This is a genomic window from Streptococcus sp. 2579, assembly GCF_013277195.1.
GTDB lineage: Bacteria > Bacillota > Bacilli > Lactobacillales > Streptococcaceae > Streptococcus.
The window spans coordinates 1-57,671 of the sequence record NZ_VMMM01000009.1; the positions used below are offsets into that span (position 1 = coordinate 1).

Here is a 57,671-nt window from a genome sequence, read left to right on the forward strand (position 1 = left end):
ATTTGAATCTGCTTCTTTCATTGGCACAGTCATTGTAGTACTATCACTAGCATCACTATTCCCAAAGTAAGATTTGGCGCTAACTTTTGTACCTGCCTTAGCAGCCCCTACTTTTAATGAGAATGAATCTCCTTTGATTTCAATTCCTTCTGCACCATCCCCTTCACTAGCCCATGTTCCATTTCGAGCATCACGTATTAGGTTTACTTTTTTGCTATTATTATTTTTATCTATATAAGTAAGTTCTACCTTATCCACGTCTTTATTTTGATTAGAATAAGGAGTTACTGTTACTGTCCCTTTATTAGCGTTAACTGTCGGAGCATTCGGCTTTTCTTGTAAACCTCTCACCATGAAGTACATAAGAGCTTCATTATGCTCAAGCGTTCTCATACCCGTTCCATAATAGATTGGGGCATACGGTGTGTCTGTATGGGTTATATAAGAAAGTTGTACTTTCCCTGTGTTTAAAGTGAAATGATATAATAAATTAGTATTCTGTTTTAATCCCTCTATAATTTTCTCTGATTTGTTGTAAAATTCATTGGAAACTCCTGTTCCGTTCTGCCATTTATATAATCTACCCATAGTAGGTCCTAAGTAATAATACCCCTCAGACCCCCTAGCATCTGTAGGACTAGCACCTGTCCTCTGATTCGAACCACCTTTTGCAATAAAATCAGTATGTGTCACATCATCAATACTACCAAAGTTACGATTAAAATTCCCGTTTCGCCCACTAGCAGGACCATAAGTTGCAAGGTCTCCTCCCAGAGTATTTTTTATACTTTTACCCCATTCTTCATTAAAAGAACCTTTTCCGACAACGCGTGACTTAGTATGTTCCCCTTCTGTTCTAGTAACTGCTAGAGTATCTGTAATAGCATGTCCTGTCGGTAAAGTAAACCAATAAAAAGCATTTTGGTGAGTTTTTTGTTTACTATTAAAATTCAAATCCCATTTAAAATTACCATTACCTAAGTTTGTAACAGTAACCTTAGCTTCCTCCAAAGCCTCTCTCACTTCTCGTAAATTTTCTTCCCGAGGTTTTTCGTTCGCTCCCCGTCTCAATGCATACAAATAGGTCTCAGCAGGCAAGTCTGAACTATCACCTTTTTGAACAATATACGCCCTTTTTGTACTAAGACCAGTCGTATTAGTTCTAAAGTCACTACCTTCCGCCATTCTAGTTCCGTTTATAACAGCCCGTTTACCAGAGTTTTCACGAGTAAGTGCTAAGGCAAGTTTTCTCTCAGCTTGCTTTCCTTTTTTGAGGAATTCTTCAATTTCAGCTGGTGTTAACTGAGGTTGTAATACACTAGCTTCAATTGATTTAACAACTTCTTCTACTCCTTCTAAAAGTTTCTTGGTCTCAGGACGTGTGATTTCATTTGCCTGTATCAGATAGGTAGATAAATCCTTCGAGAGCGTTTTTAATTTATCTTTATTCTGATTATCACTAACTTCTGGTTTTGAAAGTTCAGTTGATGGAGTGCTGACTTCTCCATTAGTTGATGATACATGACTCTCCTCTAGGGCTTTTGTAACAGCTGTCTTTGGAGTTAAAATAGCTCCTTCTGGAGTAGCAAGCCCATGATTTGTCAGACCTGCTTTTTCTAAGACTGCAGAGCTTGGTAACGACGGATTCAAGGCTTGATTGACACGACGAGTCAGGTCTTCCATGAGTTTGACTTGCTCATCAACCTGCTCTTGCGTTGCTTTTGGATTCTCTAAGACCGCCTTAGCTGCTGCTAGGCGCGCTTCCACTTCAGCATGAAGTTCTTGCATTGAGCTAAGCGTTAGTTTTGCCAACAAAGCTTGCAGATTGCCTTGGAGTGATTTAGCTTCTGTCGTTTTAGTGGCAGATATAGCCTGGTCTTGCTCTTTTACTCTCTCTGATTGAGAAGTTTCTTGAGCAGCTGGTTTCGTCTCTGGTTTGGTCGGAGCAAGGCCAGCTGTTTCCTGCCCCTTACTAGCGTCCTCGGCTTTAGTCTCTGGAGAGTTTGACTCCCCTGTAGACTGGAGCTCAGCCGACGGTTCAGTATGAGAGACCTTCTCTGGCTCTTCCCCATCTGACTCCTGCTTATCCTTATCTGGTGTTCCAGCAGATCCAGCAACTACATCACTGGCTGTTGCCGAAGATACTGCAGGTGCCTGCGCTTGCACCCCATTTGCAAAAAACATCAGAGCCGCAACCGCAACACTAGCAGCCCCAAAATGGTATTTACGAATGGAATAACGGAAAATTTTCTCTCCATTACCATCATTCTTTTTCTTGAACATAAGTAAATCCTTTCCTCGTCTGAGAGCTTCCCCAAGCTTAGAAAGCGCGTAAAAAGCCGACAGACGATAATATATCAACTCTATACTAACACTTCTGACATACAAATCAACCCCCTCGCTGACAAGATAGAGTCAGGAAAGACAAGGGAAAAGCGACACTATATATATATATGCATAGACATATAAAACCTTTTGATACAGCCTATTTTTTAACAAAGATACAAGAGTTATACTACATTTATATATGTTAGACATCTTCTATACCAATATTACAATATTGTTACATTTTGATTGCACAAGTATTTCAAAATATATGATAGAAGCCTGAGCATTTTATAGTAATTCCCTTCCTATCAATTAGGTCAACAGTTGAGTGTTACACCCTATCCTCAGCAAAGGACTATGATCAGCATTTCCTCGCCGCTAGGACGCTCCAAACCACCTATTTAAGTCCATCATAGCTTGGTCAGTAAGATACCTACGGCAAGGCGACGTTGACGTGGTTTGAAGAGATTTTCATTGAGTATAATTTTAACTTCTTATTTTTCATTCCTATTCCTTAAATAAAAAGCTCACTAAAAAAGTGAGCAACATTTCCAATGAGATACTTCTGTTGACGAGCGCGTCTCTCCGCCCCCTCATTGCCTTGCGAAGAGGCTTGGCGAATCGAAAGGAGGTGTTTTTTCCTGTTTTCAATTCTACTTATTTTTGCACATTTTTTTAATTTTATCAAACAAAAAAACGCAAGCCGAAGCCTGCGAAAAGTTTTTTTATAACCATTTAATTTCTTTCACATCTGTTTTACGAACTTTAGCATATTTCTTAGCGCTTGTAAAATGTAGAGTAACCGGTTTAAACATTCCACCTTTATCTCTTCGTAAACCTAAAATTGCGGATCTTTTGTTTCTATCTTCAAAAAATATGACGTCCAACTTCATAGTGTTTTTAGATAAATCTTTGGCTAGGATACAACAACTTGTTATCTTAGAATAGAAGATATCACCGATAAAACTATACAAAGATATCCTTTCTATAACATCGTTGTACATGGGATTATTTTTATATTCTTCCAAAATAAAAACACCAGCTTGAATAGCAGGTATTGTTTGACTAGCATAATCTCGTGTGATTTTGTGCAAGCCAAATAAGTGATGTAAATCAGTCAAGCAAAAATCTACTTCGAAAGTCTCTAAATGCTTATAATTCGTTGATACTTGACATGTTTTCCATCGAATTTCTCTTGATAATCTAAAATACAATCAAGTAATTTCAACGACAAACTCCATATTTTCTCAAAATAAAAAAAGCACGGGGCAGTTCTCACTACTGCCCAAAGTGGATGATTAGAGTCGGCTTCTCTAACTCCCTATGTTGTGCTTATTAGGCTTATCGCAAGGGAACAGTTTTTAGCTCTGCCAAGCCACATAGCGTGCTTACTACTATGTGTCCATGTCTCCATGGATTGCCGAGCGGTTTAACGACGTTTTGGGAGTCGGGATAACGAGAAAAGTGATACTTTTACGTTTTTTCCAACTTAATTATGACATCTTTCTTTAAAAAAGTCAATATTTATCGCTTTCTTTAACGAAAAAAATCCCACAAGAACGAATCCTGTGGGGAGATACACATTTTAGAAAAGCTTTCCTTTATTCTACTATTTTTCTTGTATTTTATCATTCAGTATGATAAAATACAAGTTTTTTGATAAAATAACCAAAAACTACTCGCTATCCCTTCTCACATTACCCTACATATCGTTTGACATGCGACTGATAGTTCAGGGAAACTTTAAGGACAGCTTTTTCTCATCCACTATGCAGGACTTACGATTACATTTATACTCCTATAGGCTCAATTTGACACTTTTCTTCTTCGAAGTGCTCATATGCCTCCTGAATAGTGAGTTCGATTTATCCAAATTTATTTTTGTCTATTTTGATGAACACTTCCACGAAGATAGTCTGAAAAAGAATCCGCCCCAATTTTCCTTCTCTTTTTAAGCATATTATTCCAGATATGATTGCCCTCTTGTTCAGTAATAAATTGCGCTTTAAACGCTTCAACCAGTATATCTCCTGTCGTCATATGTTCTAAAGAAAATTCTTCTACATATGGTTTAACATCTCTTAGGTTATTACTTCCTAATATCCCATTATGCTTTTTCGCTAAGGAAATAGAAGCTGCTTCTCCCTTACCAATAACCTTGTTACTATCATGATTTCTTGTTAAATCTCTATATAATGCGTATTCTTCAGTTCCAATGTCTATGCTCACAATCTCAGCCGAACCCTTAGCTACTAACTGGTCTATCCTAGATTTTAAGTGGGGAATTGTAGGTATATTGATTTCATCATACACCTCTTGTGGAATAACAATTTTACCCGAATAGAGCTTTTCTAAAAGATATTCAGTGCCAACCCATAAAAATGCTGAAATACAATCTGTATCAATAAATACACGACTAGTCAAACGACAACTCCCCCTCTTCATCTAGCCCATATACAATATCATATCTGAAAGCATCTAGTAGCAGTTCCTCATACTTCCCTTGTGAAATTCTGTTATTTTCTAAAAGTTGTTCAGTCGATTTAATATAGTGTCCTAATACCATTTCCTTTTTACTTTCTGACAAAGGACGATATAAACTTGTATCATAGCCTAATCTTGAAGCTGTCTCTATAACACTAATATCCATATTTTTAATTTCTTCTGCGTCAAGGTATCCATCATTCCGCAATCTATATAACATAGCTTTATGACTGATACCATAAAACTGACCTAATTTTATAATATCTTCTACTTCAAGATGAGTTCTATTGGCATTTTCTCTTATTTCCTCAACCATCCTATACAGTGAAGATGGGGAAATTAAAAAATAAGAAGCAAACTGATCCGCTTTTCTTTCAGTTTCATCTCCTTCACCAATCAAGATAAGACTGACTGAACTCTTCTTCACCTCATCATAATAAAGATGATACAGTTCATGTGCTAAAGAAAATCTTTGCCTTCCTAATGACATGTCTGAATTGATTACAATGAGACTGGACTGAGTTCCTTTATAACAGACTCCGCTAATATTCTTTCCGAGTCCATAAAATACCAGCGTCAAATTTTCTATCTTTTGTACCAATTTAAAAATATCTATCGGCGCTTCACCATCAGCTCCCAACTTTTTTCTAAGATTTGAAGCTTTATTACTTAAATCCATTTTATCAATCATTTATTTTGTCTCCAATAGCTGATCTATCTCAAATTGATTCAATACAATTTTATTGATTTTCGCTAAAACTTTAAGATCTTGGTCTACTATTTTATTTTTTCTAAACGATATGACACACTGTTGTTCAGCTTGTTCGCCAAACAAAAGATATTCAACCGTACAGCAAAATAGAGCAGATAGTTTCTCAATAACATCCGACGTGATATTCCTTTCGCCTTTTTCCATTTTGGCAATCATGCTTTGATTCAAAGACAAATATTCAGCAATCTTATCTTGAGTAAGATTTGAAGATATTCTAAGTTCTTTTATTCTTTTTCCAACATCACATACATTTATCATATTCATACACCTCTCATAAAAAGAATAGCACACTCTTGTCATAAAGTCAATTTTTTAAATAAAAAAAATATGACAAAACAAGGAAGCAATTTATTGATGTTGCTTAAAAATCCAAAATTGATGATATTAAACTTATTTGATGAGTTCCTATCAACAATCGTATCTTCAACCTCAAAACAGTACTTAAAGCCATCGACTCGGTTTACATTGTCAAATTTAGATTTTATTTGAGCATAACTTTCTAATTTGCTTTTTGATTTTTATTTAATATAGTAGCAAAAATTGAAGGAAATATCTCCACAAGAAAACGCATACTATTAAGCTTTTTCAAGACCTAATAATATGCGCTGTTCTGCTTTGAAAGACATTCCATTATTATTTTACTGTTATCAAGCCTTCAGGCTCGACTGTAAATTCTGGTTTTTCTGCTATCGTACCATCCTCTTTAAGGTAATACCAGCCATCATTTGATTTGACAAAGGCATTGGAAACCATGTCCCCATTTTGACTATCAAGATAGTACCAAGTCTCCTTGTATTTAATCCAGCCTGTTTTCATAGCACCTTCTCCATCGAAATAGTACCACTTCTCAGCGATTTTCTTCCAGCCTGTCGCCATTTCGCCTGACTGATCAAACCAGTACCAGTTGCCGTCTATGTGCTTCTTCCAGCGGTCTGCAAGCATATATCCTGAACCGTCAAAGTAATACCAGGTACCATTAACTTTCTCAAACTTATCTTTTGGATAAGAACCATCTGAGTGTACATACCAGGTGCCAGTATCGTTCTGTCGCCATCCTGCTTCAATCGTCAAGCCGTTTTCAATATCCTGCTTGAATTGCTCACGACTAATGCCCCAGCTTGCAAGATAAGGATAAGGGTCAACATGATCTGAGTTGTTGTCAGGTTGGTTATTGGTGCAATATTCATGTGTCTTGATACCTGCTAAATCAGCAGTATCAAGCGTTTTAGGTATACCAGCTTCATCCGCTAGATTGCGCAAGAGTTCGATATAGAGACGATAGTCAATCAGAAACTCTTCTTTTGATTCATGGCTTTCAATCAGTTCAACTTGTGCATAACCTTCTGCATTCCAACCGCCCCCAACGTCCCAGGCACCATTATCAACAGGTCCTACCTGCATAACACGACCATTACCGACTACGTGAGAAAAGAAGCCCAATTCAGGATCTTTTCTGTAATGGTAGTCAGCCTCATTTTGCACCGTTGAGTTACGGTTGCCTGTGGAATGGGCATGGACTTGCCTATATGGTTGCACGCCGACTTGAGGCAAATCTGTTCTTAATTTACTCACATCAATTTCCATATTCTACTCCTTATCAATTAAAACAACTTATTTTTTACAATCCAGAACCAGAAACTCCTTTATTTCTACCTTACAAAGAAGACAATCCTAGTCACGATTAGGCTTGTAGATAGAACTTCAAAACGCACTATTTTGACACTGTAAATAGGACTGACAAGGTCTGCATTCTATCTACAATAACACCCCAGACTAAAAAGCTTTTCAAAAGTATATTTTTACAGTCTCTATATGTCCTTTTCATAAATACTATACTTTATTATATCATATAAAAGAAGTCAAAAGTCTGTTAAACTATTTTCAAGACCAAACTAAAGATGACAGCACAAGTTTTTTCGATTTTCACCAGAGGAAATGGATTTTATTAGCAAATACAGCTAGGAGAGCACTTTGGTTGCCAAGATGGCCTTACCTTCTTTTATCAAGGGGTGACGGAAAAGCGAAAAGTACAGTTGAACTGTCATGGCAACCCAGATGAGGGGTTCACAAAGAATAACTCCCTTATAGCCTGCCCAAGGGATAATCAAAACCACAAAAGCGATTTTCCCGATTAGTTCGATAAAACTAGAAACTAGAGGAAGGACTTTTTGCCCCAAGCCCTGCAAACAATTGCGATAAATCAACAAGAGACTCAAAATAGGATAAAAGGCTGAACTGATTTGCAGATAGAGACTTCCATTTTCTATCAAGTAACCATCTGTCGAACTAGCCAAGAAGGAAACCAAGGCTGGACTGGCAAAAAAGAGGAAGACACAAACAAACACTGCCCAGGACATACTTAAACGACTGCCGATTCGAAGACCTTGAACAATGCGGTCTGGGCGCTTAGCTCCTAGATTCTGAGAAGCAAAGGTCGTCATCGAAGCGGAAATAGCGGTCATGGGAAGAAGGGCGAAAGCCATAATGCGTCGCGCCGCCGTTTGAGCACTAATAATCACGGCTCCAAAAATATTGACAGAAGACTGTAAAATCACACTGCCTATAGATACAATTGAACTCATCAAGCCCATAGCCAAACCTTGCTCCAAAAGATCCGCATACAAGGCCTTGTCCCATTTGAAATGCTTGAGTTGAGGCAAAAGTTCTGGCACACTCTTACGGATATAATAAAAGCAGAGAACCGCTGATAAACCTTGCGAAATGATGGTAGCAAGTCCCGCCGATTGAACTCCAAGATGCAATTGCGTAATAAAATAGAGATCCAGAACCACATTAACCAGAGCAGAGAAAATCAGAAAACCAAGCGCAGCTAGGCTGTCCCCAATAGACCGCAACAAGCCTGCAAAAAGATTATAAGCAAAGCTGACACCTACACAAGTTACAATCATAGAAATATATTGATAGGACTGGGGAAGAATTTCTGCAGGGGTATCTAGGTATTGCAAGAGTGGATACAGACCGACAAATCCCAGCAACATAACTAAAATACTCAAAAGCGCACCTAAAATCCAGGTGGCTGCTACTGCTTCCTTGATTTTAGTGAAATTCCGAGCTCCATAATAACGGGCAATGACAATTCCCATGCCATTGCCAACACCAAGAGTAAAACCTACAATCAGGTCAAAAATCGCTGTCGTCGCCCCTACTGCAGCCAAGGATTCTTGACCCAGAAATCGCCCAACAATCAAGACATCAGCAGTGTTATAGAGCTGTTGAAAAATATTTGATAGCAAGATTGGGAAGGCGAAGCTTAAGAGCGAGGGAAGAATCGGACCATGTATCAGGTCCACTGTTCGTTTTTTTTTCATAAGGCTATTATATCAGCTTTCTAGAGGAGCGACAAGAAACAGCAAACTATAGGCAATCTGAAATCTTGAACAAAGAATCGAAAAAGCAGTGGATTTCTCCACTACTTTAACAGCTTATTCTTCAATTTCGATTTCAAGTTCGTCGCCTAGGTCAAGTGTAACTTCTTCATTTACAGAATCTGCTTGAACTGCTTCATCTTTTTTAGTTTCAACACCTTCTACAGAAGCTTCTTCTCCATCAATCAAGCCAAATTTAGAACGGACTTGCTTATCAATTTCATCAAAGATTTCTGGGTGCTCTGCTAAGTATTTCTTAGCATTCTCAGAACCTTGCCCGATTTTCTCATCCTTGTAAGAGTACCAAGCTCCTGCTTTTTTGATGATGTCCAAATCGCTTGCGATTTTTAAGAGTTCACCAGTCTTAGAAATCCCTTCTCCGTACATGATTTCAACGAAGGCTTCCTTAAATGGTGGAGCCACCTTGTTTTTTACGACTTTGATTTTAGTTTCTTTACCGACATTGGTATCTTTTTGGTCACCAGTTCCCTTGATTTGCGTACTTCCACGAACATCCAAACGGACTGATGCGTAGAATTTCAGAGCACGCCCACCAGGAGTTGTTTCTGGATTTCCAAACATAACCCCGACTTTTTCACGCAATTGGTTGATAAAGATGGCAATTGTTTTGGTTTTATTGATAGAAGCACCAAGTTTACGCATAGCCTGGCTCATCATACGAGCCTGCAAACCAACGTGGCTATCTCCGATATCTCCATCAATTTCCGCACGAGGTACAAGGGCAGCAACTGAGTCGACTACGACAAGATCCACGGCTCCTGAGTCAATCAATTTTCCTGCAATCTCAAGACCTTGCTCTCCTGAGTCTGGTTGGGACAAGAGCAATTCGTCAATATTGACACCAAGGGCCGCAGCATAAGCTGGATCGAGGGCATGTTCCGCATCGATAAAGGCTGCAATCCCACCTTCTTTTTGCGCTTGCGCAACTGCATGAAGGGCAACCGTTGTCTTACCAGATGACTCTGGCCCATAGATTTCAATGATACGTCCCTTAGGATAACCACCTGAACCAAGGGCAATGTCAAGAGCCAAAGAACCTGAGCTCATCACTTGCACCTTTTGCTCTGCACGTTCACCCAAACGCATGATTGATCCTTTACCGAAATCTTTCTCAATCAATTTAAGAGCATCATTCAAGGCTTTTTCACGTTCAGCCCCGAATTTTTTTGAAATTTCATCTAATTTTTTTGGTTTTTTCGCCATTCTATTCTCCTACATTCTAATGGTCCTTAGACCTATCTACTATTATATCAAAAGTTAGTTACTTAATAAAGCCTTGCGAACTAGGTTAAAGGCATGCATAACTGCAATGTGACGTACATCTGCTCGGCTTCTGCCGCCAATATTCACCTTGATAACCTCAGTTCCTTGCTCCTGAGCCAAGCCTATGAAGACTGTCCCAGCTGGGTGCCCTTCTAGACTATCTGGTCCTGCCACTCCAGTCAAACTAAGGCCAAAATCAGACTGGGTCTTGATTCGTGCCTGCTCAGCCATCTTTTGAGCTGTAAATTCAGACACCACACCCTGTTCTTCTAAATCCTTGACAGGAATATCCAACATTTTTGATTTTTCCTCCAAGCTATAGGTCACAAAACCACCCTTAAATATACCTGAAACTCCCGAAAAATCCGCTACCCTAGCTTGGAAAAGACCTGCCGTCAAGCTCTCTGCAGCCGTGATGGTTTTCTCTTGTTTTTTCAGTTCTTCTACCACAATGCTGGCTAAACTAGTTTCTTCCCCATAACCATAACAAAGGTCTCGTAAAGAAAGTCCTTCAAAGGTCTGGCGATCCAAGATTTGATGTTCCAAAATATCCAGCGCTTGATTCGCCTCTTCTTGACTGCTAGCCTTTGTTGACAGACGCAGAGTGACTTCTCCTGTCTTGGCATAAGGTGCCAAGGTAGGATCTGTTTGATTAGCAATTAAATCAGCCAAAATCGTCACCAGCTGGCTCTCGCCAACCCCAAAGAAACGAAGAACTCGGGAATACAACTTGCTCCCTGTCATCAACTTAGGTAGAAGTTGGTTTAAAACCATAGGCTTCAATTCACTTGGTGGACCTGGAAGGACAACGTAGGTCACTCCATCGACTTCCAATATTCCTCCCACAGCCAGTCCTGTTTCGTTTGGCAGTGGAGTCGCTCCTTCTACAATTTGAGCTTGTCTTTCGTTATTCGGTGTTCGGGCATAGTCTGGTCTCTGGGTAAAAAAGACATCCAACTTCTCCTGCGCCTGAGGATCGAAGACTAATTCTTTCCCTAAAAATTTAGCCAGAGTTTGTTTGGTCAAATCGTCCTCAGTTGGCCCCAAACCACCTGTCAAAATCACCAGACCGCTACGTTGACTGGCAATCTCAAGTAAAGACAAGAGACGAGCTTCATTGTCTCCTACAGCCGTCTGAAAATATACGTCTACTCCAATCTCAGCTAGTTTTTCCGACAAAAACTGAGCATTGGTGTTGACAATCTGTCCTGTCAAAATCTCTGTTCCAACAGCAATGATTTCTGCTTTCATGTTTCCTCCTACCTATCTATTCGTATTTTTTTGAAAAAATCGCAGGAAATTTCCTACGATTGATTTTTTATTTGTATCAAAAGTTAATTATCTTCATCACCAACAGGTGCTCTGCCAAATAAATCCTCAAATAAGACCGCATTGGTTTCAAGCTGAGTGACTTCTTCTTGTCCCAAAGAACGTCGGAGTAGATTTTGCATTTCCAACATATGGGCTCTCGAAACAATCTGGTAAGAAACACCTTGAAGCATCTCTCCTTCACCCTGCAACTGCTGAGTTTCAATGGTTTTAAATGAATCTTTATAGCCTAGCAAGTTAGGGATACTTTTTGCAGACAAATCAATATTGGTCTGCATATTGTCACTCAAAGCTTTTAGAATCTCTTGATAATGACCAACGCTATTTAAACTGAGAGCTTTTTCCATGACTTTTTGAATAACTTCACGTTGACGTTTTTGACGACCATAATCTCCCTCAGGATCTTGGTAACGCATTCGTGCATAGACTAGGGCTTCTTCTCCCCCAATATGTTGCTCCCCAACACCGATAGAAATGGTATTAAATTCTTCTTGGTCACTGATAGAAATTGGGAAACCTAGGGTATTATTGACTGTAATACCACCTACTGCATCCACTAGTTTTTGCAACCCTTTCATATTGACCATCACATAGCGATCAATATGGATATTCATCATTTTTTGAATGGTTTCTATAGCAAGCTCTGCTCCACCATCTGCATATGCTGAATTCAGTTTCGCTTCATGAGCCTGACCATTCCCTGATTCAATGCGGGTCAGAATATCCCGCTCTAAACTCATCATCGTTGTTTTTTTCGTTTTAGGATTCACTGTCATCAAGATCATGCTATCACTTCTACCGACCCAAGTTTCAGTTCGTTCAGCATTTCCGGTGTCCACTCCCATTAACAGAATGGTTAGAGGTTCAGTCGCTTCAATAACCTTGGTTTCTTCGCCGATTTTTTTATAGGTTTTAGCTAAGGTTTCTGTCCCTTGTTGATAAATAGTATAAGCAAAAATACCTGCTCCTACTACAGTTACAGAAAGTAAAGCTAGCACCATTCCAATAATTTTTTTAACCATATTTCTACTAATCGATCAGTTTACCCATCAAGTAAACATCGATAAATTTCCCTTCTTCTATATATGCTCCACGCTCTTGGCGACCTTCAATGACAAAGCCATGCTTTTGATAAAGATGAACTGCAGCTTGATTACGAGTTTGGACAGTCAGTTGGAGACGACGCAGAATGCCACTTGCTTGTGCCCACTCTATCGCTTCTTCTAGCAACAAACTTCCCAATACATTATTCCAATATTTCTTACCAATCACAATGAAGAGATCTCCAATATGACGGACTCTCTTTCGCTGGTCAGCTGTAATATTTACAATACCAGCAATTTTATCATTTAAGAATGCAAGTAAGGTTATCTGATTGTCCGAACTAGCTTGCTTGTTGAGGAATATTTCCATCTCCTCACTGGTCAAGAGAATACCATCTCCGTCTAGGCTGGTAAAATCTGTCTCCAAACTCACACGATTTAAAAAGGCCACTAATTCAGCTGCATCTTTGGGCTCTGCTTCCCTAATGAGCAATTCATACTCCATATTGAAGCTCCCCTAACAATTTCTCAGCACGCAAACCCTTTGCCTGAAAATTTAAACGGCGACCGTCTTCTTCTTTTAGAATTTCCAACTCTAAATAAGTATCTGGCAAGGCATCTCCTAAGAGATTACCCCACTCAATAACAGTCACTCCGCCACCAAAGAGAAATTCATCCAAATCAATAGAATCCGCATCTCCTTCAATACGATAAACATCTAAATGGAAAAGCGGAAGACGACCTTCATACTCTCTTACGATAGTATAGGTGGGACTTTTAATCATTTGAGAAATCTGCAATCCTTTTGCAAGTCCTTTAGTAAAGGTCGTTTTACCTGCACCCAGTTCTCCAGTTAAGATTAAAACATCATTCTTTTCTAATAGATGACCCAAACGCTCCCCTAAGGCTTGCAACTCTTCTTCATTTTTTGTGTACATACTCTTATTATACCAAAAACTTTTCTTTTGTGTCTATTTTCCTGCTAAACTTACCATCATAACATCCATAAAAACAAGCTTTCTCTAAAAGAAAATGAGCGTAGCAATGACCAATACAAGATCTCGGAAAATATGACCATAAAAGGAAACTTCCTTCTTAACCGAATTTGGGACAAGATAGGCTGCAAAAAACAAACCCAGTCCAATATAAATCAGAAGAGAGACAATGGTCATTGGATTTCTTAAGAAGAGAAGTGTTGCTAAAATAGTCACCAACACTGTCTTTTTTCTGTCTAGCATAGCAAGCAAATCGCGCATGTATTTTTTCAAGGGTAAAAAAATCAGCAAATCTAGTCCAAATAGGAAAAAGAAGGATGGCAATAAAAAGTCAACTAATTCTTGCTGCAACGTATTTTTGATGAACAAGTTATCTGACAGGACAAGAACAGCTCCTAACAAATTAATTAAGAGCAGGATACTGTAAAAAAGCTTCACTGACTGCTTACTGGCTAGGACACTATGGACTTCTTGCTTACGGGTATAAAGATAATTTACTCCAGCACAGATTCCTGAAACAAAGACCATACTTCCGATGAAAAAAGCTGTACTTTGTTTAAAGGACAAGATGCATTCTTTCCATAGGAAACAGCTACTCAAACTGATTTGAATTAAAGCTAACAAAAATAAGATTCTCATTGATTTCATCTTTTCTCTCCCTTCCTACCAATCATTATACTAGGAGAAAAGAGAGAACTGTTTTCAATCTTCTCAAATGACTCTTTTAGACGCTAAACAAACACCAGAGACTAATACTCAATGAAAACTAGGAATTGCTCGAAACACTGTTTTGAGGTTGCAGATAGAACTGATGTGGTTTGAAGAGATTTTGGAAGAATATAAATTTGAAATAAGGCTGATAGTATTCATTTCACTATCAGCCTTACAGGTTATTTAACGTTTCAGAAAAACTATAATGTCAAGATTAACTAAACAGTATCTAATTCCTTCAAATAATTTTCTATCTTCATCAACATTAAAGGATTGTTATAAATCTTACATAACTCTTTTGCTTCTATATAATAATTTTTGACTTGTTCTTTGTCTAGAAATTTGGCTCCAGCATTTCCTACAAGAATAAGTAGAGGAGCCAGTTGGTAGCTTGTCTGTCTTTGTTTACAGAGTTCAATCGTCTCAAGAGCTTCTTGGATGGCTTCGTTATATTTTTCCTTTGATACTAGGTAGTGAGCGTAGTTGTAACGAACTCTGATGTAGCCAAATAAAAACTCTTGATGCTCAAAATTTTTTGTCTGATATAACTCCATCAAATGAGAGTAGTTTGCCTCATATTCTTGTTCACGACCCACTAAGGAATAGAAATTAGATAGAGTATTCAATGCCTTTAAATAAATCAGAGTATTTGAGGAGACTTTTAATAATATATTTTCCAATGAAGAAATAGCCTCACACTTACTGTCATATTGATAGAAGTCAATAATAGCTTTAATCCATTCAAGGTAAGTTCGGTCTTCTAGTGTTAGAAAAGTACTTCGTTCAATCTCTATTCTATAAATATATTCCAAATCGTCATAATTTCTGTCATCTAATAGTCGAGCAGATAATTGCTTGAAATTAGAGAGGTTAGATTTAATTTCAATTTGTTCATTGAAAAAGTAATCCAAAGGGACTTCAAGTCGTTGTGAGAGTTTGAACAAAAGGTCTGCGGAGGGAATGAAATGCCCTCTCTCAATTTTACTAATCTGGCTTTGTTCACAAATTCCTTCTGCAAGAGTTTGTTGGGAGAGTCTCAACTCTTTTCTTTTCAATCTGAATTTTTCAGCTAATGTAGTCATAAAAACAAAAAACCTTCCTAATTTATATTTGTCAATTATATATCATTTAGTTAAAGACGGCAAATATTTGCTCGATAAAATTACAAATAGAAATAATAAAAAAAGTTCAAAATATAATAAAAATACTTGACTGAATAATATACATATGTTAAAATAAAAACAAGGAAACAGAAAGGGGTTTCACGAATAAAGAAAAATCGTGGAATTCAAAAATTAGCTATATTAGTATTACTAGGTGTTTTTACGTTTAGTAACACAATTCCTTACCAACAGTTTGTTCAGAAGAATAAACGATTGGAGATTCGAGTGCAATTACAAAAGAATTCCAATGGTCTTGATGTTGGGAAGGCAGATTGATTTCGTATTACTTTAAAATTCAACTATTTAGAGAAAGGTATTCTTATGAGAGCTTGTAACAATACCAGATAGATATAAGAATGGAGATGTTTGATAAAATGCTTTCATAGCTAACCAACTGTTGAAAATTATGAGTTACAAAATCTAAAGTATTTAAGATTGGTTTATAAAATTAGGTCTCTGCCTGTAGAAAGGAACGTGCAGTTAGAAAGGAGGAAAAAATAGGATACTATAATTCAGACTGAGATTTCTAATTAAAATATGTAGTTGCATTTCGCTCATTTTCATAATATTTCATTCAGAGGAGTAATAATATGTTAAAATTTAGAAAAGTAGTTGCATCATCCCTTGCCGTTTTGGCATGTAGTTTGGCTCTTCCTGTTTTGGCAGTTTCTCTCCATGGTGGCGAGTGGACCTATGGAGGCTATCATGATCCAAATAATTGGGGAGCATTTTCGAATTATTATCATGGTTCAGAGGATCACTGGGCCTATGTTGGAAGTAATGGACGTGACAATCAAAAAACAGCTTATGCAGGAGCACATAGTGCGGCCTATGCGTTTGTTAATACAAATTTTGGGGAGCAAGTTACATTTGATGCGGGATTGCAAGAATAATTGAAGAAGATTCTTTTATCAATAGTTTAGTAAGCTTGTTAGTTTATAGAGGGCAGGGGTATTTCTGCCCTCTATTTTAGAATAAGGAATGCACTATGAAAAAATTATTTATACTCATATCCAACCTGCTTGCTAGTTTGTTCTTTGTTTGGGTATTTACCATTTGGACTGATACATATGTTTCCCATTATTACCCCAACGTTGTTGTACGTGATTCTTCCCCTGAAACAACTTTTCAGCATGTTGCTACACGCTTGGAAAAACTAGCAGAAGAAACGGATAGCTTTATTGCGATTCAACACCAAGATCCCAACTCAGAAGGTACTCCAGTTTTTTCTTATACGACCTTTGGGGACGGAAAGTTGCCTGATGGGCTACAGGAAAAAAATCTAGAAGATGCCCAAAGTAGTAGTGTTGAAACAAACTATTTTGTATTCGATGGAAACCTAGATATTCACTTGCTAAGAGAGGAGCTAAGTCAACTTGGCTTGACTAACATGCACCTGATAATTCCATCTAAACTATCTACGTTAATGGCTATCTTTAGTAACGGATTTCAGTTAATCGGTTTATTGATTTTCATCTTAACCTTTGGAGCACTGACTTTAATTAGTCAAATTAGCCAATTACGGTCGTCGGGCATTCGCCTCATTTCAGGAGAGAAACGGTGGTCCATTTTCCTTAGACCAGTTGGTGAGGATTTGAAAGGGATAGCTGTTGGTTTCAGTTTAGCTGGCGTGCTCGCCATTCTTATGCAAAAAATTCTGTCGCTTCCAACGCAATCCCTAATGACCATAGGAGAAGGCTTGCTCAGTTATAATCTCATCTTGTTGTTGATCTCCCTGTTTTTCGCTCAACTCTTCGCAGTTGGGATAAAAAAGATACACCTGATGCAGATTATAAAAGGGCAAGTGCCTGTCAGAGGAATCATTAGTTTGATTTTAATCGGTCAACTATTAGCGATTATTATTGTAACGCTGGGAATAGGGAGTAGCTTAAAGTATTCCCAAGCCTGGCAACAGCATCGGATTGGACAAGAGGCTTGGAGCCAGGAAAGGCAACTGATTACCCTATCATTCAGCCGTGAAGGAACGAGTCCTGGTTTTGATGAACAAGCTCAAAGGAAACTCAGAACTTGGTATCAATTGATGGATCTGGCTGTTTCAGAAAAAAAGGCTTTCTTATCTAGACACCAGTTAATTGACCGTTCTTTGCAAAATGGCATGGCTTCCTCCAAAAACTTTATAACCTCTACAGAATGGCACGATTACAACCCGAATGGCAATGTCCTTATCGTCACACCGCAATACTTGGAGCGTCAAAACATTCCTGTAGATACAACTATTGAGCAAAAGATGAATCACCTTGATGTAGGGGAGTTTGTCTTATTGCTGCCTGAACACCTCCGTTCAGAGGAAGAACATTATAAATCTGTTTTTGAAGACGACTTAACCAGTCGCATGTCTAGTAAAGATGAACGACAGCAAATGACTGCTACGGTAGGTTATTTGGAATCAGGTCAGGATCGTTTTGTGTATAATACGACCCCTATTTCTTACCAGCAGTTTTTGAAAGATCCAATCATCATTGTTATAACACCCCAATCAACTGGTCCACAGTCCATTTTCTTTTGGGTAGACGCAGTACAGAATTACGTTCTCTTTAATCAATTGTCTGATGCCCAGGAGCTTATCCAGAGACAAGGCATTGAAAATTGGGTCTCAGAAATGCAAACAGGTTACCACAACTACATCACATTATCGGATAATATCCAGAGGGAACGTTGGGTAATGCTAGCAGGAGCTGTGCTTGGGATTACAACTTCAATCTTGTTGTTTAACACTATGAATAGGCTCTACTTTGAAGAATTTAGACGTGCCATTTTTATCAAACGCATTGCAGGTCTCAGGTTCTTAGAAATCCATCGCACTTATCTCTTTGCTCAACTGGGTGTGTTTTTACTGGGATTTGTTGCGAGTGTATTTCTTATGGTAGAGATAGTAGTTGCTTTCTTAGTCTCGTTACTCTTTACTGGTCTATCTCTTTTACAGTTACATGTCCAAATGCAGAAAGAAAACAAGATGTCCATGCTTGTTTTGAAGGGAGGTTAATATGATTGAACTTAAACAGGTGAGTAAATCTTTTGGAGAACGAGAGTTATTTTCGAATCTTTCAATGACATTTGAGGCTGGAAAAGTCTATGCCTTAATTGGTTCAAGTGGTAGCGGAAAAACAACCTTGATGAACATGATTGGGAAATTAGAATCTTATGATGGGACGATTTTTTACCGAGGTAAAGACTTGGCCAATTATAAATCGAGTGATTTTTTCCGTCACGAATTGGGCTACCTCTTCCAGAACTTTGGCTTAATTGAAAACCAAAGTATTGAAGAAAACCTTAAGCTAGGTCTCATTGGTCAAAAGTTGAGTCGGTCGGAACAGCGGTTGAGGCAGAAGCAGGCTTTAGAACAGGTCGGCCTGGCTTATCTTGACCTAGATAAGCGCATCTTTGAGTTATCGGGCGGAGAATCGCAACGGGTTGCCTTGGCAAAAATTATCTTAAAGAATCCACCCTTTATTCTGGCAGATGAGCCAACAGCTTCAATAGACCCAGCAACCTCTCAGTTGATTATGGAGATTTTGCTATCTCTTCGAGATGATAATAGGCTAATCATTATCGCAACACATAATCCGGCAATTTGGGAGATGGCTGATGAAGTGTTCACGATGGATCGTCTGAAATAAAAATCCTTGTTTTTAATTGCACGATGAGTTACTGAAATATTATCATGAATCAATAATAGTGTAGGAGAGATTTTCCTCCTACAACCGTTTCAAAAGAAAACTATCTTTATTCCATGTTATTTTGAGGAAGATATTGTGAAAGTCAAAGATGATGATAAAGTTGAGTGGAATTTGTTAGAATTTCAAAAATTTAGAGCATTTTTGGCTTAGTAATCTGTGTTGAAGGCTCAAAACCTATGGTAAAAAAGTAGCTTTGAAAACGTATTGCCTCCAAAGATTGAGTTAAATAATGATTTAACACAAAAAGAAATTATTGAAGTTCTGGAAAGATGTTGTTTCAGTATTGAGAAAAAGTGGGAAAAACTTGCGATTTTCACAGAGAAAGGAAGAAAAAGTATAAAAATATAGTCAATTGAAACAAGAACTGGACAAAAGAACCTTTTGTGCCATATTTTTCTCCTTTCGCTTTACAATTGGCTTGAACACCTTTATTGTATCGCATTTGGAGTTTTTTTGGTATAACCTTCGACGCGCACCCGCATAGCGGGTGTTTTTTTCGTCTCGCACCTAACGGAGCGAGACGAACTAATAGTCACTTAATCAAAAAACGCACCATATCAAAAACTAAAAATTTGATATTATGCGTCATGTCTTAAACTAATTGACTATACTTTCTATTCAAATGAGCTTTTAACCAATTGATTGAGCCAATCCACTCTTAAAACCAAAGAGCAATTTCTCGCTTAGCTGACTCTTCTGAATCTGATCCATGTACAACATTTTGGATAGCTTGGTTTTCTCCAGCAGCTTTTGCAAAATCACCTCGAATAGTTCCTGGTAAAGCTTCTTCTGGACGAGTTGCCCCCATCATAGTCCGCCAAGTTTCGATTACTTTGGGACCAGAAATGATACCTACAAGGATTGATCCTGAAGTCATAAATTCACGAATCGGTGGGTAAAAACTTTGACCAACCAAGTCCTGATAGTGCTGGTCAATTAACTCTTCTGAAACCTGTGAACGCAACTCCAATTTTTCGATTGTAAAACCACGTTGTTCGATACGTTTCAACACTTCACCAACTAGCCCTCTTTTTACACCGTCTGGTTTAATGATAAAAAATGTTTGTTCCATCCCCGTCTCCTTTGTCAGCTTCTTTTTTTTATACTCTTCGAAAATCTCTTCAAACCACGTCAACGTCGCCTTGTCGTAGGTATGGTTACTGACTNNTCTTTGATTTTCATTGAGTACTATTTTACCACATTTCATGGAAAAATGGAGAAAGTTTTCAGAAAAGAGAAAGAGAACCCGAAGGCTCTCTCATTCTCTTTTATTCTACTGTTTCTTCCACAGTTTCAACGGCAGCATCCACAACTACTTCTGTTGTTTCTTCATTTCCTTCTTCCTCTACTGGAGGGTTAAGGTATTCTTCTTCGTTGATAGCATGTGGTTCAAGGTTACGGTAACGGGCCATACCAGTACCTGCTGGGATGATCTTACCGATGATAACATTTTCTTTAAGTCCAAGGAGATGGTCTTTCTTACCGCGGATAGCTGCGTCAGTAAGGACACGAGTTGTTTCCTGAAAGGAAGCCGCTGACAAGAAACTGTTGGTTTCAAGTGATGCTTTGGTAATTCCCATAAGAACTGGGCGACCTGTCGCTGGAACTCCACCTGCGATAAGGACATCTTTGTTGGCATCTGTAAAGTCATTGATATCCATGAGGGTACCCATGAGAAGATCTGTGTCACCTGGATCCATGACACGGACTTTACGGATCATTTGACGAACCATTACCTCGATGTGTTTGTCACCGATTTCTACCCCTTGGCTACGGTAAACTTTTTGTACTTCACCGAGAAGGTAAGTTTCAACTGACAAGACATCGCGAACTGCAAGGAGACGTTTGGGTTGGATAGAACCTTCTGTAAGAGCAGCACCACGCGCTACTTGGTCTCCAACTTCAACACGCATACGAGCTGTAAATGGAACGACGTATTCACCTTCGCCAGTTTCACCCTTAACAAAGACTTTCTTGGTACGAGTTGATGCATCTTCTTCGATAGCGGTAACTTGTCCTTTAACCTCTGTGATAACCGCTTCCCCTTTAGGATTGCGGGCTTCAAAGATTTCTTGGACACGAGGAAGACCCTGAGTGATATCGGTATTTGAGGCAACCCCACCCGTGTGGAAGGTACGCATTGTAAGCTGTGTACCAGGTTCCCCGATAGATTGGGCAGCGATTGTACCAACTGCTTCACCAACTTCAACTGCATCACCAGTCGCCAAGTTGATACCGTAACAGTGACGGCAGACACCATGACGAGTGTTACATGTAAATACAGAGCGGATAGTCACTTCTTCCACACCAGCATTGACAATTTCACGCGCCTTGTCTTCTGTAATCAATTCATTTGGACCAATGATAACTGCACCAGTTTCTGGATGTTTAACAGTTTTCTTAGTGTAACGACCATTGAGACGCTCTTCGAGAGACTCGATCATCTCTTTTCCTTCTGCGATAGAACGGATCAAGAGACCACGGTCAGTTCCACAGTCGTCCTCACGGATGATAACGTCTTGGGCAACGTCAACCAAACGACGAGTCAAGTAACCTGAGTCGGCTGTCTTAAGGGCCGTATCGGTCATACCTTTACGGGCACCGTGAGTTGAGAAGAACATTTCGAGTACCGACAAACCTTCGCGGAAGTTTGAAAGGATTGGCAATTCCATGATACGTCCGTTCGGAGCAGCCATCAGACCACGCATACCGGCAAGCTGTGAGAAGTTTGAGATATTACCACGGGCTCCTGAGTCCATCATCATAACGATTGGGTTCTTAGGATCTTGGTTGGCAATCAAACGTTTCTCTAGTTTTTCACGGGCAGCACGCCATTCAGCTGTAACAGCATTGTAACGCTCGTCGTCTGTAATCATACCACGACGGAATTGTTTTGTGATTTGTTCTACACGTTTGTGTGATTCTTCAATGATTTCAGCCTTGTCATCAACGACTGGAATATCGGCAATACCCACTGTCAATCCTGCAAGAGTTGAGTGGTGGTAACCGAGGTTCTTCATACGGTCAAGTAGAGCAGAAGTTTCTGTCGTACGGAAACGTTTGAAGATTTCAGCGATGATATTTCCAAGATTTTTCTTCTTGAATGGAGGGTTGAGTTCAAGTTTGCTGATTGCTTCCTTGATATCTCCACCAAGTGGCAAGAAGTATTTAGCTGGAACACCTTCTGTCAAGTTGGCATTGTTTGGTTCTTGCAAGTATGGTAGACCCTCTGGCATGATGTCGTTGAAGAGGATTTTACCAACTGTTGTAAGCAAGACTTTATGTTTTTGCTCTTCTGTCCAAGGCTTGTTGAGGCTGTCTGTTGCGATACCAACACGTGAGTGGAGGTGAACATAACCATTGCGGTAAGCCATAACCGCTTCATCACGGTCTTTGAAGACCATTCCTTCACCTTCACGACCAGCTTCTTCCATGGTCAAGTAGTAGTTACCCAAAACCATGTCCTGAGATGGAGTAACAACTGGTTTACCATCTTTCGGGTTCAAGATGTGCTCAGCAGCGAGCATCAAGATACGAGCTTCTGCTTGGGCTTCTTCTGAAAGCGGTACGTGGATGGCCATTTGGTCCCCGTCAAAGTCGGCATTGTAGGCTTCACAGACAAGCGGGTGCAAGCGAAGGGCCTTACCATCAATCAAGACTGGCTCGAAGGCTTGGATACCCAAACGGTGAAGGGTCGGTGCGCGGTTCAAAAGTACTGGGTGTTCTTTGATCACTTCTTCAAGAATATCCCAGATACGCTCATCTCCACGTTCGACCAAGCGTTTAGCTGCTTTCACGTTTTGCACGATGTCACGAGCGACAATTTCACGCATGACGAATGGTTTAAAGAGCTCGATCGCCATTTCACGTGGCACACCACATTGGTACATCTTAAGTGTTGGACCAACGGCGATAACGGAACGTCCTGAGAAGTCAACACGTTTACCGAGCAAGTTTTGACGGAAACGTCCTTGTTTACCTTTAAGCATGTGGCTCAATGATTTCAGCGGACGGCTACCTGGTCCTGTGATTGGACGACCACGACGACCATTGTCAATCAAAGCGTCAACCGCTTCTTGAAGCATACGCTTCTCATTTTGAACGATGATACCTGGTGCATTCAACTCAAGCAAACGAGCCAAACGGTTGTTACGGTTGATAACACGACGGTAAAGGTCATTCAAGTCAGATGAGGCAAAACGGCCACCATCCAACTGCAACATTGGACGAAGATCTGGTGGAATAACTGGAAGGATGTTGAGAATCATCCATTCAGGTTTGTTTCCAGACTTGTAAAAGGCATCCAAAACATCCAAACGACGGATAGCTTTGACACGTTTTTGTCCAGTAGCTGTTTTCAACTCTTCTTTGAGTTCAGCAATTTCTTTTTCAAGATCTACTTGTTTCAAAAGGTCTTGGATGGCTTCGGCACCCATCTTGGCAACGAATGATCCATAACCATATTCACGCAAGCGCTCACGGTATTCGCGCTCTGTCATGATAGACTTGTGCTCCAGTGGTGTATCCTTAGGATCAATCACCACATAAGCCGCAAAGTAGATAACTTCCTCGAGGGCACGAGGGCTCATATCAAGGGTCAAGCCCATACGACTTGGAATCCCCTTGAAGTACCAGATGTGAGATACAGGAGCTTTCAATTCGATATGCCCCATACGCTCACGACGAACTTTCGTACGCGTTACTTCAACCCCACAGCGGTCACAAACAATCCCTCTGTAACGAATGCGTTTGTACTTACCACAAGCACATTCCCAGTCTTTTGTAGGACCAAAAATAACTTCATCAAAGAGTCCTTCACGTTCTGGTTTCAAGGTACGGTAATTGATTGTTTCAGGTTTTTTGACTTCTCCATAAGACCATGAACGGACTTTACTTGGAGAAGCTAGGGTTATTTGCATACTTTTAAAACGATTTACATCAACCACTATTTCTTCCCTTTCTATTCTAAGTGAACTGCTTATTCTTGTTCAGCAGCTTCTTCTGTTGCTTCCGCTTTTGTTGCTTTCTCAGCTTCTTCAGCTTCAAAAGCTGCTTTTGCCTCTTGGGCTGCTTTTTCGCGGGCTTTTTCAAGGTCATCTACGTGGATGACATCTTCGTCCATTCCTTCATCCAAGTCGCGAAGTTCCACTTCTTGGTCATCTTCGTCTAGGACACGCATGTCAAGACCAAGAGATTGCAATTCTTTGACAAGAACTCGGAAGGATTCTGGAACACCTGGTTTTGGAATTGGTTTTCCTTTTGTAATAGCTTCATAAGCTTTCAAACGTCCGTTGATATCGTCAGACTTGTAAGTCAAGATTTCTTGAAGGACATTTGACGCACCGTAGGCTTCAAGAGCCCAAACCTCCATCTCACCGAAACGTTGTCCACCAAACTGAGCTTTACCTCCGAGTGGTTGTTGGGTAACAGTTGAGTAAGGTCCGACTGAACGCGCGTGCAATTTATCATCAACCATGTGGTGGAGTTTGATCATGTACATGACTCCGACAGAAACACGGTTATCAAATGGTTCACCTGTACGTCCATCGTAAAGGATTGTTTTGGCATCGCTATCCATACCAGCTTCTTTAACGGTTGACCAAAGGTCTTCAGAACTTGCTCCGTCAAAGACTGGTGTTGCGATATGAATTCCAAGAGTACGAGCCGCCATACCAAGGTGGAGCTCCATAACCTGACCGATATTCATACGTGATGGCACCCCAAGTGGGTTCAACATGATATCGACTGGAGTTCCGTCTGGAAGGTAAGGCATGTCTTCTACAGGAACGATACGAGAGACAACCCCTTTGTTTCCGTGACGTCCGGCCATCTTATCTCCGACCTTGATCTTACGTTTTTGAGCGATGTAGACGCGAACCAGCATGTTAACACCTGATTGCAATTCATCTCCATTTGCACGTGTAAAGATCTTAACATCACGAACGACACCATCGGCACCGTGTGGTACACGAAGAGAAGTATCACGTACTTCACGAGATTTGTCTCCGAAGATAGCGTGCAAGAGACGTTCTTCAGCTGAAAGGTCTTTCTCACCCTTAGGTGTTACTTTACCTACAAGGATGTCGCCTTCTTTAACCTCAGCACCGATACGGATAATCCCCATTTCGTCAAGGTCTTTAAGGGCATCTTCACCAACGTTTGGAATTTCGCGAGTGATTTCTTCAGGCCCAAGCTTTGTATCGCGCGTTTCTGATTCGTATTCTTCAAGGTGAACAGATGTGTAGACATCGTCTTTAACCAAGCGTTCGCTCATGATAACAGCATCCTCGAAGTTGTAACCTTCCCAAGTCATGTAGGCAACGATTGGGTTTTGTCCAAGCGCCATTTCTCCATTTTCCATAGAAGGTCCGTCAGCGATGAAATCGCCTTTTTCAACGACATCGCCAACTTTTACAAGCGTACGTTGGTTGTAAGCAGTACCTGAGTTTGAACGACGGAATTTTTGGATGTGGTAAACGTCCAATGAACCATCTTCACGACGAACTTCTACCTTGTCAGCATCTGCGTAAGTAACTTTACCGTCGTACTGAGCAATCACAGCAGCTCCTGAATCGTGGGCTGCTTGGTATTCCATACCAGTACCAACGTAAGGTGCTTGAGGATTGATCAATGGCACAGCCTGACGTTGCATGTTGGCTCCCATGAGGGCACGGTTGGAGTCATCGTTTTCCAAGAAAGGAATACATGCCGTCGCAACGGCAACTACCTGTTTTGGTGATACGTCCATGTAGTCAACAACATTAGCTGGATACTCTTGGTTGACCCCTTGGTGACGTCCCATGACAATCTTCTCAGCAAATGTTCCATCTTCATTCAGACGAGAATTAGCCTGTGCTACAGTAAATTCATCTTCTTCATCGGCTGTCAACCAAACGATTTCGTTGGTAACAACACCTGTTTCACGGTCAACTTTACGGTATGGTGTTTGAACAAAACCATACTTGTTCAAATGTCCGTAAGATGACAAGTTGTTAATCAAACCGATGTTAGGTCCTTCAGGTGTCTCGATTGGACACATACGACCGTAGTGAGTGTAGTGCACGTCACGTACTTCATATCCAGCACGGTCACGTGTCAAACCACCAGGCCCTAAGGCTGACAAACGGCGTTTGTGAGACAACTCAGAAAGTGGGTTGTGTTGGTCCATGAACTGTGACAACTGTGATGAACCAAAGAATTCTTTAACCGCAGCTGTTACAGGACGGATATTGATAATTTGTTGTGGTGTCAAGACTTCATTATCCTGAACAGACATACGTTCACGGACATTACGTTCCATACGAGAAAGTCCAAGGCGTACTTGGTTGGCAAGCAATTCACCAACCGCACGGATACGACGGTTTCCAAGGTGGTCGATATCATCTACACGGCCAAGTCCTTCAGCCAAGTTGAGGAAGTAGCTCATCTCAGCAAGGATATCTGCAGGAGTCACCGTACGAACCTTGTCATCTGGATTAGCATTACCGATGATTGTTACGACACGGTCTGGATCCGTTGGTGCAACAACCTTGAACTTTTGAAGAACAACTGGCTCAGTCACAACCGCTGCATCATTTGGAATGTAGACAATCTTGTTCAAGTCGCCATCCAAATGGCTTTCAATGCTTTCAATCACACTACGAGTCATGATTGTACCAGCTTCTACCAAGATTTCTCCAGTTTCAGGGTCTACCAATGGCTCTGCAATGGTTTGATTAAGCAAACGTGTTTTAACATTGAGTTTTTTATTGATCTTGTAACGACCAACTGCTGCTAAGTCATAGCGACGTGGGTCAAAGAAACGAGCTACAAGTAAGCTACGTGAGCTTTCAGCAGTCTTAGGCTCACCTGGACGAAGGCGTTCGTAAATTTCTTTCAAGGCTTCGTCGGTACGAGAGTCCATTGGGTTCTTGTGGATATCTTTTTCAACAGTGTTGCGAACCAATTCGCTGTCACCAAAGATATCAAAGATTTCATCATCACCTGAGAAACCAAGGGCACGAACCAAGGTTGTAAATGGAATCTTACGAGTACGGTCGATACGAGTGTAGGCGATGTCTTTAGAGTCGCTTTCAAGTTCCAACCAAGCTCCACGGTTAGGGATAACAGTTGAACCGTAGCCCACTTTACCATTTTTATCAACTTTATCGTTAAAGTAAACACCTGGTGAGCGGACCAACTGAGATACGATGATACGTTCACCACCATTGATGATGAAGGTACCCATTTCAGTCATGATTGGGAAATCACCAAAGAAAACTTCTTGGGTTTTGATTTCGCCTGTTTCTTTATTGATCAAGCGGAAGGTTACAAAAATTGGTGCTGAGTAGCTAGCATCGTGGATACGAGCTTCTTCTAGCGTGTATTTTGGTTCCTTGATTTCATATCCAACAAATTCCAACTCCATTGTGTCTGTGAAGTTTGAAATTGGCAATACATCTTCAAACACTTCCTTAAGACCGTGGTCTAGGAAATCTTTGAATGAGTCAGTTTGAATTTCAATCAAATTTGGTAAGTCAAGAACTTCTTTGATTCTTGAAAAACTACGACGGGTACGATGTTTCCCGTATTGAACGTCATGTCCTGCCAAGATGATTCTCCTTTGTAAATAAGTTCCAAGCCTTGTCAATCAGGCTTTCTAATCGTCATATGGTTGTAAAACCCCTATCACCGTGTCCCTTTGATGAATTTTCAGAATCTTTAAGTCTTTGTTACAAGTATTCGAAATCCTGAAAAAAAGCACAAAAAGAGCAGCTAAATCTGACTTTTTCAGAAGATTTAACTGCTGTGAGCCTTGTCTGGACAATATTTCAGACAAAACCTACGACAAATGATTACTCATATTATACCCTATTTAGCTAGATTTTTCAAGGGGATTCAGTAGTTTTTTGGTAATTTTTTCCCATAGAAAACTTGGCATCGCATCCGAATCACACTATGGTACAAAAAACTGAAAAAGCTATTGACTGAAAATCATTTTCAAGGTATAATAAGAAACGTTAAGGCGGTATAGCCAAGTGGTAAGGCACGGCTCTGCAAAAGCTTGATCGTCGGTTCAAATCCGTCTACCGCCTTCTATAACTTGATTTATCAGGTTTCAAATGAACAGAAAGCCCAATTTGCAGGGCTTTTTTTTATTTTTCTTCTGATAAATACGGATAATTTTGAAAAATTTTTGGGGCAAAGTTCTTTCCATGACATAATTCCCTCATGAAATCAACTGAAAAAAGCTTCGTCACGCCTGGTGACAAAAGCCTCTAGTTTATTCTGTTTCTTCTTCTATTTCGACTTCTGTGATCTGGACTTTTACCTTGGTAACACGTCCATTTTTCACTTTATCATTGGTTAAGATAAGCTGTTTGTTTTGGCTGACTAATTCATAACTGAGTTTCTCAGTCGTTGGAATGGTCCCAACTCCTGTCAAATAATAACCAGCGATGGTATCAACGTCATCACTTTCCAGTTCAACATCAAAGTAATTATTGAAATCATTGAGGGTCATAGTTCCTTGAACAATGTAAGTATCCTCGCCAATCTGATGAACATCTATTGCTGCTTTGTCCGTTTCATCATCAATTTCACCAACAATTTCCTCTAAGAGGTCTTCCAAAGTCACCAAACCAGCCATCCCACCGTATTCATCCAGCAAGATTGCCATTTGTCTTTGGGTATTTCGCAATTCTTTTAGCAAGTCATCCACAAAAATAGTTTCAGGTACAAAAAGTGGATCTTGTAAGATTTTCTTCCAAACAATATTATCAAAACCGTCCACAAAACCAGCCTTAAGGAGACTCTTGGTGTGAATGATTCCAATCACATTGTCCTTATCCCCATCGTAAACTGGTATACGGGAAAAGTTTTGTTTTAAAATACTTTGGATAATGGCTTGACTATCATCCTGAATATCCACCATAAAGGCATCCGTTCGAGGAACCATAACCTCTCGTGCCATCAGTTCATCGAGCGAAAAGACACCTTGTAGCATCTCAATCTCATCAGCATCCAACGTTTCTTCACTATTTGTCAGCATATAGGCAATTTCATCACGGGTCATCTTTTCATCCGCATCATCGAATGACATAGGAGTCAAACGGCTCAAGAAATTGGTCGAAGCAGCTAAAAGCCAAACAAAAGGACTGACTAGTTTTCCGATCCCAATGATAACCGGCGCTGTACGAATGGCCAAGGCATCCTTTAGATTAAGAGCGATTCTCTTAGGATATAATTCCCCAAAAACGATGGAAATATAGGTCAAAAATGCCAAGGATAGAAAAGTTGCCACGGCTTGTGCTGTTTCGCCATTCCCAAGCCAAGAGGCAATCACACGTCCTAGAGTATCAGCTAAACTCGCCCCTGATAAGATTGTAATCAGGGTGATTCCTACCTGAATGGTTGATAAAAAGTGGTTAGGATTTTCTAGTACCTTCAGCAGGCGGATGTAGCGTCTGTCTCCTTCTTCCGCCTTTTGTTCAACTCGGGCACGATTAAGAGAAACCATGGCCATTTCTGTGGCTGAGAAAAAGGCATTTAATACCGTCAAGATAAACAATAAAACAAATTGTAGCAACAAATTCTGACTACTTGGGTCTTCCATAGTTCTTCTCCTAAAATAGTATCTTGTCACTTATTATATCACAAAAATTAACTCAGTACATATTATTTTTTCTCAGTGTCTATTCTAGTTCTACTTAAATTGTCCAAAAAAGAACTCCTATATCCATAAGTGACATAGGAGTTTATCTTATCTTTTACTGAGTTACCGTTACTTCTCCAGTTCGGTAATCCAGTTGAAGTCCCTTTTGGACATTGGGAACTAGAACATTGAATTCCAATTCTCCGTCTGAAGACTTGGCTTCAATCTGTGAAGCTGAAGGAACTAAATCCTCGTTTGAAGCGTAATAAAGGGTTACACGGTAACGGACACGCTTGTTTTGGTCCAAGGCTTTACGCACCTTGCTTTCATAGTAGTTTTGACCAGTCGAATCCTCGGCTTGCGCCTGATTTGCCCAGGCTGTTTGAACAGCAATGTTTTTGGGATTGCTTGTTGAGGCATCAAAACCATCCAAGCCACCGATTAAGGCATAGCCTAACAAGTGCCCTCTATCAACGGCATGGGTATAAGAGCCCTTTAGATTCTTAACCTGATGCCAACCTGGAGGAGTCCAAGAAGTTGAACCATTCCCAGTTTCTTCACGATTCTTGTACTGGCGAGTGGCCTTAGACAAGAGGGCATTAGCCACGGTTGGAACAGTTTCCTTGCCCACTGTCTTTGTTTTATTATCAGCGTAGGGCTTACTTGAAACCTTGGCATTTAGGTTTGTTTTATTACCATTGACGATAAAAGCACCAGCCCCGTTCCACTCCAGACTCCCTTTTATTTGGCTTTTGACTGCATCTGTTAAGACACTTTCCGCCAATTCTTGACCAGGCGCGTCTGGTGATTGACTTTTCTGACTTATTTTTGTCTTAGCAGCCTGATTGCCTAGTTCATTCTGCTTAATATAATAGCTCCCCGCAGATAAGAGCAATAACACTAGCAAGCCAATCAGTGTCTGTCTTGTTTTTTTGTTCATATTCCTCCTTATCTTTAGAAAAAGGCTGGTCTCCCAGCCTAATTTCCTGTAAATTTATGAATCAATTCCTGCCATTTTGCTGGAGACAAGATAGCCCATGGATCTTGACCCTTGCCCAAGATTCCATAGCCGACCATTAAGCCGATTCCTAGGGCTAGAAGCCCTAAAATCAGTACCAAAATAACTAAAAGTAAACGCTTGATTACGTAGCTTGATTTCTTATTCTTCTTCATCACTTGCCTCAATCCGCTGAATCTTAGCACCTAGCTGCTCCAACTTCTCATGGAATCGGTAGTAACCTCTATCCAAGTGAACCAATTTACCGACCACAGTTTCTCCCTGTGCTACCAAACCTGTCAAAATCAAGGCTGCACTGGCACGAAGGTCAGTTGAAAGAACTTCTGCTCCCTGCAAAGCCTGTCCACCAACAATACGAGCTGTATCACGGATAATTTCCGAGTGCAAGCCCATGCGTCGCATTTCTTCTAGGTGTTGGAAACGATTTTCGAAAACTGTCTCCACCATGGTTGATTCGCCTTTTGCGACTGTCATCAAGGCTGTAAATTGAGCCTGCATATCTGTTGGAAATCCTGGGTGGGGCAAGGTTTTTACATGAACAGCTTTTAGATTTTCTAGTTGAGAACGAACACGAATTCCTTCAGTCTCCTCTGTCACTTCCACTCCCATTTCAAGCAATTTGGCAATCAAGGGACGGTTGTGCTCCCAAACAGCGTCTCGAATCAAGACATCACCACCAGTCATGGCAGCAGCTACCATAAAGGTTCCTGCTTCGATACGGTCTTGGACTACATTGTGAGTCGTACCATGAAGTTTCTCAACACCAGTAATGGTAATAGTCTCTGTACCAGCCCCTTTGACCTTGGCTCCCATTTCATTGAGGAGAATGGCTAGGTCGACAATCTCAGGCTCACGCGCAGCATTTTCAATCACTGTGACCCCATCAGCCAGAGTCGCTGCCATCATCAAGTTCTGCGTAGCACCAACACTTGGAAAGTCCATATAGATATGGGCACCATGTAAGCGATCAGCCTTGGCTTCGATATAACCAGCAGTCTGGCTAATCTTAGCCCCCATAGCTTCCAGACCTTTCAAATGAAGATCGATAGGGCGACTACCAATCGTACAACCACCTGGCATGGATACTTTGGCATGACCTACACGGGCAAGGATTGGCCCTAATACAACGATGGAGGCGCGCATCTTGCTGACATACTTATAAGGGGCTTCCTCAGTGATGTCGCCAGTAGCATCCACCTCAACAAGATGGGCTTCCTCATCAAAGTCAACCTTGGCATTCAAACCACCAACTACCTGATTCATAATAAAGACATCCGACAAGATCGGTACATTCTGTAAGACTGTCTTTCCTTCACTTGCTAGAATAGTCGCTGCCAACAAGGGCAAGACTGCATTCTTTGCTCCTTCGATGGTTACACTTCCTACCAGACGATTATCGCCACCTTGAACCACAATTTTGTCCATACTCGTTTCCTTTACATTTGATTTTATAATAATCCTCTAAGCGCTTCTTGCCACAACTGATATAGGCCGATAAAGAAAGAACTCATGATATAGCCCATGACAATGCTGAAAAAGGCTACTAGTAAACGAACTTTTCCTGTATTCTCAGTTGTCACTTTTAAAACCTTTTCCCATCTAACAAGATTCTTTAAAAGGTAAAAACTCACATAAATAAAGAGCATGTGACTGCTTAGAGTGAATAATAATTGAACCATTTGACTATTATACCATCTTCTCTGTTTGTGCGCTAGTTTGGAAACTTCACTTAAAAACTAGGGATTGTTTTTCAAGTAATCAATTGCATCTTGTAGGGTTTTAACAGGCACGATTTTCATATCTGTCTTGATTGTTTTGGCTGCTTCTAGGGCTGTTTGGTAGTTGTTTTTTGCATCCGGGTGTGCTTTTTGTTCTTCTTCGCTAACAGGGTTATCAGGGGCAAAGAAAATAGCGGCACCTGCTCTAGTCGAAGCTACAACTTTCTTGTCAATACCACCAATATCCCCCACATTGCCATCGCGGTCAATGGTACCTGTACCGGCAACAATACGACCATTACGAAGACCTGGGTGAGCTATTTGAGTATAGATAGCTAGACTAAACATGAGGCCAGCACTTGGACCGCCAATACCAGCTGTTGAAAAACTAATTGGGACATTGCTGATTACCTCTGTACGATCAATCAAGCCGATTCCAATCCCATTTTTTCCATTTTCCAAGCTGATAATCTTTCCTTCTGCAGACTTGGTTTGCCCATCCTCTTCATAGGTGACCTTGACGGAGTCCCCTAATTTTTGAGAACTGACGTAATCAATCAAGTCTTTAGAACTATCAAAGGTCTGATCATTGACTGCTGTGACCGTATCAGAGATATTGAGAATCCCTTTAAAGGTTGAATTATCCGTCACATTCAAGACATAAACCCCAAAATACTTGAGTTCGATATCCTTACCAGCTGTTTTTAGACCTTGATACTTGGCCATATTTTGCGATGTTTGCATGTAGAATTGATTGATCCGCATAAATTCAACATTGGAAGTTCCACCTGTGGTCTCCTGGGCACTACGAATATCTGTAAAAGGCGTCAACCAAGCATAAACCATATGGGCTAAAGTGGCATGCTGGACACCAACCGTAACAAAGTGATAGGCACCAGCCGCCTGATCTTCTGTGTCATTTACTTTAAGGACTTGGCGAATATCTTCCGAACCACCTGGAACCTCTATATAGTAGGGCAAAGGCACTACAAATGCCAAGAAGGTCACAATCAAGGCCGCAATGACATATAAGGGCCATCTAATCTTTTTTTTCATTTCTTATTTCCTCCAAAATACTCTCAGGAACATAGCAAGCAACATCCTGACCAAACTTCAATAGCTCTCTAACACCTGATGAACTGAGATAGAGATGTTCAGGTCGGCTATGTAAATAAATAGTCTCTATATCAGGAGACAGCTGATGGTTGTAGTAATCAAAACTGGCTTCATATTGCAAATCCGACGCATTCCTCAAACCTCTCACTAGGCAAGTAGCCCCCAGTCTTTTCGCAACATCAACCACCAATTCATCATGAGAAGACACAACTTCAACATTTTCCAAATGTTTCAAAGCTGTTTCTAGCCCTCGTTTACGATTTTCGATAGGGAGAAATCCTTGTTTGTGGGGATTAAAAAAAATACCCACATAGAGCTTATCAAAAAGTCTGCTCGCCCGTTCAATGATATCCAGATGCCCATTTGTCATCGGATCAAATGAGCCTGTGAATAAGCCAATCTTATCTGACATAGACTGTCACCTTACTAATTCCATAAATCTTTTCCTTCCAGATGCCCAGACAGGCAATTTCTTCTGGAAGTTCAACGGCCTTATCCGTCTCACACACGACCATGACATCTTCAGAAAAAAGTGCTCTCTCAGCCATTTTTTCAATATCTGCTACGATTTGTTCCTTGGCATAAGGAGGGTCTAAGAAAACGAGGTCAAATTCCCCAGATACCTGTTCCAATGCCCTCTCTACATCCATCTTGAGGAGTTGAAATTTTCCAACATCCTTGGTCATCTGAATATTTTCAGCCACGATAGTCTGAGCCTTACGGTCTCTCTCCACCAAAACAGCGCTGGACATGCCACGCGAGACTGCCTCAATAGATAAACCACCACTACCTGCATAAAGGTCTAAGACTCGTCCCCCTTCAAAGTAGGGACCAATCATGTTAAAAATAGCTCCCCTAACCTTATCCGAAGTAGGTCTTGTCGTCTTGCCTTCTAGTGTCTTGAGGGAGCGTCCCCCATAGATTCCTGATACGATTTTCATACCGTTTATTATACCAAATTATAGACAAAAAGAGAAAGAAAACCGAACCTTGCGGTTCGATTCTCTACAAAATATTTTCGTAAGTATCGCGGACTTCTTGAGGCCAAACACTTGTTTGCACTTCTCCGATATGTTTCTTGCGAAGTAGGAACATGGCCATACGAGATTGTCCAATTCCTCCACCGATTGTCAATGGGAATAGACCATTCAACAAAGCCTTGTGCCATTCCAATTCCAAGCGGTCTTCATCACCTGTGATGGCGACCTGACGGCGAAGCGTTTCTTCATCTACACGAATCCCCATAGAAGACAACTCAAAGGCTCCACCTAAAGACTCATTCCAAACAAGAATATCACCATTTAGACCCTTGTAGCCATTTTCAGACTCACTTGTCCAGTCATCGTAGTCTGGTGCACGTCCATCGTGCGGTTTACCATCTGGCAACTCACCACCGATACCGATCAAGAAGACGGCTCCAAATTCTTTACAAATAGCATTTTCACGTTCTTTCGGTGTCAAGTCTGGGTAGCGTTCTACCAACTCTTCTGTGTGGATAAAGGTGATTTGTTTTGGCAAGATAGATTCGATGTCATAGCGAGCTTCAACAGCTAGCTCTGTCAGGCGAATAGCCTTGTAAATCTTCTCAACTGTTTCTTTTAGATAAGCGATGTTACGCTTACCATTTGGGATAACCTTCTCCCAGTCCCACTGGTCAACATAAACAGAGTGAGTCGCATCCAGCGAATCTTCGTCTGGACGAAGGGCCTTCATGTGGACGAAAAGACCTTCACCCTCACCGAAACCAAAACGAGCCAAGGTATGGCGTTTCCATTTAGCAAGGGAGTGCACCACTTCATAAGTAGCGTCAGGGATTTGGAGAACCTTGACCGATACGGCATTCTCAATACCTGATAAGTTGTCCTGCATCCCGTCGCCGACCCTGCTCAAGATAGGACCTTGAACTTCGACAACTTCTAACTTATCTTTCAAATACTGGGTAAAAGTGTTTTTGACAAAGGAAATTTCTTCTTGTTGGTGGATAAAACTTTTCTTCATAGGCTACTCCTCAAAAATTAGTTAAAAGCATTATACACCTATTTCCAAGAAAAGAAAAGAGAAAATTTAAAAAAATCAGTGCTCCTTCGAACACTGATGTTAGGTACCTTCTAGTCATTGCGACCAAAGATACGCAAAATACTTAGGAAGAGATTGATAAAATCAAGATAGAGACTGAGAGCCATTGACACAACCCAACCTGTCGCTACACGACCTTGTGATTGTTCATAAGCGAGACGAATTCTTTGGTTGTCCCAAGCAATCAGCCCAGAGAAGACCAAGACCATGGCTACGCTGATCATATAATCAAAGAAGCCACTAGCCAAGAAAATATTGACTATCATAGCAATAATCAAACCGATGAGGGCTGCCATCATAGCACGACCAAGGCCACTCAAATCTTTCTTAGTGAACATACCGACTGCCGCCATGACAAAGAAGAGAAGGGCGCTTGATACAAAGGCAGACAAAACCGTACCTGGAGTATAGAAGGCCACCACAAAACTGAGGGTAAAGCCATTTAATACTGAGTAAAGTAAAAATACTGGAAGAGCCGCTGGACTATTTCTTGAAGCCATGCTACTGGCAACGAAAACCAAGGCCAACTCCGCAAAAGTAGCAATGGTCAACCAGAGACGCCCCTGCATCAAAAAGTAAACTAACTGAGACTGAAAGACCGTCAACATAAGGCCCGATACCAAAGCAGATAGTCCGATTCCCAGACCAACAAAGGCATAAACCTTAGCGTAAAATTGATTGAGACCTGCACGGTCATGTATAATAGTGTGATTCATCCTTTTCTCCTTTTCTATGAACATCTTTCCTTGATTATAGCAAAAAAAGTTAAAATTAGCTTAAATGGAAGATTAAAATACCGGCTGCAACGGCAACATTCAAACTCTCTGCCTGCCCCTTCATACTAATGTGGACCAACTGGTCTGCACTTTCAGCCATGAGGGGACTAATTCCTTGACCCTCATTCCCCATGACTAGTACAAAATTTTCTATAGAAGGCAGTTCTCTGTAATCAACAGAATCTTTAGATAGAGTTGTTGCCAGCACCGGGATACCTGCCTCTTTGGTTTCCTTAAGAAGCGCTTGACTAGACATCCGGTAAATAGGCAGATGAAAATGACTGCCTTGCATGGAACGTAAGGTCTTGAGACTGTAGATATCTGCCGACTTATCTGAAACAATCACTCCAGTAAAACCTGCTGCATCCGCAGTCCGAATGATAGTTCCCACATTACCAGGATCTTGCACATCTTCCAAAAACAAGAACTTGCCCTGACTCAAATCAGCTTGCCCTACTTCTTCTTTTTGAACCACCGCAACAATTCCCTGTGGAGTCTGAGAATCCGCCAAATCTAGCAAAATATCCTCTGACACCCAGACAGTTTGCGGAAACGAGGCTAACTGATCTCGATAACTTTCTAGGGCAAAGATTTTTTCAATCGTCACTCCAGCTTGAACAGCTTCTTCAAACAAGTGCCAGCCTTCAATCAAATAGGCAGACTTGCGGTATTTTTTTTGATGTAATTTTTTGGCATTTTTTACCACAGAATTGGCTTTTGAGGTTATAATAGTCATAGAAATATTATAACACAATCAAAGGGGTTTGGTATGCAAAAGATTAGAATGATTGCCCAAGGCAGGGTGCAGGGAGTCGGCTTTCGTTGGGGTGTTTACAGCTTGGCACTTGAAATTGGTGGCATCACAGGTCGGGTATGGAATAACGACGATGGCACAGTGGAAATCTTAGCCCAAGCAAACTCATCTGCTATCATGGCAAAATTTATCCAAGAAATCCGCAAAGGACCCACACCTTTTTCAAAAGTCAGCTACTTAGATGTCAAACTGAGCAACTTTCCTCCTTACCCTGACTTTAAAATCGCAAATTAGGTCTCTAGAACTATTGTATATTTTGTAAAAAAACAGTAGAATAGAAAGGTATAATTTTTAAAGAAGGAATAAAAACAGTGAAATCTATTAAACGTTTTGCACTCTCGGCTATGGGAGTGGCTATGTTGCTTGTCTTGACTGGCTGTGTCAATGTTGATAAATCCACAGGCCAGCCAACAGGATTTATTTGGAATACCATCGGAGCTCCTATGGCTGAAGCTATCAAGTACTTCGCTACTGATCAAGGTCTAGGCTTTGGTGTCGCTATCATCATCGTAACCATTATCGTGCGCTTGATTATCTTGCCACTTGGTATCTACCAATCATGGAAGGCAACGCTTCACTCTGAAAAGATGAACGCCCTCAAGCACGTCCTTGAGCCACACCAAACGCGTCTCAAAGAAGCAACTACTCAAGAAGAAAAACTCGAAGCCCAACAAGCTCTCTTTGCTGCTCAAAAAGAGCACGGTATCAGCATGTTTGGCGGTGTAGGATGTTTCCCTATCCTCCTTCAAATGCCTTTCTTCTCCGCTATCTACTTTGCTGCCCAACATACTGAAGGTGTTGCTCAAGCAAGCTACCTAGGAATTCCTCTAGGTTCTCCAAGTATGATTTTGGTTGCCTGCGCAGGTGTCCTTTACTATCTTCAATCGCTCCTTTCACTTCACGGAGTAGAAGATGAAATGCAAAGAGAACAAATCAAGAAAATGATTTACATGAGCCCACTCATGATTGTCGTCTTCTCCCTCTTCTCACCAGCTAGTGTCACACTTTACTGGGTTGTCGGTGGTTTCATGATGATTCTCCAACAGTTTATCGTCAACTATATCGTTCGTCCAAAACTTCGCAAAAAAGTCCGTGAAGAACTAGCCAAGAACCCACCAAAAGCACGTACTTTCTCTACACCAAGTGGACGAAAAGACGTTACTCCTGAACAACCAACTGCTATCACAAGCAAGAAAAAACACAAAAATCGCAACGCTGGAAAACAACGTTCGAGATAAGAAGAAAAAGGCTTAGCTGATTTGCTAAGTCTTTTTTGCAAGTCATACTCTTCGAAAATCTCTTCAAACCACGTCAGCTTCGCCTTGCCGTACGTATGGTTACTGACTTCGTCAGTTCTATTCACAACCTCAAAACAGTGTTTTGAGCTAACTTCGTCAGTTCTATCTACTCTTTGATTTTCATTGAGTATCAAAAGCCCGATGTTTCCATCAGGCTTCTTTTTATCCATGTACACGTTTCATATAGTCTTGGTAACTTTCGGTATCCATGAGTTGTTTAGCGTTCTTGACGCGGTCTGCTGTCGGTGGTTTAACCCCTTCGAGTGAATAAGGAATTCCCAATTCACGCCATTTGAATTCTCCCATGGTGTGATAAGGTAGAATTTCAAACTTATCAACATTTTTGAGGGTCTTGACGAACTTACCAAGTTCAATCAAGTCATCATCTCTGTCTGTCAAACCTGGAACTAGCACGTGGCGAATCCAGACAGGTTTTCCAATATCTGATAGATACTGGGCACAAGCCAGAATGTTTTTATTGATTTGGCTAGTGACAATTTTGTGCTGTTCTTCGTTGATTTCCTTGATATCCAAGAGAACCAAGTCAGTGACAGCCATGAGTTTGTCAAACTTTTCAAGGTAACGTGGTTTATTACGGAAAGGAAGGGCACAGGTGTCCAAGGTACAGTGGATTCCTTTTTCCTTGGCCTTGGTAAAGAGGGCAATCAAGAAATCAATTTGCAAGAGGGCTTCTCCCCCACTGACAGTGATTCCTCCCTTGTCTCCCCAGAAACCGCGGTAGCGCAAGGCCTCTGTCAAGACATCATCTACCGTCCGTTCACGTGACTTATTGGACTCCATAGCCCAAGTGTCCGGGTTATGGCAATACTGGCAACGCATGTGACAGCCCTGCAAAAAGACAATAAAGCGAATACCAGGACCATCTACCGCCCCAAAACTTTCTGTCGAATGCACCATTCCTGTCACTTGTCCATAATCAATTGTTTCTTCAGACATATCGTTACCTTCCTTGAAAACGTTTTATAGTTTTATTATATCACGACTTGAAGGAAAAACAAGATTTTTACCTATTTTTTAGAAAGCAATCTGTTTTTCAATTTCATTTTCAATTACTTATCAGATTCTTCTTCAAAATCAAAGCCATACAAGGTTGCAAAATAGTCCTCAGGACGCTCTGCACGGCGGATTTGACGGGCTTTGCCTTCTTCGGTATAAAGGATTTCCGCAGAACGAAGTTTGGCGTTGTACTGGTAGCCCATTGAAAAACCGTGGGCACCTGTATCATGAATGACCAGCAAATCACCGATTTCTGTATGAGGAAGTTCGCGATTCACTGCAAATTTATCATTGTTTTCACAAAGTGAACCGACCACATCTACCACTTCAACTGGTCCATCTGGATGGGTCACGTTAGTAATATGATGGTAGGCTCCGTACATAGCTGGACGCATGAGATTGACTGCTGATGCATCCACACCTAGATAGGTACGGTAGGTTTTCTTCTTATGAGTGACTCTTGTGACCAAAGTACCGTGAGGTGCCAACATAAAACGACCCAATTCGGTAAAAATCTTGACCTGACCAAGACCTGCTGGCGTAAGGACCTCTTCATAAACCTTACGAACCCCCTCACCAATCAAGGCAATATCATTTGGCTCCTGCTCAGGACGATAGTTGACTCCAATACCGCCAGAAAGATTGATAAAGTCTAGTGAAATACCCAACTTTTCCTTGATTTCAACAGCCAATTCAAAAAGCTGACGCGCCAACTCTGGATAATAGAGATGGGTGACGGTATTGGATGCTAGAAAGGAGTGAATCCCAAAAGTCTTAGCTCCTTTTTGCTTCAAGATAGCAAAAGCTTCAAAGAGCTGGTCCTTGGTCATGCCAAACTTGGCTTCTCCAGGATTGTCCATGATGTCTGTCCCCAGTTCAAAAACACCTCCAGGATTGTAACGACATGAGATGATTTCTGGAATGCCTGCTGCTCTCTCCAGATGTTCAATATCTTCAAAGGCATCCAAGTTAATGGTAGCACCCAATTCACGTGCATAGGCGTATTCCTTATCTGGCGTGTTGTTTGAAGAGAACATAATCTCAGAACCAGGGAAATCCAGTTTATGACTCATCAAAAGCTCCACATAACTAGAGCAGTCCACACCGCAACCTTCCTCTTGGAGAATTTTCAAAATAGCTGGTGTTGGAGTAGCCTTAACTGCAAAATATTCCTTAAAGCCCTTGTTCCACGAAAAGGCTTGATTGACGGCTCTTGCCTTCTCACGAATTCCCTTCTCATCATACAAGTGAAAGGGAGTCGGGAACTCGGCAACAATCGCTTCTAAGTCTTCTTTATTGATAAATGGTGTTTTCATAAGTTTCCTTCTATTCTATTTGCAAAGAAAGGCTGGGACAATCGTTCCAACCTTTAGTTCTATCTCTTATTTATCTTCGTCAAAGATATTGCCAACCTCAACATCAATGGCTTGATTCTTGACATCAATATTGGTTACCTTCAAGAGTGACTTGTAGTCAAACTGCTTTTCACGTTCTTCTTGGGCATTGTCCGCAAAGACCGCTACACCTGCCAATTCTGAATCAAACTCTCGCAAGAGACTGATCATCCCGTTGACCGTTCCGCCACCTTTCAAGAAGTCATCCACAATCAAGACACGGCTGCCTGCCTTGAGACTACGTTTTGAAAGGAACATTTTCTCAATGCGGTCACCACTTGAACCTGATACATAGTTGACGCTGACAGTTGAACCTTCGGTAATTTTCAGGTCACGGCGCACAATAACAAAAGGAACATTGAGGACATTGGCAACTGCATTTGCAAGTGGAACACCCTTAGTCGCTACTGTCATAACCGCGTCAATTTTTTGATCCATAAAACTCTTGGCAATAATGCGACCAATATTTTTCAAGATGGCTGGTGTGCTAAGTAAATCAGATAGGTAGATGTAACCACCTGGCAAGATACGGTCACTTTCTGACAACTTGGCACGCAAGTCTTCAACCATTTCCTTAGCATCCTGACTCGAAATAGATGGTGTAAAGATGACACCTCCGCCAGCCCCAGTTACTGTCTGGATATGACCGATTTCGATTTCCTCAAAGGCGCGTTTGATAATCACGATATCTTCTGAGATAGATGATTTAGCAGATTCATACTTTTCAGCAAAAGTATTGAGACTAGTTAGTTTATAAGGATGATTAATCAAATAGTTGGAAATGACAACCATCCGATCACTTCTTCTTAATTTCATTTCTATTTCCTATTCCATTTTTATTCAAAAAATCAAAAAGCAAACTAGAAAGCTGGTCGCTGACGATTCAAAACACTGTTTTGAGGTTGTCGATAGAACTGACAAAGTCTGTAATATAACTACATATATACATACGACAAGGCGATGTTACCCTAGTTTGAAGAGATTTTCGAAGAGTATTCATTTTTATCTTTTACTTATTATACCATATTCACAGAAAAAAACGAACATTCTTATCCTAAAAAATGCTCATTTTTCTTAAATTATTAATCTAAATCTGGTTTATAGAAGGAACGATTGTCCATAGCGAAGATTTTATTGGTCATCTCTCCCTTATCCACCAAAGCCAGAGCTGTTGACATCATCATCATGCTTGCATCCAGATTATCAATCATATGGATAATCTCTGCTTCCATAATGCGTGGACGGACTGGACTTCCATACTCTAGCAAGCCGTGGTGACTAAGGATGACGTGACGAAGCAGAACGACTTCTTCCTTGGTATCATCGATACCGAGTTCCATAACTGTCTTAGTAATTTCACTATCAATCAGAGCGATATGTCCAAGAAGATTACCTCGCACTGTGTACTCGGTCTGGTCTGGTCCCGTCAACTCGATGACCTTAGCCAAGTCATGTAGCATAATCCCCGCATAGAGCAGGCTCTTATTGAGCTGAGGATAGATTTCGCTAATGGCATCTGCCAAACGCACCATGGTTGCCGTATGATAGGCCAAACCCGTTTCAAAGGCATGGTGATTAGTCTTGGCAGCGGGATAGGAGTAAAATTCCTTATCATACTTGGTGTAGAGCTTTCGGACAATTCGTTGCCAGACAGGATTTTCAATTTTAAAAATCATTTGCGCCATATAGTCACGGATTTCCTTGACATCAACTGGCGACTTGACCTTGAAATCAGCTGGATCATTGGGTTCACCAGATTGAGGCAAGCGCAAGGTGATTTGATTGACCTGAGGGGTGTTATTATAAACCTCTCGGCGCCCTTTCATGTGAACAACCTTACCTGCTGTAAAGGCCTCAACGTTATGAGGTTGGGCATCCCAGAGCTTCCCTTCAATCTCGCCACTATCATCTTGGAAGGTAAAGGCTAGGTAGTTTTTCCCAGCTCGAGTTTGTCTCAGGTCAGCTGACTTGATTAGGTAAAAGCCTTCAAACAGCTCATCTTTTTTCATGTGACTAATCTTCATATTCTTCCTCATCTTCTTGGAAATGGAGTAGATCAAGCGCAGGCTCACCTTCTGATAACTCAATGTGACGGAGCGTCCGCTCGATAGCTGTGGTACGACGGTTTAATAGTTCATCAATATTGCTAGAGGCATGTTGGAGGTGTTTTTGTGCCTTAACCAGAATGCCACCAAACTTGCCAAACTCGGTCTTGACACTGGCAAGTGTCTTGCTGATATGGTCAGCACTTTTTTGGATATTGAGAGTCTTGAAACCAACTGATAGAGAGTTAAGCAGAGCTGATAGGGTACTTGGACCTGCGACAATAATCTGCTCCTCCCGCCTCAAATCATCAAAGAAGACCGGATTGCGAACGATCTCTGAATAAAGACCTTCTGTCGGAACAAATAAGATTCCAAAATTGGTCGTCCGAGGCGGTGCTATGTACTTGCTCTTGATATCCTTGGCAAAGCGCTTGACGCTTGCTAAAAGCGACTTACGACAGCGTTCGATTTCGTCCTTGTCACCCGCTTCATAGGCTTCTTCTAAGCGGTAATAATCTGCCAGTGGAAACTTGGAGTCAATTGGTAGATAGACGTATTCCTGGTCGCCTTGTCCGGGTAACTTGATGGCATACTCAACTCGTTCACTGGAGTTTTCAACCGTTGCGTATTCTCGTTCATACTGGGCAGGGGTCATGATGTCCTCAATAATTTGCCCCAGTTGCAATTCTCCCAGAATCCCTCGCGTTTTGGTTCCTGAGAGAACCTTATTGAGGGCTCCAACATCGCGGGCAACTGTCTGCATTTCTCCAAGACCACGATTGACCGACTCCAGTTGTTTGGAAACTGTCTCAAAGGAAGCCTGCAAGCGTGTCTGCAAGGTCTTTTCCAACTTTTCCTCGACTGTTTGGCGCATTTGTTCCAAACGTTGCTCATTTGATTCCTGCAGGGCTTGAAGCCGTTGGTCGGTCTTGTCTCTGGTTTGGAGGAGATTATCTGTCATTTCTTGACGGACTTGCGTCAATCCTTGATGCAACTCAATTCGCACTTCTTGCAAACGGTCGCTGACAGCCACTTCCAAGTCTTTTTGATCTAACCGACTGGCTTGTCTGGCTTGTTCAAAGCGATAATCCAACTGGTCTGACAAGTGATCTGCCTGATCCTCCAAGATCTTGCTGAGATGTTTTTCCTGCTTAGCCTGCCTTTGCCAAATCAGAAAGAGGCCAGCTAGGTTGGCAATCAATAATAGAACAAGTAAACTTTCCATCCTACCTCCTGTCCTTACTATGCAAGACAACTACATAGCCATCTGGGCAAGTCACCGAAACTTCCCTATCTATATATTCGTTAGAAGCGTACACTTTTTTAAAGAAAAAATTCTCCTCTGCCAACTCATACTTGGCACCGAGAATAGTCAGCTGGCTATCCCGAACCGGCATAAAGGCTAGATAGTCGTAGTCTGAACGGGGTTCAAGCTGACTGGTCCCTTCTGGACAATAGGCAATCAAGTTTTGCCCATCCTCAATTTCTATCTGGCGCATATAAGGCGCCAACTTGGGATTGCTAGGAAGAAAAACATTGGCCAGCATGTGATCAATACGGCCACCCAAAGCACCAAAAATAGTAACCTCAGCCTGAGGATTTTGCTCAAAGATGGTTAAGAGAGCCAATTCCAAATCTGTATCATCTTTTTCTGGTCGGGCTTGGACAAAATGCTGGGCACGTTTTTGAATCACCTGTCGCTCTTCTTCCGTCACAGAATCAAAATCTCCAACCGCTAGAGCAAGAGGTAGATTTTCTTCCAAAACCCAGAGCGATCCTCGATCCACACCGACAAAACTATCAAAGTCCGTCCGATAATGGCCGCGGTCTCCGCCTGCAAAAACTGCAACCCTAGTCCAGTTGTTTTCTGAGAGTTTGTACTCGCTCATTGACATCTCCCTTAAAGACATAGGAACCTGCTACAAAAATGGTCGCACCAGCTTCTTTAGCTTGGGCAATAGTTTGGTCATCAATCCCGCCATCCACTTCGATTTCAAAGTTCAAACCTTTTTCCTTACGAAGAGCAACCAACTCACAGACCTTATCCATGGTCTCTGGTAGAAAGGCTTGTCCACCAAAGCCTGGGTTAACCGTCATGACTAAGACTTGGTCAACTAGGTGAAGCACATGCTTAATGGCTTCAACTGGTGTGCCAGGATTGATAACGACTGAAGGCTTAACTCCGAGTGAACGAATCTTTTGGAGGGCACCATGAATATGAGGCGTTGCTTCCACATGGATACTGATAATATCCGCACCTGCACGCGCAAAGTCCTCTAAATGATGCTCAGGGTTTGACACCATCAAGTGGCAATCGAAAACCATCTTGCTATGAGGGCGAAGAGCTTCGACCACACCCGCACCAAAACTGATTTGCGGTACAAAATGACCATCCATAATATCGATATGGGCATACTCTGCCCCAGTTGCTTCTAGGCGTTTAATTTCACGTTCAAAGTTGGCATAATCTGCTGCCAGAATTGACGGAGCAATCTTGTATTGAGACATAGGTTTCTCCTTATTTTGGAATTTTTTTGCTGACCTTTTTATATGTTTCTCTGCGATTTTCAATTTCGCTGAGGAATTGCAGGTAGTTGTCAAAACGGAAGCTGGCAATAACACCTTCTTCCACTGCTGGCTTGACCGCACAAGACGGCTCATGGGTATGGGTACAAGTGCGAAATTTGCAGTCTCGACTGACAGTAGCAATCTCTGGAAAGGCCTGATTGAGGTCTTCCGCCGTTGATACTTCGTAGTCCAAGGATGAAAATCCTGGTGTATCTGCGATTTTGCCCCCATTGAGGTTGTAAAAACTAACAGCTCGAGTGGTATGACGACCGCGACCCAAACTGTCTGAGATCTCTCCTGTTTCAAGATTGAGGTCTGGTGCGATTTTATTGAGAAGGGTTGACTTACCAACACCTGTCTGCCCCATAAAGACTGTAATCTTACCTGTTAACAAAGGCAGGAGTTCCTCCTTACTGGTCACAAAGTCATAGCCGATGTCACCATAGGTCTGTTGATAAAAATCCAGTTCTTCCCTATCTTCCAGCAAATCCATTTTGGAAATATAGACGATGGGATGAATACCCTTGTGCTCCAAAAGAACTAAGAACCGATCCAGCAAATTGCTGTTGAAGTCCGGTTCCTTGACGGACATGATCACCACGGCTTGGTCAATATTAACAATAGGCGGACGAACCAAACTGTTTTTCCGTTCGTAAATTTTGAGGATATAGCCTTCTGAATTTTCCTCGGCAGAAAAATCTACCCAGTCCCCAACGTAAGGAGTATGACCTTTTTTACGAAAATTCCCACGCGCACGTGTCTGATAAACCTGACCCTCACTCTCCACATAGTAGAATCCTGCCAGGGCTTTAATAATTTGTCCTTGCATCTTAGAGTCCTTGCCCCTTAAGTGCATCTGCTAGACCGGCAAATTCTGCCAAGCTGAGAGCTTCCCCACGCACACTTGGTGACAAGCCTGCTTGGTCCAAAGCCTTGATCAGCTTGTCCTTGACTTCCTCAGTCTTGCCAAAGTAACCTGTCAAGTTATTCCACAAGGTCTTGCGACGATGGGTGAAACTTGCCTTGGAAACCTTAAAGAAGAAGCTCTCGTCTTCCACTGCTACAGCTGGTTCTGGACGGCGTACCATTTTCAAAATAGCTGAGTCCACATTTGGCGCTGGCACAAAGACCGTACGAGGCACGATAAAGGCAACCTTGGCAGTCATGTAATACTGCACAGCGATTGACAAACTGCCATATGCCTTGGTATTTGGTTGAGCGGAAATGCGGTCCGCTACCTCTTTTTGCATCATGACCACAAACTCACTAAAAGGAATTCCGCTCTCGATCAAGTGCATGAGAATAGGCGTCGTGATGTAGTAAGGCAAATTAGCCACTACCTTGATTGGCAGGTTAGGATTTTTAAAATTCTGGATATGTTGCGCCAAGTCAACCTTGAGAATATCCTCGTTGACAACGGTCACATTATCAAAATCACGCAGGGTATCTGCTAGGATTGGCACCAAACGATGGTCAATTTCAAAGGCCATGACCTCTGCTGCACGCTCAGCCAAAAACTCCGTCAAGGCACCAATCCCTGGCCCGATTTCGATGACATTAACCTGGCCATCAATCTCAGCCGTATCCACGATTTTTTGTAGAATATTGGTATCCGTCAAGAAGTTTTGCCCGAAAGACTTTTTAAAGGTAAAACCGTGACGCTCCAGCACTGCCTTGGTCACGCTATAATCTGCAATTCTCATCTATTCTCTTTTCTATTATCTGTTACTACTATTGTAACACATTCCCCTTGTATTTTGGGGGTGAAAATCATACCAAAAAACTATCTTTCCTCATGAAGAAAGATAGTTTTGGAAATCTTTAAAGGGGGACTGAGCGGTTCTCTCGAAACATACGTTCATACTCTTCGAAAATCAAATTCAAACCACGTCAGCTTCACCTTGCCGTACTCAAGTACAGCCTGCGGCTAGCTTCCTAGTTTGCTCTTTGATTTTCATTGAGTATCAAAAAATCAGCTTCTTGATAACTTCGATTTTCAGGTAGGGTCAAATCTACATCCTCCTCCACATCGTCCACTGTCAATTCAACCGTTTGAGGTAAATTTTTCAAACGATAATGCTTTTGCCTTTGCCCTTCAATGCTAGCAAAATCAAGCAAATAGCCATTCACTCGGATTTGAACTAAAAGGAGATGATTGGTCATATTTTCCATGATGAGGATATCTTCTAAACCACCTCTGGCACTAGGATAATCAGATACCCTGCGAATACGGATTTTTTCACACATGAGCAAGCTCCCTCATATCAATGATTTCATCGGCCTTATTCCAGACTAGGGGATTATGAGTCGCAATGATGATCATTCGATTTTCATCTTTCAAGCCCACCAAGAGATTCATAACCTCCTCTGAATTTTCAGGATCAAGAGCTGCTGTTGGTTCATATGCCAAAATCAAGGGTGGATTTTTCAAAATAGTCTTCGCAAGGGCAACTCGTTGTGCCTCTCCCCCAGATAAAGTATAAATTTTTTGTTCCAAATCCAAATACCCTAGATTAACCTTTTCTAAAGCCTCCACTTGCCTTTCCAAACGTTCTACTTTTGAGATTTTCTGACCAACAAAGCCCAAATCCAAATTCTCTTTGATTGATTGGTTTTCTAAAAGGCCAAAATTTTGAAAGAGATAGCCCATCTGGTCTCGAAAATACTCACGAGTGGGAATGGTTTTTAAATCTTTCCCCTGATAGAGAACCCTTCCACCATCTATCTTTTCTAGCTTTCCTAAGATATTCAGCAGCGTCGTCTTTCCGCTCCCACTCTTCCCGATTAAGGCATAGACCTTGCCCTTCTCCAGCTTGAGGTTTAAACCAGAGAAAATCGCGCGGTCATTAAACTTCTTTTCCAATCCTTGAATATCAATCATCTTATTTTCCTTTCAATACTGCCATGCTACCAGCTTCTTCTTTTTTGTCCTGCCTTACTAAAATCAACAGAGCGTTAAGCGTAAACAAAGCTACAACTAGAGCGCTAATCAAGCTATCTCCTGTCAAAACACTAGATAGGATTAGCCCAAGTAAGAGAACTCCTCCTTGCGCCAGTAAATACTTGCCATGAAGCTCATAGATTGTCATACCAGAAAGACGTTTAATCATGAGCTCCCGTCTGAACTGCTCAAAATAGAGAAGACTCATGGAATCAAATAACAAGATAGCCGTAGACAGGGTCAAAATCGTCCCAATAAGGAGAGAGTAAAACTCCACCCGTTTGTCATTTAGTACCTTGGCAAAAAATAGCTGGCTTTTTACCAAGTAAGAGACCTTGTGATACAGACCTTGCTCTTTTAGAGCGGTGATGCTGTCTCCATATCGATCTAGTTTCAAGGCACTATTAGCCGTAGTTCCCCACAACATCCCTGCAACAGGTCTTGTTCCAGTCGCTTGCGGCGTTAGAACTACAATAATCGGATCTTTTAGGTACTGACGTGTTGTCTTGTACCCATCATTATAGAGGAAACGTTCCTGTCCTGTTTCTGTAAAATCTAGCCTTAGCTGTGGAAGGTAGTGTTTCCGACTCGTCACTTCTACACTTTCAGATGAAAATCTTTGCAGGTAATCTGTAAATAATCCTTGGTAGTAGGCAGACTGCTCTCGCAAGCTCTCAGGCAAGATCAGCCCAAACTCTCCCTCAGACAAGTTTTGCATCTTATCCATAAACTCTGAAGAAACGGTAATCTTTTCTTCTATCAGATAGCGCGGTGAGACATAGATAACATTCCCTGACGGTGTGTAGTCACTGAGACGATTGCCATCTAGGTCCACTTCTGCTCCATCTGAGAAATTGTCAACATTGCTCATAATATAAAAAGAGTCTGTATTGGCTAACCGTTCTTCAGTAAATGTCTGCCACTCACGATTATCCTTACGCATTCCTTCTTCATCGGCAAATGCACTAGACCAACCAAAGGATAGACGGTAACGGTCTGAGGACTGGCTCCATTTATCGCTTGCCTTCTCCATCTCCTGCATTTCACGGTAGTGAGGTAGGAGAGTAGTTGCACTCGAACCGACCACCAGCACGGCCAAGAGTTGCCCCATCATCATCAATGTCATCATACGTTTGAGAGGGAGTTTCCCTTTCAAGAGATCCACCAGACTATTTCCCTGTAAACCAAGTAGATACACGACACTTAGTAAGGTAGAAATCCCTGCCAAGGTCAAGCCATAAAGTAGAAGAGCAATGATGACAAGTTGCACCGTTGCCATAAACAAGGCACCTTGATACCAGAGAAGCCCCAATCCCACAAGACTGGATACCAGCACTGAGCAGATAAGCTGTCTCACATCTTCTAACACTGGTCTGAGAGCCACCCCAAACAAGCTCTCACCAGCGATTAAGCGAATCCCTGCTTGACGAAGGGATTTGATCCGATAAATCAGGGTCAAACTCATAAAGGTCAGCAGAAAAATAGCTAAACTCAGTAGCACCATAGGGGTGGCCGTCAATAGTAAGACTATCGAAAATGGATCTTCTCCATTCGAAACAAAGCCTTGATAACCAAGCTCTTTCAAGGTGGTCTGTAAACTCACTCCATCCAAACTTCCTGATACAATCAAGTAAGACCCTAATAAATCACTCGTTTCTGCACTATCCTTGGAGGAAATGGTCAGACCTTCTGGAAGCTCTCCCTGACCATAAGTGGCATAGGTAAAGCGTGTTTCTCCAGCTTCATTTGGCTCAACAATCCGACGAGCGATGAGACTATTGTGCTCTACCGCCAAGTGACTCAAAGCCTCTGTCACCTTTTCGTGACTAGCTACTGATTGATTTATCACCACTCCTGTCACATCAACAGAAGGATAGTTACCAAATAAAATCTCTTCTCGATGGTCAACAGAAGTTATCACCATATAAAGCGATACCAATACCATTGAAATCAAAATAAATAAGCGTTTCATCATTTCCTCCAAAAAGTTACTTGGTCACTTAGTGAGAAGGTGACCACAGTCACTGCCATGTTAAGAAGTTTATTAAATTCTTTCTACTAGCAACATCTTCAAATATATTATATCCGTTTTTTCAAGAAGTATCAAGGACGTCAATGTCCTTAAAATCTAACTATTTTATATTATTTTTAGCTTATATCTAAAAAAACAGCTCTAAAGACGAACTTTAGAACTGTTTTGATGTAAGAACAAGGACATTTTTGTCATTGCTTCACGATATTTATAAATATTCTTACCCTATTATAAAACGAAGGACACATAAAAAGGTGCCTATTTGATGTACTCTGATTGCAAAATACCACAAAGTAAATTTAACATAATCTCCAATCATTCGTATAAACAATTGTGTGAAACTAATCCGAGAAAAATCAATCACTAGTTGTCAGAGACTTTTTTAGGATTATTGTTTATTACTCGCAAATGGTAAACACGGATTATTCCTACTACTATGAGAACAACTAAATAAGACTGAGTACAGAATTATTTCTTTAAATTATTCGTTTCCTTCTTTATAAAACGGATATGTAACTATTATACCCAAAGTACTAATTATAATTTTAAAGATTGCACCTAAAATATTTAAAGTTGATAAATCAAGTATTCCGTGTATTAGGTATAGTAGACAGAAAAAGAATGGAAGGTATTTTTTTAATTTTTTCATAAACTATAGTGCTATCAAGGTCAAAGCTTTAGCTACTGTCCAAGCCATCCAATCTGGCATACCTGCACGCTTACAAGCCTGGTAGATTCCATCTTCAATCCAACCAGTAAAGTGTTCTAGTGTACTCAATATGGCATTCAATCCTATATATTGATTTATCCATCTTTTAACATTCGAAGGGAGTTTACTATAACCTTTTCGAATAGCTGTAACTGAAAAAGACCACTTTCCTCTGTCCATTTTAGCAGCTTGGATATCCTCTTGCGAAACAGTATCTTTATCAAATTCTAATATACGTCCGTTATCTACGTAGATATGTTTTCCTTCACTATTAGTTACCGTAGAACGTTTTGAAACTTGAGTTGCTTTATCCGAAACTGAATATGTAGAAGCAAAAGCAGTTGCAGATGGGAGAGCAACAGTACTTAATGTTAAAAAGCAACTTAAAACAATTGCTGTTTTTGTTAAAATCTTATTTTTCATTTTATTTTCTCCTCGAAATATACATTTTTATCATAACTATCCTAATAAACTGACACTTTGCCCTAAAGAATCTATTTTGAAACTAAGTAGACATAACTAAATTTTATTTAAACCACCAAGTAACTAGATAAAATAAACTAAAAAAGTTCATACTGTAATCTCCTTTCACATTTTAATTAATTATAAATTATTCTTAAATAAACTCAAAGGACATCAATGTCCTTAAAATATAACCATTTCGTGCCATTTTTAGCTTATATCTAAAAAACAGCTCTAAAGACGAACTTTAGAACTGTTTTGATGCAAGAACAAGGACATTTTTGTCACTGATTCACTATGTTTATAAATATTTTTTTAAATCTTCTTGCCATTGTTTCTCCAACATAGTAACTAAATAAGAATTTTCTATTATATCAGCAAATAGCTTCGATTTCTGATAGAACTGTTCGGCAGAAACATAATCATTGTTTATTATTAGAGATAATTTCCACTCCAACATTAATATAATTGGTTTCTTCTGGAAATCTTGTGTTTTTTCCATTATATGATTAAGGCTAAAGATATAAGCTTCTAGTGAATCATAAGACGACAAATTATCCAAACAGGCTAGACCCGAAAACAAAGTGCTACTTAAAGCAAACAGATATTCTGGTGCAATTAATTCTACATGATTTGTCAAACGAACTAAAAACGAATGAATTCTGTTAATTTCTTCAATCTGATTTTGACCTTGTTTTATCTTTGTAAGCACTATAGCAAAATATAAGTTGATAACTTCTAATTCATTTATCAAAAACAATTCCTTATCATAAATTGTTTTAAAATAATCGTCCAGTACGGTTTCCCCATATTCTGGTCGTCCGCTTCGAATAACATCTATCGTTGCTCTAGTAGCTTCAAACCATATTTTTTCCTCATTAGGAAGTTGCTCATAAAATAAATCCTCTATCTCTTCCAAACACGCTTCCTTCTTATCATACTCCTCTTCTTTACCATAGATTGGTTCACGTAAAATCTGGTATTTCAATTCCAAATAAGCAGGAGGAAGAGCAGAAAAATCCGGCATAAGACTATAAGCTGGAACTCCTAGCCGGCGAGCAATATAGTCTAACTTGGGCAAACTCGGTTGCGAAGCTCCACTTTCAATTCGCGACAGTTGACGAACTGTCAGTTCTTGCTCATCTCCACAAAAATCTGGACGACTAATTCCTTTCTCTATCCGAATCTCTTTGATTTTTTGACCAATTAACATCAGACGCCTCCTCTTCTACCTGCTTCGAAAAATACTGTGAAACTTAAAAAATTGTAACGGCTACATCTTTCCTACTCATAAGATTTCATAGCTTCTTCCACTTCTGCCAAGGTGACTCCAAACAACTCTAAGCGCTTGAGGAGTTGCTTGCCGTTAGAATAGCCAATTCGGAGAGCCTCTCCTAGATATTCTCGTCGCTTACGGCTGTCTGCTCCCGCTAGAAAACCAAGGCGAATCAAGTCGCTACGACTGATGTCAAACTGGCTCTCATGTTCAAATTGTTCTGTCACCTGAGCTAGAGCTGTTTTCAGATCCTCATAGCTGGCATGCTCAATTCCCAGAGACCGCCCCTTGGTTTTGGACTTAGGAACAGCTTCATCTCGTTTGAGGAAGGCATGCTGAACTGTTGGAATGGCCGTCATAATCATACGACGAATCCGTTCCCCATTAAAATCTGGGTCTGTAAAGACAATGACTCCATGACGTTGGTGTAGGCGCTGAATCCGCTCTATGTCCTGGTCATTGATGGCAGAACCTCGAGTCTCATAGGTCTCTACATCGAAATAGCGTTTGAGATTGGCCGTATCATCACGACCTTCAACCACGATGACTTGGGAAATTTTCATTTTTTTCTTCGACGACATATTTTTTCCCACTCACTTTGAACACTACTGTCCATAAATTTTAATTGCGGGGCACTACCCTCAACTCTAGAATCCAATAAATCAAAAATATATCTAAGTTTTTGAGAAAAATTCAAAGACGTCCCTACTAAAAATTCATTCCCTAGGCTATCTCTAACCATTAGATATTTATCAAATGTTGTGTTAACGCCTTCCAGTGAATCTTCAAACGATACGACACACGGAATGTTTAAAGTCGATCCATCAATTTTTGAAATAATTTTTTCAAATATAATTTCCATCATTTTAGATTGTTGTTCTATACCAATATAATCCTGTCCGTATAATCTAAAATCATATTTTCCAGTTTCATAATTTTTACGGGAAATTTCAATTGAACTGCCATCCGCTACTCCCGTTACGTTTAAGAGTGTCCAAATATCTATTTTTTTAACAATCAAACCTGTTTTTCTATAGCATTCCGAATACATGTCAAGATTGATTTTTGTTTTATTACCTCCAACAACCCAGTCTTGTTTTCCTTCATTCGAAATAATAATCAAATATTTCTTATCTTTAGTTACATTTGGGTTACATATAATATAATCTAATGTATCTAACCAAAAAATTGCATCCGAATAATGTCTAGGTACTGATTTACCTCCTAAAAAAATTGTTCGGTTAGATTTTCCATCAATATCTTCATATCCTGGAGAAATGTTTGAATTATAACGTTCATTTATTACCTCAGTATATCTACTCAAGATATCATCAGTGTAGTCTAATCCTAGCTTTACCTCATCTAGGAATTTCTCAATTACTCTCTTTATTTCATCGACACTCGTAGTTGATAATTTCCAATCAACTTTTTTTAATAGCTTATTTTTCTCCTCTGCCAATTCATCATTTATCAACTTCAACTTTTCTTCATAATTTTTAATTTTATCTACATACTCATTTTTAAAACTTGAAATTTGTTCGTACATAGATCTCATAGCATCATCTTTTTTATATTTTTCAATTTCATTAAAAAGATTATTATTTATGGTATTTTTTATTCTAAAATCTAATAGTTGATTTGACTCTTCAATGTCCGAAATTATTTTTTTTGCTTTTTTTACTTGTTCCTTCCGCTTATTTATGGTGTTTGATTCATTTTCTAAATATTCAATTTGTGTTACATATGGAATATAAACATCATTTTTTATTATATTGAACGAATCTACTATTTTATCGCCCAAAACATAATCTTTCAGAGGGAATAGTAAGCAATTATTATCAATTACAAAAATTGATTCTTTAATCATCTCATTTGTAAAATCTTTATTATATTCTTTAATAAAATTAACCATTATATTTTCTCCTTTAATACTTAATTCCAAAAATTCGTTCTGCATTTGCAGTCGTTGCCGCCGCCAGCTCTTCTGTCGTCATGCCACGCAAATCCGCGATAAAGTCCACTACATAGCGAGTGTAGGCTGTTTTATTTTCACGACCCCGTTTAGGAACAGGAGCCAAGTAGGGAGCATCCGTTTCCACCAAAACCTTGTCCAAAGGAAGTTCTCTAGCTGCTTCTTGGATGTCAGTTGCCTTCTTAAAAGTCACCACTCCTGAGAAGGAAATAGTCATGCCAAGCTCGGCAAACTTCTCTGCCCATTCAAGCGTCCCTGAAAATGAGTGCATAATCCCACCACGAGGACCAACGCCCTCACTTTTGATAATCTCATAGGTATCTTCCAGCGCATCACGGGTATGAACTACAAAAGGCAAATCCAAGTCCTTAGATAACTGAATCTGACGGCGAAAAACCTGCTCCTGCACCTCTTTCGGTGCTGTCATCCAATGGTAGTCCAATCCAATTTCACCTAAAGCAACAACCTTGGGATGCTTGAGCTTATCAAGCAAGTAGGCTTCAATCTCCTCCGTGTAAGTCCCTGCTTCTGTAGGATGCCAACCGATAGTCGCATAGAGCTGGTCATACTCATCTACCAACTCCAAAGCACGCTCAATCGTCGGTTCATCAAAACCAACAATATTCATCTGTGTCACACCCATCTCAGCAGCCAAGGTAATTTCTTCTGCCTCACGACCTGCAAATTCTTCTACATTCAAGTGTGTATGTGTATCAAAAATCATCTCTTCTAACCTCGTTTTCTATCTACTATTATAGCAAAAAAGAGGAGGGGCACCCAATTTTTCTGTTTCCCTCCTCTCTTCAATAGAGATCTATTCTGCTATCTTTTCTATCCGATATTGCCCATCTTCTATTCCACAGTTAGAGACGAAAGAGACTGGCTAGATTGATAGAACATCCCTATTCATCTAATACTCTTCGAAAATCAAATTCAAACCGTGTCAACGTCGCCTTGCCGTACTCAAGTACAGCCTACGGCTAGTTTCCTAGTTTGCTCTTTGATTTTCATTGAGTATAAAGTATGTGATTATCTTGGGTTCTCTCTTCTCTCACCCATCACTAGGATTGATGACTTCTCCAAATCCCCCTTATAATCTAACTTTAAGTAGAGAATAGAATTTTCTAGCTGTCCTATTTTCTACGTCTAGCCTTTCTTCCTAGCAAAGCAAAACCACTGGTTGCCGCCACTAGACCAAGACTAGCAAGTGCTGCACTTGATGCTGAACCTGTGTTAGGTAATTGTTTTCTAGCAGGTGACTGGTAGGTAACATCTTGCATTGTTCCTGCAGTTGCTTGCGGTGCACTTGTTGCCTGAGGAGCAGCATTAGGAGCCACTGGTCTCTTAGGAACTGTAACCATGGCAATGGCTTGCACTCCAATCGTTTCTGCTTCCTTCACATCTTCCACAGTTTCCGCATTTTCAATTTCTTTGAGAGCTGCTTGTTTTTCTGCTTCCACTCTTGCTAAAAGTTCTGCTTTTTCTTTATCAGAAAGCGGTGCGCCTTTGATTTCATCCTGCTTGTCCTTGGCAGCTTTTTCAATGGCATTTTTAGCTGATTCTTTTTCAGTAGCTAATTGCTTAGAAGCTTGTGATTGAGCTGGGTTTTGTGAACCTGTATTAGCTTGTCCGCCTGCCTGGCTACCACCGCCTGCATTCGCATTAGCATCTGAGCTTCCAGTATTGCCTCCATTATCTCCACCTGGTGTAGTTTCTGGCTTATACTCTGGTGTAGCTTCTTGAGTTACAGATTCACCTTTCGCAGATTGTTGAACTGTATCTTTTCCTAGAATCGTCACTACTGAACCATCTGGGAATGTGATTGTTGCTGTACCATCTCCAGCTACATTGATTGTCGCTCCGTCTAATGCTGAACCATTTGCTTGTAAAATAGCAACCTTAACTTTTTCTTTTTCTTCATCTGTTAAATGAGTTATATCTTTTACATCTACTCTTTGAGCAGGCGCTTTAACAGTTGATTTTTCAGCAGTCGGTTTAGTGCTATCTTGTGCTTTTGGATCTTGTGCTACCAATTGATTTCCTGGAATTGTAATAGCTGAACCATCTTTAAAGACGATTGTCGCTGTGCCATCTCCAGCTACTTCAACTTTAACATCGCTTCCGAATCCATTTGCATCTACTACAGCTTTTTTAACAGCTTCTTTTTCTGCATCTGTTAATCTTGTAGCTTCTGCTACTTTTGTAGGGTTAGCTGGGATGATTACTTTTGTCTTCTCTGCGATTGTTGGTTGCTCTTGTGTTGAAGTTTCCTCTTTTTGAACTACTAGACTGGTTCCTGGAATTGTATTGACTGAACCATCTGAGTATGTCAATGTCGCTGTTCCGTCTTTAGATACCTTAACATCTGTAGCAGTTGGATTTGCTTGTTTCACTTTCGTAGCTACTGCAGCTTGTTCCTCAGGTGTTAAGCTATGAGCATTCCCGACTTCTGTAGTTGCTGGCACCACTGCTGGATTTTGCGTGGCTTGTGTTGCAGCTTCATTGTCAGTATCTTTGGCTACTACTAGACTGGTTCCTGGAATTGTGTTTACTGAACCATCTCCATATGTTAGCGTTGCTGTTCCATCTTTAGATACCTTAACATCTGTCGCC

General features: G+C 40.7%; 51 protein-coding genes, 1 tRNA gene and 3 pseudogenes (1 of these 55 running past the window's edge). 7 read left to right on the plus strand and 48 right to left on the minus strand.

Annotated elements, in window-relative coordinates; genetic code table 11:
* From HT725_RS10240 to HT725_RS06025, 15 genes and pseudogenes are all read right to left on the minus strand, one after another.
* Positions 1-2,283, minus strand: a 2,283-nt coding sequence (locus HT725_RS10240) for a YSIRK-type signal peptide-containing protein (RefSeq protein ID WP_240149613.1), incomplete at its 3' end; no start/stop codon positions are given.
* Positions 2,284-3,053: 770 nt separating this feature from the next.
* Positions 3,054-3,332, minus strand: a complete 279-nt coding sequence (locus tag HT725_RS10450) for a hypothetical protein (protein ID WP_173253242.1) — start codon at positions 3,330-3,332, stop codon at positions 3,054-3,056.
* 6 nt (positions 3,333-3,338) lie between these two features.
* Positions 3,339-3,556: pseudogene (locus tag HT725_RS10100) on the minus strand (hypothetical protein); the annotation flags it as partial.
* A gap of 773 nt (positions 3,557-4,329) precedes the next feature.
* Positions 4,330-4,752: pseudogene (locus tag HT725_RS05970) on the minus strand (hypothetical protein); the annotation flags it as partial.
* The gene (locus HT725_RS05975; protein WP_306291438.1) at positions 4,745-5,491 is read right to left on the minus strand and encodes an ImmA/IrrE family metallo-endopeptidase; all 747 of its coding nucleotides are present in this window, start codon (positions 5,489-5,491) and stop codon (positions 4,745-4,747) included. The pseudogene HT725_RS05970 and the gene HT725_RS05975, both read right to left, overlap by 8 nt.
* 12 nt (positions 5,492-5,503) lie before the next feature.
* On the minus strand, positions 5,504-5,848 hold the full coding sequence (locus tag HT725_RS10400) for a helix-turn-helix transcriptional regulator (RefSeq protein ID WP_001056000.1): 345 nt from the start codon (positions 5,846-5,848) through the stop codon (positions 5,504-5,506).
* A 369-nt stretch (positions 5,849-6,217) separates the two neighbouring features.
* Complete coding sequence (locus tag HT725_RS05985; RefSeq protein WP_173253213.1) at positions 6,218-7,168, minus strand: N-acetylmuramoyl-L-alanine amidase family protein; 951 nt, start codon at positions 7,166-7,168, stop codon at positions 6,218-6,220.
* 374 nt (positions 7,169-7,542) lie between these two features.
* Positions 7,543-8,913 (minus strand): MATE family efflux transporter, encoded by a 1,371-nt coding sequence (locus HT725_RS05990; RefSeq protein WP_173253214.1) that lies wholly within the window; start codon positions 8,911-8,913, stop codon positions 7,543-7,545.
* Positions 8,914-9,027: 114 nt separating this feature from the next.
* Positions 9,028-10,194: a recombinase RecA gene (gene recA / locus HT725_RS05995; RefSeq protein ID WP_173253215.1), complete on the minus strand. Its 1,167-nt coding sequence runs from the start codon at positions 10,192-10,194 to the stop codon at positions 9,028-9,030.
* 54 nt (positions 10,195-10,248) lie between these two features.
* Positions 10,249-11,505, minus strand: coding sequence for a competence/damage-inducible protein A (locus HT725_RS06000; RefSeq protein ID WP_173253216.1), 1,257 nt, complete (start codon positions 11,503-11,505; stop codon positions 10,249-10,251).
* A gap of 83 nt (positions 11,506-11,588) precedes the next feature.
* Positions 11,589-12,605, minus strand: coding sequence for an LCP family protein (locus HT725_RS06005; RefSeq protein ID WP_000239274.1), 1,017 nt, complete (start codon positions 12,603-12,605; stop codon positions 11,589-11,591).
* A gap of 7 nt (positions 12,606-12,612) precedes the next feature.
* Complete coding sequence (locus HT725_RS06010; protein ID WP_173253217.1) at positions 12,613-13,131, minus strand: GNAT family N-acetyltransferase; 519 nt, start codon at positions 13,129-13,131, stop codon at positions 12,613-12,615.
* Positions 13,121-13,564: a tRNA (adenosine(37)-N6)-threonylcarbamoyltransferase complex ATPase subunit type 1 TsaE gene (gene tsaE / locus HT725_RS06015; RefSeq protein ID WP_173253218.1), complete on the minus strand. Its 444-nt coding sequence runs from the start codon at positions 13,562-13,564 to the stop codon at positions 13,121-13,123. The genes HT725_RS06010 and tsaE overlap by 11 nt, the downstream gene beginning before the upstream one ends.
* An 84-nt stretch (positions 13,565-13,648) precedes the next feature.
* Positions 13,649-14,269, minus strand: coding sequence for a hypothetical protein (locus HT725_RS06020; RefSeq protein WP_049532500.1), 621 nt, complete (start codon positions 14,267-14,269; stop codon positions 13,649-13,651).
* A gap of 281 nt (positions 14,270-14,550) precedes the next feature.
* On the minus strand, positions 14,551-15,414 hold the full coding sequence (locus HT725_RS06025; protein WP_164226804.1) for a helix-turn-helix transcriptional regulator: 864 nt from the start codon (positions 15,412-15,414) through the stop codon (positions 14,551-14,553).
* A 186-nt stretch (positions 15,415-15,600) separates the two neighbouring features.
* On the opposite strand from HT725_RS06025, the gene HT725_RS10405 reads away from it, so the two are divergent.
* The 4 genes from HT725_RS10405 (at position 15,601) to HT725_RS06040 (ending at position 19,133) form a co-directional block, all read left to right on the plus strand.
* Positions 15,601-15,771, plus strand: coding sequence for a PhrA family quorum-sensing system peptide (locus HT725_RS10405; RefSeq protein WP_267241016.1), 171 nt, complete (start codon positions 15,601-15,603; stop codon positions 15,769-15,771).
* Between the two features lie 314 nt (positions 15,772-16,085).
* Positions 16,086-16,388 (plus strand): lactococcin 972 family bacteriocin, encoded by a 303-nt coding sequence (locus HT725_RS06030; protein ID WP_045611574.1) that lies wholly within the window; start codon positions 16,086-16,088, stop codon positions 16,386-16,388.
* A gap of 95 nt (positions 16,389-16,483) precedes the next feature.
* On the plus strand, positions 16,484-18,499 hold the full coding sequence (locus HT725_RS06035; RefSeq protein ID WP_173212188.1) for a DUF1430 domain-containing protein: 2,016 nt from the start codon (positions 16,484-16,486) through the stop codon (positions 18,497-18,499).
* Position 18,500: 1 nt separating this feature from the next.
* Entirely contained in the window at positions 18,501-19,133 is a 633-nt protein-coding gene (locus HT725_RS06040) for an ABC transporter ATP-binding protein (protein ID WP_000571433.1), read from the plus strand.
* 718 nt (positions 19,134-19,851) lie between these two features.
* Here the strand turns inward: HT725_RS06040 and ndk are convergent.
* The 3 genes from ndk to rpoB all read right to left on the minus strand — a co-directional run bounded on the left by ndk (position 19,852) and on the right by rpoB (position 27,783).
* Positions 19,852-20,265: a nucleoside-diphosphate kinase gene (ndk, locus tag HT725_RS06045; protein ID WP_173253219.1), complete on the minus strand. Its 414-nt coding sequence runs from the start codon at positions 20,263-20,265 to the stop codon at positions 19,852-19,854.
* A 196-nt stretch (positions 20,266-20,461) separates the two neighbouring features.
* Positions 20,462-24,139, minus strand: coding sequence for a DNA-directed RNA polymerase subunit beta' (rpoC, locus tag HT725_RS06050; protein ID WP_173253220.1), 3,678 nt, complete (start codon positions 24,137-24,139; stop codon positions 20,462-20,464).
* Positions 24,140-24,171: 32 nt separating this feature from the next.
* A complete protein-coding gene (gene rpoB / locus HT725_RS06055; RefSeq protein WP_173253221.1) occupies positions 24,172-27,783 on the minus strand; it encodes a DNA-directed RNA polymerase subunit beta in 3,612 nt (1,203 codons plus the stop codon).
* A gap of 413 nt (positions 27,784-28,196) precedes the next feature.
* Between rpoB and HT725_RS06060 the strand changes: the two genes are divergently transcribed.
* Positions 28,197-28,267 (plus strand) — tRNA-Cys (locus HT725_RS06060).
* A 188-nt stretch (positions 28,268-28,455) separates the two neighbouring features.
* On the opposite strand, the gene HT725_RS06065 is transcribed toward HT725_RS06060, so the two are convergent.
* The 11 genes from HT725_RS06065 to HT725_RS06115 all read right to left on the minus strand — a co-directional run bounded on the left by HT725_RS06065 (position 28,456) and on the right by HT725_RS06115 (position 37,266).
* Positions 28,456-29,787 (minus strand): hemolysin family protein, encoded by a 1,332-nt coding sequence (locus tag HT725_RS06065; protein ID WP_138037720.1) that lies wholly within the window; start codon positions 29,785-29,787, stop codon positions 28,456-28,458.
* A 154-nt stretch (positions 29,788-29,941) separates the two neighbouring features.
* Positions 29,942-30,766 carry a DNA/RNA non-specific endonuclease gene (locus HT725_RS06070; protein WP_173212200.1) on the minus strand — a complete coding sequence of 275 codons (825 nt, stop codon included), beginning with the start codon at positions 30,764-30,766 and terminating at the stop codon, positions 29,942-29,944.
* A 38-nt stretch (positions 30,767-30,804) separates the two neighbouring features.
* Positions 30,805-30,999 carry a DNA-directed RNA polymerase subunit beta gene (locus tag HT725_RS06075; protein WP_050236587.1) on the minus strand — a complete coding sequence of 65 codons (195 nt, stop codon included), beginning with the start codon at positions 30,997-30,999 and terminating at the stop codon, positions 30,805-30,807.
* Positions 30,986-32,269: a UDP-N-acetylglucosamine 1-carboxyvinyltransferase gene (gene murA / locus HT725_RS06080; RefSeq protein ID WP_173212201.1), complete on the minus strand. Its 1,284-nt coding sequence runs from the start codon at positions 32,267-32,269 to the stop codon at positions 30,986-30,988. The genes HT725_RS06075 and murA overlap by 14 nt, the downstream gene beginning before the upstream one ends.
* 23 nt (positions 32,270-32,292) lie before the next feature.
* Positions 32,293-32,523, minus strand: coding sequence for a DUF1146 family protein (locus HT725_RS06085; RefSeq protein WP_078156193.1), 231 nt, complete (start codon positions 32,521-32,523; stop codon positions 32,293-32,295).
* A 57-nt stretch (positions 32,524-32,580) separates the two neighbouring features.
* On the minus strand, positions 32,581-33,618 hold the full coding sequence (locus tag HT725_RS06090; RefSeq protein ID WP_173253222.1) for a SepM family pheromone-processing serine protease: 1,038 nt from the start codon (positions 33,616-33,618) through the stop codon (positions 32,581-32,583).
* Positions 33,602-34,090 carry a pantetheine-phosphate adenylyltransferase gene (coaD, locus tag HT725_RS06095; protein ID WP_057488225.1) on the minus strand — a complete coding sequence of 163 codons (489 nt, stop codon included), beginning with the start codon at positions 34,088-34,090 and terminating at the stop codon, positions 33,602-33,604. The genes HT725_RS06090 and coaD overlap by 17 nt, the downstream gene beginning before the upstream one ends.
* On the minus strand, positions 34,080-34,619 hold the full coding sequence (rsmD, locus tag HT725_RS06100; protein ID WP_173219370.1) for a 16S rRNA (guanine(966)-N(2))-methyltransferase RsmD: 540 nt from the start codon (positions 34,617-34,619) through the stop codon (positions 34,080-34,082). Before rsmD ends, coaD begins: the two co-directional genes overlap by 11 nt.
* A gap of 64 nt (positions 34,620-34,683) precedes the next feature.
* Entirely contained in the window at positions 34,684-35,676 is a 993-nt protein-coding gene (gene asnA / locus HT725_RS06105; protein WP_173219367.1) for an aspartate--ammonia ligase, read from the minus strand.
* Between the two features lie 110 nt (positions 35,677-35,786).
* Entirely contained in the window at positions 35,787-36,470 is a 684-nt protein-coding gene (locus tag HT725_RS06110; RefSeq protein ID WP_173219364.1) for a Bax inhibitor-1/YccA family protein, read from the minus strand.
* A 55-nt stretch (positions 36,471-36,525) separates the two neighbouring features.
* The gene (locus HT725_RS06115) at positions 36,526-37,266 is read right to left on the minus strand and encodes an RNA methyltransferase (RefSeq protein WP_173253223.1); all 741 of its coding nucleotides are present in this window, start codon (positions 37,264-37,266) and stop codon (positions 36,526-36,528) included.
* Between the two features lie 33 nt (positions 37,267-37,299).
* Between HT725_RS06115 and HT725_RS06120 the strand changes: the two genes are divergently transcribed.
* Complete coding sequence (locus tag HT725_RS06120; protein WP_173253224.1) at positions 37,300-37,578, plus strand: acylphosphatase; 279 nt, start codon at positions 37,300-37,302, stop codon at positions 37,576-37,578.
* A gap of 77 nt (positions 37,579-37,655) precedes the next feature.
* A complete protein-coding gene (gene yidC, locus HT725_RS06125; protein ID WP_173253225.1) occupies positions 37,656-38,582 on the plus strand; it encodes a membrane protein insertase YidC in 927 nt (308 codons plus the stop codon).
* A 222-nt stretch (positions 38,583-38,804) separates the two neighbouring features.
* Here yidC and pflA read toward each other — a convergent pair whose 3' ends face one another.
* The 19 genes and pseudogenes from pflA to HT725_RS06215 form a co-directional block, all read right to left on the minus strand.
* Positions 38,805-39,599, minus strand: coding sequence for a pyruvate formate-lyase-activating protein (gene pflA, locus HT725_RS06130; protein WP_173253226.1), 795 nt, complete (start codon positions 39,597-39,599; stop codon positions 38,805-38,807).
* Between the two features lie 113 nt (positions 39,600-39,712).
* Positions 39,713-40,975, minus strand: coding sequence for a diaminopimelate decarboxylase (locus tag HT725_RS06135; protein ID WP_173253227.1), 1,263 nt, complete (start codon positions 40,973-40,975; stop codon positions 39,713-39,715).
* A gap of 66 nt (positions 40,976-41,041) precedes the next feature.
* Positions 41,042-41,869 carry a pur operon repressor gene (gene purR, locus HT725_RS06140; RefSeq protein ID WP_025169708.1) on the minus strand — a complete coding sequence of 276 codons (828 nt, stop codon included), beginning with the start codon at positions 41,867-41,869 and terminating at the stop codon, positions 41,042-41,044.
* Between the two features lie 266 nt (positions 41,870-42,135).
* Entirely contained in the window at positions 42,136-43,077 is a 942-nt protein-coding gene (locus HT725_RS06145; RefSeq protein WP_173253228.1) for a 3'-5' exoribonuclease YhaM family protein, read from the minus strand.
* Positions 43,067-44,323, minus strand: a complete 1,257-nt coding sequence (locus tag HT725_RS06150; RefSeq protein WP_173253229.1) for a DNA recombination protein RmuC — start codon at positions 44,321-44,323, stop codon at positions 43,067-43,069. The genes HT725_RS06145 and HT725_RS06150 overlap by 11 nt, the downstream gene beginning before the upstream one ends.
* A 1-nt stretch (position 44,324) precedes the next feature.
* Positions 44,325-44,987, minus strand: a complete 663-nt coding sequence (locus HT725_RS06155) for a thiamine diphosphokinase (protein WP_112445144.1) — start codon at positions 44,985-44,987, stop codon at positions 44,325-44,327.
* The gene (rpe, locus tag HT725_RS06160) at positions 44,950-45,606 is read right to left on the minus strand and encodes a ribulose-phosphate 3-epimerase (protein ID WP_112445146.1); all 657 of its coding nucleotides are present in this window, start codon (positions 45,604-45,606) and stop codon (positions 44,950-44,952) included. Before rpe ends, HT725_RS06155 begins: the two co-directional genes overlap by 38 nt.
* A gap of 10 nt (positions 45,607-45,616) precedes the next feature.
* Positions 45,617-46,495 carry a ribosome small subunit-dependent GTPase A gene (gene rsgA / locus HT725_RS06165; RefSeq protein WP_173253230.1) on the minus strand — a complete coding sequence of 293 codons (879 nt, stop codon included), beginning with the start codon at positions 46,493-46,495 and terminating at the stop codon, positions 45,617-45,619.
* 1 nt (position 46,496) lies between these two features.
* A complete protein-coding gene (gene rsmA / locus HT725_RS06170; RefSeq protein WP_173253231.1) occupies positions 46,497-47,369 on the minus strand; it encodes a 16S rRNA (adenine(1518)-N(6)/adenine(1519)-N(6))-dimethyltransferase RsmA in 873 nt (290 codons plus the stop codon).
* A gap of 232 nt (positions 47,370-47,601) precedes the next feature.
* A complete protein-coding gene (locus HT725_RS06175) occupies positions 47,602-47,913 on the minus strand; it encodes a hypothetical protein (RefSeq protein ID WP_000333265.1) in 312 nt (103 codons plus the stop codon).
* Entirely contained in the window at positions 47,906-48,547 is a 642-nt protein-coding gene (locus HT725_RS06180; RefSeq protein WP_173253232.1) for an ABC transporter ATP-binding protein, read from the minus strand. The genes HT725_RS06175 and HT725_RS06180 overlap by 8 nt, the downstream gene beginning before the upstream one ends.
* A 1-nt stretch (position 48,548) precedes the next feature.
* A complete protein-coding gene (locus HT725_RS06185) occupies positions 48,549-50,579 on the minus strand; it encodes a bacteriocin-associated integral membrane family protein (RefSeq protein ID WP_173253233.1) in 2,031 nt (676 codons plus the stop codon).
* Between the two features lie 712 nt (positions 50,580-51,291).
* Positions 51,292-51,771 (minus strand): hypothetical protein, encoded by a 480-nt coding sequence (locus HT725_RS06190; RefSeq protein ID WP_173212222.1) that lies wholly within the window; start codon positions 51,769-51,771, stop codon positions 51,292-51,294.
* A gap of 340 nt (positions 51,772-52,111) precedes the next feature.
* Positions 52,112-53,023 carry an XRE family transcriptional regulator gene (locus HT725_RS06195; protein ID WP_173253234.1) on the minus strand — a complete coding sequence of 304 codons (912 nt, stop codon included), beginning with the start codon at positions 53,021-53,023 and terminating at the stop codon, positions 52,112-52,114.
* A gap of 71 nt (positions 53,024-53,094) precedes the next feature.
* A complete protein-coding gene (gene rnmV / locus HT725_RS06200) occupies positions 53,095-53,667 on the minus strand; it encodes a ribonuclease M5 (protein ID WP_173212226.1) in 573 nt (190 codons plus the stop codon).
* Complete coding sequence (locus HT725_RS06205; RefSeq protein WP_173212228.1) at positions 53,646-54,998, minus strand: PIN-like domain-containing protein; 1,353 nt, start codon at positions 54,996-54,998, stop codon at positions 53,646-53,648. The genes rnmV and HT725_RS06205 overlap by 22 nt, the downstream gene beginning before the upstream one ends.
* Before the next feature lie 13 nt (positions 54,999-55,011).
* The gene (locus HT725_RS06210; protein ID WP_173253235.1) at positions 55,012-55,782 is read right to left on the minus strand and encodes a TatD family hydrolase; all 771 of its coding nucleotides are present in this window, start codon (positions 55,780-55,782) and stop codon (positions 55,012-55,014) included.
* 409 nt (positions 55,783-56,191) lie between these two features.
* Complete coding sequence (locus HT725_RS10455; RefSeq protein WP_345890541.1) at positions 56,192-57,361, minus strand: DUF1542 domain-containing protein; 1,170 nt, start codon at positions 57,359-57,361, stop codon at positions 56,192-56,194.
* Positions 57,344-57,671 (minus strand): annotated as a pseudogene (locus HT725_RS06215) (DUF1542 domain-containing protein); its annotated part runs 7,940 nt beyond the window's last position; the annotation flags it as partial. The gene HT725_RS10455 and the pseudogene HT725_RS06215, both read right to left, overlap by 18 nt.

Coding starts and splice junctions, on each gene's coding strand:
- murA (WP_173212201.1), bottom strand. CDS start 32,269: ATGGACAAAATTGTGGTTCAAGGTGGCGATAATCGTCTGGTAGGAAGT.
- HT725_RS06070 (WP_173212200.1), bottom strand. CDS start 30,766: ATGAACAAAAAAACAAGACAGACACTGATTGGCTTGCTAGTGTTATTG.
- asnA (WP_173219367.1), bottom strand. CDS start 35,676: ATGAAGAAAAGTTTTATCCACCAACAAGAAGAAATTTCCTTTGTCAAA.
- HT725_RS06195 (WP_173253234.1), bottom strand. CDS start 53,023: ATGTTAATTGGTCAAAAAATCAAAGAGATTCGGATAGAGAAAGGAATT.
- HT725_RS10450 (WP_173253242.1), bottom strand. CDS start 3,332: ATGTACAACGATGTTATAGAAAGGATATCTTTGTATAGTTTTATCGGT.
- rsmD (WP_173219370.1), bottom strand. CDS start 34,619: ATGAAAATCGTATCAGGAATCTATGGGGGACGCTCCCTCAAGACACTA.
- HT725_RS06000 (WP_173253216.1), bottom strand. CDS start 11,505: ATGAAAGCAGAAATCATTGCTGTTGGAACAGAGATTTTGACAGGACAG.
- HT725_RS06010 (WP_173253217.1), bottom strand. CDS start 13,131: ATGGAGTATGAATTGCTCATTAGGGAAGCAGAGCCCAAAGATGCAGCT.
- HT725_RS06085 (WP_078156193.1), bottom strand. CDS start 32,523: ATGGTTCAATTATTATTCACTCTAAGCAGTCACATGCTCTTTATTTAT.
- rsgA (WP_173253230.1), bottom strand. CDS start 46,495: ATGCAAGGACAAATTATTAAAGCCCTGGCAGGATTCTACTATGTGGAG.
- HT725_RS06035 (WP_173212188.1), top strand. CDS start 16,484: ATGAAAAAATTATTTATACTCATATCCAACCTGCTTGCTAGTTTGTTC.
- rnmV (WP_173212226.1), bottom strand. CDS start 53,667: ATGTCGTCGAAGAAAAAAATGAAAATTTCCCAAGTCATCGTGGTTGAA.
- HT725_RS06115 (WP_173253223.1), bottom strand. CDS start 37,266: ATGACTATTATAACCTCAAAAGCCAATTCTGTGGTAAAAAATGCCAAA.
- HT725_RS06210 (WP_173253235.1), bottom strand. CDS start 55,782: ATGATTTTTGATACACATACACACTTGAATGTAGAAGAATTTGCAGGT.
- ndk (WP_173253219.1), bottom strand. CDS start 20,265: ATGGAACAAACATTTTTTATCATTAAACCAGACGGTGTAAAAAGAGGG.
- pflA (WP_173253226.1), bottom strand. CDS start 39,599: ATGTCTGAAGAAACAATTGATTATGGACAAGTGACAGGAATGGTGCAT.
- HT725_RS05985 (WP_173253213.1), bottom strand. CDS start 7,168: ATGGAAATTGATGTGAGTAAATTAAGAACAGATTTGCCTCAAGTCGGC.
- HT725_RS06005 (WP_000239274.1), bottom strand. CDS start 12,605: ATGGTTAAAAAAATTATTGGAATGGTGCTAGCTTTACTTTCTGTAACT.
- HT725_RS06145 (WP_173253228.1), bottom strand. CDS start 43,077: ATGAAGATTAGTCACATGAAAAAAGATGAGCTGTTTGAAGGCTTTTAC.
- HT725_RS06180 (WP_173253232.1), bottom strand. CDS start 48,547: ATGATTGATATTCAAGGATTGGAAAAGAAGTTTAATGACCGCGCGATT.
- HT725_RS06120 (WP_173253224.1), top strand. CDS start 37,300: ATGCAAAAGATTAGAATGATTGCCCAAGGCAGGGTGCAGGGAGTCGGC.
- HT725_RS05975 (WP_306291438.1), bottom strand. CDS start 5,491: ATGGATTTAAGTAATAAAGCTTCAAATCTTAGAAAAAAGTTGGGAGCT.
- rpe (WP_112445146.1), bottom strand. CDS start 45,606: ATGTCTCAATACAAGATTGCTCCGTCAATTCTGGCAGCAGATTATGCC.
- HT725_RS06030 (WP_045611574.1), top strand. CDS start 16,086: ATGTTAAAATTTAGAAAAGTAGTTGCATCATCCCTTGCCGTTTTGGCA.
- HT725_RS06065 (WP_138037720.1), bottom strand. CDS start 29,787: ATGGAAGACCCAAGTAGTCAGAATTTGTTGCTACAATTTGTTTTATTG.
- purR (WP_025169708.1), bottom strand. CDS start 41,869: ATGAAATTAAGAAGAAGTGATCGGATGGTTGTCATTTCCAACTATTTG.
- HT725_RS06110 (WP_173219364.1), bottom strand. CDS start 36,470: ATGAATCACACTATTATACATGACCGTGCAGGTCTCAATCAATTTTAC.
- HT725_RS06135 (WP_173253227.1), bottom strand. CDS start 40,975: ATGAAAACACCATTTATCAATAAAGAAGACTTAGAAGCGATTGTTGCC.
- HT725_RS06185 (WP_173253233.1), bottom strand. CDS start 50,579: ATGAAACGCTTATTTATTTTGATTTCAATGGTATTGGTATCGCTTTAT.
- HT725_RS06075 (WP_050236587.1), bottom strand. CDS start 30,999: ATGAAGAAGAATAAGAAATCAAGCTACGTAATCAAGCGTTTACTTTTA.
- HT725_RS06090 (WP_173253222.1), bottom strand. CDS start 33,618: ATGAAAAAAAAGATTAGATGGCCCTTATATGTCATTGCGGCCTTGATT.
- HT725_RS06025 (WP_164226804.1), bottom strand. CDS start 15,414: ATGACTACATTAGCTGAAAAATTCAGATTGAAAAGAAAAGAGTTGAGA.
- HT725_RS06020 (WP_049532500.1), bottom strand. CDS start 14,269: ATGAAATCAATGAGAATCTTATTTTTGTTAGCTTTAATTCAAATCAGT.
- HT725_RS06190 (WP_173212222.1), bottom strand. CDS start 51,771: ATGAAAAATAAGATTTTAACAAAAACAGCAATTGTTTTAAGTTGCTTT.
- recA (WP_173253215.1), bottom strand. CDS start 10,194: ATGGCGAAAAAACCAAAAAAATTAGATGAAATTTCAAAAAAATTCGGG.
- HT725_RS10400 (WP_001056000.1), bottom strand. CDS start 5,848: ATGAATATGATAAATGTATGTGATGTTGGAAAAAGAATAAAAGAACTT.
- coaD (WP_057488225.1), bottom strand. CDS start 34,090: ATGTCAGATAAGATTGGCTTATTCACAGGCTCATTTGATCCGATGACA.
- rsmA (WP_173253231.1), bottom strand. CDS start 47,369: ATGAGAATTGCAGATTATAGCGTGACCAAGGCAGTGCTGGAGCGTCAC.
- HT725_RS05990 (WP_173253214.1), bottom strand. CDS start 8,913: ATGAAAAAAAAACGAACAGTGGACCTGATACATGGTCCGATTCTTCCC.
- HT725_RS06040 (WP_000571433.1), top strand. CDS start 18,501: ATGATTGAACTTAAACAGGTGAGTAAATCTTTTGGAGAACGAGAGTTA.
- tsaE (WP_173253218.1), bottom strand. CDS start 13,564: ATGTACACAAAAAATGAAGAAGAGTTGCAAGCCTTAGGGGAGCGTTTG.
- HT725_RS06155 (WP_112445144.1), bottom strand. CDS start 44,987: ATGAGCGAGTACAAACTCTCAGAAAACAACTGGACTAGGGTTGCAGTT.
- HT725_RS06205 (WP_173212228.1), bottom strand. CDS start 54,998: ATGGTTAATTTTATTAAAGAATATAATAAAGATTTTACAAATGAGATG.
- HT725_RS06150 (WP_173253229.1), bottom strand. CDS start 44,323: ATGGAAAGTTTACTTGTTCTATTATTGATTGCCAACCTAGCTGGCCTC.
- HT725_RS06175 (WP_000333265.1), bottom strand. CDS start 47,913: ATGTGTGAAAAAATCCGTATTCGCAGGGTATCTGATTATCCTAGTGCC.